The 57,671-nt window shown below is 58.6% G+C and carries 45 protein-coding genes (2 of these 45 running past the window's edge); 28 read left to right on the top strand and 17 right to left on the bottom strand.

Annotation, left to right across the window (positions count from 1 at the left end; translation table 11 throughout):
- A protein-coding gene (locus DW123_RS01245) for an aldose epimerase family protein (RefSeq protein ID WP_117763432.1) crosses the window boundary here: on the bottom strand, positions 1–49 show its 5' portion. It extends 1,004 nt beyond the left edge of the window; 49 of the gene's 1,053 nt are visible here — the first part of the coding sequence; it begins with the start codon at positions 47–49; its stop codon lies beyond the left edge, outside the window.
- A gap of 206 nt (positions 50–255) precedes the next feature.
- On the opposite strand from DW123_RS01245, the gene DW123_RS01240 reads away from it, so the two are divergent.
- Complete coding sequence (locus tag DW123_RS01240; RefSeq protein ID WP_233505086.1) at positions 256–1,020, top strand: DeoR/GlpR family DNA-binding transcription regulator; 765 nt, start codon at positions 256–258, stop codon at positions 1,018–1,020.
- A 107-nt stretch (positions 1,021–1,127) separates the two neighbouring features.
- Here the strand turns inward: DW123_RS01240 and DW123_RS01235 are convergent, their stop codons facing one another.
- From DW123_RS01235 to DW123_RS01225, 3 genes are all read right to left on the bottom strand, one after another.
- Positions 1,128–2,360: a Fic family protein gene (locus DW123_RS01235; RefSeq protein ID WP_117743264.1), complete on the bottom strand. Its 1,233-nt coding sequence runs from the start codon at positions 2,358–2,360 to the stop codon at positions 1,128–1,130.
- 366 nt (positions 2,361–2,726) lie between these two features.
- On the bottom strand, positions 2,727–4,148 hold the full coding sequence (lacG, locus tag DW123_RS01230) for a 6-phospho-beta-galactosidase (protein WP_199407118.1): 1,422 nt from the start codon (positions 4,146–4,148) through the stop codon (positions 2,727–2,729).
- Positions 4,149–4,223: 75 nt separating this feature from the next.
- Positions 4,224–6,002: a PTS lactose transporter subunit IIBC gene (locus DW123_RS01225; protein WP_117743263.1), complete on the bottom strand. Its 1,779-nt coding sequence runs from the start codon at positions 6,000–6,002 to the stop codon at positions 4,224–4,226.
- A gap of 285 nt (positions 6,003–6,287) precedes the next feature.
- Between DW123_RS01225 and DW123_RS01220 the strand changes: the two genes are divergently transcribed.
- On the top strand, positions 6,288–7,289 hold the full coding sequence (locus DW123_RS01220) for a LacI family DNA-binding transcriptional regulator (protein WP_158564795.1): 1,002 nt from the start codon (positions 6,288–6,290) through the stop codon (positions 7,287–7,289).
- A 344-nt stretch (positions 7,290–7,633) separates the two neighbouring features.
- Here DW123_RS01220 and lacG (DW123_RS01215) read toward each other — a convergent pair whose 3' ends face one another.
- Together lacG (DW123_RS01215) and DW123_RS01210 are read right to left on the bottom strand one after the other, a co-directional pair.
- Positions 7,634–9,073: a 6-phospho-beta-galactosidase gene (gene lacG, locus DW123_RS01215; RefSeq protein WP_117743261.1), complete on the bottom strand. Its 1,440-nt coding sequence runs from the start codon at positions 9,071–9,073 to the stop codon at positions 7,634–7,636.
- A gap of 66 nt (positions 9,074–9,139) precedes the next feature.
- Positions 9,140–10,906, bottom strand: coding sequence for a PTS transporter subunit EIIC (locus DW123_RS01210; protein ID WP_118272993.1), 1,767 nt, complete (start codon positions 10,904–10,906; stop codon positions 9,140–9,142).
- A gap of 357 nt (positions 10,907–11,263) precedes the next feature.
- Between DW123_RS01210 and DW123_RS01205 the strand changes: the two genes are divergently transcribed.
- From DW123_RS01205 to DW123_RS01175, 7 genes are all read left to right on the top strand, one after another.
- Positions 11,264–12,268, top strand: coding sequence for a LacI family DNA-binding transcriptional regulator (locus DW123_RS01205; protein WP_117743259.1), 1,005 nt, complete (start codon positions 11,264–11,266; stop codon positions 12,266–12,268).
- Between the two features lie 214 nt (positions 12,269–12,482).
- Positions 12,483–12,821, top strand: coding sequence for a PTS lactose/cellobiose transporter subunit IIA (locus DW123_RS01200; protein WP_055252615.1), 339 nt, complete (start codon positions 12,483–12,485; stop codon positions 12,819–12,821).
- A 269-nt stretch (positions 12,822–13,090) separates the two neighbouring features.
- Positions 13,091–14,104 (top strand): hypothetical protein, encoded by a 1,014-nt coding sequence (locus DW123_RS01195; protein ID WP_147351587.1) that lies wholly within the window; start codon positions 13,091–13,093, stop codon positions 14,102–14,104.
- A gap of 307 nt (positions 14,105–14,411) precedes the next feature.
- Positions 14,412–14,840, top strand: a complete 429-nt coding sequence (gene lacA, locus DW123_RS01190; RefSeq protein ID WP_117735479.1) for a galactose-6-phosphate isomerase subunit LacA — start codon at positions 14,412–14,414, stop codon at positions 14,838–14,840.
- Positions 14,841–14,903: 63 nt separating this feature from the next.
- A complete protein-coding gene (gene lacB / locus DW123_RS01185) occupies positions 14,904–15,428 on the top strand; it encodes a galactose-6-phosphate isomerase subunit LacB (RefSeq protein WP_118272991.1) in 525 nt (174 codons plus the stop codon).
- A gap of 119 nt (positions 15,429–15,547) precedes the next feature.
- On the top strand, positions 15,548–16,429 hold the full coding sequence (locus tag DW123_RS01180) for an aldose 1-epimerase family protein (protein WP_118272990.1): 882 nt from the start codon (positions 15,548–15,550) through the stop codon (positions 16,427–16,429).
- 53 nt (positions 16,430–16,482) lie between these two features.
- Positions 16,483–17,418, top strand: a complete 936-nt coding sequence (locus tag DW123_RS01175) for a hexose kinase (protein WP_118273032.1) — start codon at positions 16,483–16,485, stop codon at positions 17,416–17,418.
- 241 nt (positions 17,419–17,659) lie between these two features.
- Here the strand turns inward: DW123_RS01175 and DW123_RS01170 are convergent, their stop codons facing one another.
- Positions 17,660–19,288, bottom strand: coding sequence for a UDP-glucose--hexose-1-phosphate uridylyltransferase (locus tag DW123_RS01170; protein ID WP_233540100.1), 1,629 nt, complete (start codon positions 19,286–19,288; stop codon positions 17,660–17,662).
- Complete coding sequence (locus DW123_RS01165; protein ID WP_118272989.1) at positions 19,279–20,484, bottom strand: galactokinase family protein; 1,206 nt, start codon at positions 20,482–20,484, stop codon at positions 19,279–19,281. The genes DW123_RS01170 and DW123_RS01165 overlap by 10 nt, the downstream gene beginning before the upstream one ends.
- Before the next feature lie 383 nt (positions 20,485–20,867).
- Here DW123_RS01165 and DW123_RS01160 point away from each other — a divergent pair, with 383 nt between their 5' ends.
- Positions 20,868–21,854: a LacI family DNA-binding transcriptional regulator gene (locus DW123_RS01160; protein WP_118272988.1), complete on the top strand. Its 987-nt coding sequence runs from the start codon at positions 20,868–20,870 to the stop codon at positions 21,852–21,854.
- A gap of 129 nt (positions 21,855–21,983) precedes the next feature.
- Positions 21,984–23,144, top strand: coding sequence for an FprA family A-type flavoprotein (locus DW123_RS01155; RefSeq protein WP_118272987.1), 1,161 nt, complete (start codon positions 21,984–21,986; stop codon positions 23,142–23,144).
- An 86-nt stretch (positions 23,145–23,230) separates the two neighbouring features.
- Here the strand turns inward: DW123_RS01155 and DW123_RS01150 are convergent, their stop codons facing one another.
- A complete protein-coding gene (locus tag DW123_RS01150; protein WP_118272986.1) occupies positions 23,231–24,034 on the bottom strand; it encodes a DeoR/GlpR family DNA-binding transcription regulator in 804 nt (267 codons plus the stop codon).
- A 335-nt stretch (positions 24,035–24,369) separates the two neighbouring features.
- On the opposite strand from DW123_RS01150, the gene DW123_RS01145 reads away from it, so the two are divergent.
- Positions 24,370–25,227: a class II fructose-bisphosphate aldolase gene (locus DW123_RS01145; protein WP_022095149.1), complete on the top strand. Its 858-nt coding sequence runs from the start codon at positions 24,370–24,372 to the stop codon at positions 25,225–25,227.
- A gap of 705 nt (positions 25,228–25,932) precedes the next feature.
- On the opposite strand, the gene vsr is transcribed toward DW123_RS01145, so the two are convergent.
- Positions 25,933–26,922: a DNA mismatch endonuclease Vsr gene (gene vsr, locus DW123_RS01140; protein ID WP_118272985.1), complete on the bottom strand. Its 990-nt coding sequence runs from the start codon at positions 26,920–26,922 to the stop codon at positions 25,933–25,935.
- 249 nt (positions 26,923–27,171) lie between these two features.
- Here vsr and DW123_RS01135 point away from each other — a divergent pair, with 249 nt between their 5' ends.
- Positions 27,172–27,957: an ABC transporter ATP-binding protein gene (locus DW123_RS01135; RefSeq protein WP_118272984.1), complete on the top strand. Its 786-nt coding sequence runs from the start codon at positions 27,172–27,174 to the stop codon at positions 27,955–27,957.
- Positions 27,947–30,169 carry an ABC transporter permease gene (locus DW123_RS01130; RefSeq protein WP_118272983.1) on the top strand — a complete coding sequence of 741 codons (2,223 nt, stop codon included), beginning with the start codon at positions 27,947–27,949 and terminating at the stop codon, positions 30,167–30,169. The genes DW123_RS01135 and DW123_RS01130 overlap by 11 nt, the downstream gene beginning before the upstream one ends.
- Positions 30,170–30,310: 141 nt before the next feature.
- Here DW123_RS01130 and DW123_RS01125 read toward each other — a convergent pair whose 3' ends face one another.
- Complete coding sequence (locus DW123_RS01125; RefSeq protein WP_158567376.1) at positions 30,311–31,276, bottom strand: response regulator transcription factor; 966 nt, start codon at positions 31,274–31,276, stop codon at positions 30,311–30,313.
- Between the two features lie 329 nt (positions 31,277–31,605).
- Here DW123_RS01125 and ptcA point away from each other — a divergent pair, with 329 nt between their 5' ends.
- The 5 genes from ptcA (at position 31,606) to DW123_RS01095 (ending at position 37,876) form a co-directional block, all read left to right on the top strand.
- A complete protein-coding gene (ptcA, locus tag DW123_RS01120) occupies positions 31,606–32,679 on the top strand; it encodes a putrescine carbamoyltransferase (RefSeq protein ID WP_117794097.1) in 1,074 nt (357 codons plus the stop codon).
- A 132-nt stretch (positions 32,680–32,811) separates the two neighbouring features.
- The gene (locus DW123_RS01115) at positions 32,812–34,251 is read left to right on the top strand and encodes an APC family permease (protein WP_118272982.1); all 1,440 of its coding nucleotides are present in this window, start codon (positions 32,812–32,814) and stop codon (positions 34,249–34,251) included.
- A 370-nt stretch (positions 34,252–34,621) separates the two neighbouring features.
- On the top strand, positions 34,622–35,827 hold the full coding sequence (locus DW123_RS01110) for an agmatine deiminase family protein (RefSeq protein ID WP_117794095.1): 1,206 nt from the start codon (positions 34,622–34,624) through the stop codon (positions 35,825–35,827).
- Between the two features lie 467 nt (positions 35,828–36,294).
- Positions 36,295–36,477: a hypothetical protein gene (locus tag DW123_RS01100; RefSeq protein ID WP_118272980.1), complete on the top strand. Its 183-nt coding sequence runs from the start codon at positions 36,295–36,297 to the stop codon at positions 36,475–36,477.
- On the top strand, positions 36,467–37,876 hold the full coding sequence (locus DW123_RS01095; protein ID WP_118272979.1) for an APC family permease: 1,410 nt from the start codon (positions 36,467–36,469) through the stop codon (positions 37,874–37,876). The genes DW123_RS01100 and DW123_RS01095 overlap by 11 nt, the downstream gene beginning before the upstream one ends.
- 36 nt (positions 37,877–37,912) lie before the next feature.
- Here the strand turns inward: DW123_RS01095 and DW123_RS01090 are convergent, their stop codons facing one another.
- The 6 genes from DW123_RS01090 to DW123_RS01065 form a co-directional block, all read right to left on the bottom strand.
- Positions 37,913–38,104 (bottom strand): hypothetical protein, encoded by a 192-nt coding sequence (locus tag DW123_RS01090; RefSeq protein WP_118272978.1) that lies wholly within the window; start codon positions 38,102–38,104, stop codon positions 37,913–37,915.
- A gap of 759 nt (positions 38,105–38,863) precedes the next feature.
- On the bottom strand, positions 38,864–39,514 hold the full coding sequence (locus DW123_RS01085) for a GNAT family N-acetyltransferase (RefSeq protein WP_117743243.1): 651 nt from the start codon (positions 39,512–39,514) through the stop codon (positions 38,864–38,866).
- A gap of 484 nt (positions 39,515–39,998) precedes the next feature.
- Positions 39,999–41,030 carry a 3-deoxy-7-phosphoheptulonate synthase gene (locus DW123_RS01080; RefSeq protein WP_118099168.1) on the bottom strand — a complete coding sequence of 344 codons (1,032 nt, stop codon included), beginning with the start codon at positions 41,028–41,030 and terminating at the stop codon, positions 39,999–40,001.
- Between the two features lie 568 nt (positions 41,031–41,598).
- Positions 41,599–43,455 carry an ABC transporter ATP-binding protein gene (locus DW123_RS01075; protein WP_118272977.1) on the bottom strand — a complete coding sequence of 619 codons (1,857 nt, stop codon included), beginning with the start codon at positions 43,453–43,455 and terminating at the stop codon, positions 41,599–41,601.
- A complete protein-coding gene (locus DW123_RS01070) occupies positions 43,455–45,821 on the bottom strand; it encodes an ABC transporter ATP-binding protein (protein WP_117735730.1) in 2,367 nt (788 codons plus the stop codon). The genes DW123_RS01075 and DW123_RS01070 overlap by 1 nt, the downstream gene beginning before the upstream one ends.
- Positions 45,818–46,267 (bottom strand): MarR family winged helix-turn-helix transcriptional regulator, encoded by a 450-nt coding sequence (locus DW123_RS01065; protein WP_118272976.1) that lies wholly within the window; start codon positions 46,265–46,267, stop codon positions 45,818–45,820. Before DW123_RS01065 ends, DW123_RS01070 begins: the two co-directional genes overlap by 4 nt.
- Before the next feature lie 250 nt (positions 46,268–46,517).
- Between DW123_RS01065 and DW123_RS01060 the strand changes: the two genes are divergently transcribed.
- The 9 genes from DW123_RS01060 to DW123_RS01020 form a co-directional block, all read left to right on the top strand.
- Positions 46,518–47,267, top strand: coding sequence for an SDR family NAD(P)-dependent oxidoreductase (locus DW123_RS01060; protein WP_118272975.1), 750 nt, complete (start codon positions 46,518–46,520; stop codon positions 47,265–47,267).
- A gap of 108 nt (positions 47,268–47,375) precedes the next feature.
- Positions 47,376–48,392: a 2-keto-3-deoxygluconate permease gene (locus DW123_RS01055; protein WP_117743238.1), complete on the top strand. Its 1,017-nt coding sequence runs from the start codon at positions 47,376–47,378 to the stop codon at positions 48,390–48,392.
- 468 nt (positions 48,393–48,860) lie between these two features.
- Positions 48,861–50,912: a formate C-acetyltransferase gene (gene pflB, locus DW123_RS01050; protein ID WP_117735726.1), complete on the top strand. Its 2,052-nt coding sequence runs from the start codon at positions 48,861–48,863 to the stop codon at positions 50,910–50,912.
- Positions 50,913–50,997: 85 nt separating this feature from the next.
- Entirely contained in the window at positions 50,998–51,249 is a 252-nt protein-coding gene (gene grcA3 / locus DW123_RS01045; RefSeq protein WP_055252439.1) for an autonomous glycyl radical cofactor GrcA3, read from the top strand.
- Positions 51,250–51,660: 411 nt separating this feature from the next.
- Entirely contained in the window at positions 51,661–52,671 is a 1,011-nt protein-coding gene (locus DW123_RS01040) for a LacI family DNA-binding transcriptional regulator (RefSeq protein ID WP_225093894.1), read from the top strand.
- A 184-nt stretch (positions 52,672–52,855) separates the two neighbouring features.
- Positions 52,856–54,238 (top strand): family 43 glycosylhydrolase, encoded by a 1,383-nt coding sequence (locus tag DW123_RS01035; RefSeq protein WP_118272974.1) that lies wholly within the window; start codon positions 52,856–52,858, stop codon positions 54,236–54,238.
- 45 nt (positions 54,239–54,283) lie between these two features.
- On the top strand, positions 54,284–55,735 hold the full coding sequence (locus DW123_RS01030) for a PTS transporter subunit EIIC (RefSeq protein ID WP_040358954.1): 1,452 nt from the start codon (positions 54,284–54,286) through the stop codon (positions 55,733–55,735).
- Positions 55,736–55,836: 101 nt separating this feature from the next.
- Positions 55,837–57,279: a glycoside hydrolase family 32 protein gene (locus DW123_RS01025; RefSeq protein ID WP_158553143.1), complete on the top strand. Its 1,443-nt coding sequence runs from the start codon at positions 55,837–55,839 to the stop codon at positions 57,277–57,279.
- A 277-nt stretch (positions 57,280–57,556) separates the two neighbouring features.
- Positions 57,557–57,671, top strand: the start of a protein-coding gene (locus DW123_RS01020; RefSeq protein WP_117743234.1) for a DegV family protein. The gene runs 740 nt beyond the window's last position; the window shows 115 of its 855 coding nt (coding positions 1–115); its start codon is at positions 57,557–57,559; the stop codon falls past the right edge of the window.

Here is a 57,671-nt window from a genome sequence, read left to right as displayed (position 1 = left end):
GAACGGGGGTACCACACGGCGCGGTGCCGAAAAGCTCGGAAGTGATCATTTGGTTCCTAACATCGAGATATTTCGGACAAACTGTAGCGCGAACAGGCGAGATTATCACTACACCCCACTAAAGCAGGGGGTATTTTTCTCAAAAAAGTGATGATTGGAGCTGTGCGGGCGTTCATTTTTGACGCGCACGAGTCTGATACAATTTGTTCGTTACTGTTTGAATGATATGCGCGCAAAGAACGGCGAGGATTCATCGTGATTAAGGCAGAGCGACAGGATAGGGTTCGTCAGCTGCTCGAAGAGCAGGGCACGGTCTCGGTTAAGGAGATCTCAGATGCGTTAGGTGTCTCGGATATGACGATTCGTCGTGACCTTGAGGAGCTTGCGAGCCTGGGCGAGATCGAGCGCGTGCACGGTGGAGCCCGCAGTGCGCAGGGCCGTCCACATGCTATGTTGCGCCATGAGTATTCGCACAGCGAAAAGCGCACCAAGCATGCCGAGGAAAAGTTGCAGATCGCGCGCCGCGCCGTGGAGCTTATCGAGGAAGGCTCGACCATCTTTTTGGGTACGGGCACCACGGTTGAGCAGATGGCCTCGATGCTGCCGGCATTTCGTCTGCGCATCGTGACCAATTCGCTTTCGGTGTTTAACCTGCTCGAGGCGCGCGAGGACTGCGACCTGTGCCTAGTGGGCGGCATGTACCGTCGCCGTACCGCCGCTTTTGTGGGACCAACGGCCGAGGATACCCTGCGTGCACTGGGTATCGACGCGGCGTTTATCGGCGCCAACGGCATTCTGGATGGCGACGTGTCTACGTCTAATATGGATGAGGGTCGTATCCAGCAGCTCGCCTTTAGCAAGGCCGACTCGCGCTATCTGATCGCCGACTCCAGTAAGATCGGCAAGCGCGACTTCTACACCTTCTGCCGTCTGGACAGCCTGGACGCCGTGGTGTGCGAGCCGGGCATCGCCGCCGAGGATCGCGCCGCCATCGAGGAACTCACGCAGGTCATTTGCTAGCTAGCGCTGCAAGCGATACATCTGCCCCCTGCCGGCGCGGGGGTACCGCTTTACAATGACGCGTAAATAACTTTGGGCAACAAGGATGAGGCTATTCTGGGATATGACTAGACTCCGTATTTCGTCTTTATGTCCCTTGAGAATGAATCGTAGTCTTCATAGAGCCCCTCTCTGCTTTCATCCTCGGCGTGGTTTACACGTTCAAGGAGCTTATCCTTTGGAGCCTCTTTTGTTATTGCGGCCTCGCTATCGGGTAATGTGGATTGCAAGAATAGTTCTAGAGCATGGACGTCTTTGAGTATGTAGCCCGTCGAACGACCCGCTCCTGTTTTTTCGATTGCGCTGCAACTAACAAGCTGACCGAGGGTTCGTTTAACGGTAACCTCGCTGATATCGGGGCAGTTGGATCGGATGTCGGATTTCTTAATGACACCGGGTCTCTGTTGAAATAGAACGGCGATGCGCGCTTGCTTCGACATGGGACGAGTGCTTGATTCAATTAAGGTACGCTGCTCGAGCTGTCGGTAGGCGGCCAGGGTTGTTCCGAGCATGAAACGGATAAAGGGTGCTTCGGTGTTTTGATTTTCATTCCATCCAGCGGAGCTTGCAGCGAGGGCGTTGTAGTAGAGCGCCTTGTTGTCTTCAATAAGTCGTTCGATGCTGATGTAACGCGCAACGTCGTATCCAGTCTTTTCGAGTAGCAGCGTTGTAAGGAGCCGGCTCATCCTGCCATTGCCATCGTTGAAGGGATGAATGCTGACAAAATCGAAGATGAAGCGGAATGATATAAGGAGGGGGTCGCAAACTTGACGAGATAAGGCGTCGTTGAGGGACCGACAGGCTTCTTCGATAAGTCCGGGGGTTGCTAGGGCCGAAGGCGGCCTAAAGCGCACAAATCGATTGCCTTGATCGTCGATGGAGATGATTTCGTTATCGCTATCTTTCCAATGGCCCCCATACGAGATTGCTGTGTGTACCATGAGGTCACGATGCAACTGCAGAATGACCGATGGCGTTACGGGAATGGAATCGTGTTGCTCGTGAATAAGCGACAGCACATCTCGGTATCCAGCGATTTCTTCCTCTGCGCGGGAGCTTGGCTTGGCGGAATACGCCATGATCGCTTTGAGTCTTTTTTGGGTGGTAACAATTCCTTCAAGTCCGTTGGAGGATTGGGTGCTTTGGATCTTAGCTTCCTCCATAAGGGACGATAGAAGTTCGGGTTTGACTTGACTCAGAGCAAGCTGTCGGCCTTTATGCTCGCGTATCGAGAGGAGGAGGTTGGTGATTGGAGTTGCTTCGAGTTCCGCTGGGACTGTGGTGTAATCGAACTGGCGCATGCGGCTCCTTTCGGTATCACGAACACACTTTCGATATCATAATATCATTAAATGATACCGAAAGTATGTTCGTGATACCGAAAACTAGAAACCATGCTTCATAACTGCTTGGAAAGTTTGGATTTGACTATCTTATTGTCTTGATCTGTAACATCTAGACGGTCAAAAGTGGTCTACATGTTACAGATCGAGATTGTTCGGCCCGGGCCACCCGTTCGTCTAAATCTGTAACAGCTAGGGCCGAAATACTCGACTAGATGTTACAGATCGAGACGAATGATCCGCTCGGGCCCACCAAAACAAAAAAGCCGCATGCGAACCCATGGAGGGATTCGTATGCGGCCGACAGGGGGTATGCGGCAAAAGTTAGGCCATGAGCAGGCCGGTCTCCGCGACGTTCTTGTACCAGTACGCGCTTGCCTTGGGATAGCGCTTCTGGGTCTCAAAGTCGATGTAGAACAGGCCGTAACGCTTGTTATAGCCGTTGGTCCAGGAGAACTGGTCCTGCAGCGACCACACGAAGTAACCGTCGACGTTCACGCCGCCGTCGATTGCCTTGAGGATCCATGCGAGATGCTGGCGCATATAGTCGATGCGAGGGGCGTCGTCGATAAAGCCATCCTCGAAGTCGTCCTTATAGCCCATGCCGTTCTCGGTGATGTAGATCTTCTTGTAGTTGGGGTAATCGTTCTTAATACGCAGCAGCAGGTCGTAGAGGCCCTCGGGATAGATGATCCAGTCCCAATCGGTGGTGGGTACGCCTTCGCGCACGCATGACTCGCCCACGCCCTTGAGGAACCAGCGCGAGGAGCCCTTGTCACCGGTGCCATTGTGGTTGATGTCATTTTCGCCCTCGGCGGCACGCAGGAACTGGCACTTGTAGGTGTTGACGCCCAGGCAATCGTTGTAGGGGAGCGCGGCGGTCAGCGCGGCGATGTCCTCGTCGCGGACGTCGAGCTCGCCGCCGGCGATATGGGACAGCTTGGTCGCAGCCTCCATCGTGTCGGCGGCATAGTGGCCGCGGAAGGTGGCGTCGAGTACCCAGCGGTTGTTGATGACGTCGGCCATGCGAGCTGCCTCGCAGTCGGCGGCGTTGTTGGGGTCGAGGGGATACTTGGGCTCCAGGTTCTGGACAATGCCGATCTCGCCCTCAAAGCCACCCTCATGGAAGGCGACGACGGCCTTGGCGTGGGCCACCATCATGTTGTGCATGAGCTGGAAGGCCTTGTCCAGGCGATACTTCTCGCCGTGCGGCCAGTTGCCGACGATAAAGCTGCCCTCGGCGGTCGCGGGAATCTCGTTAAAGGTAAACCAGTGCTTGACCTCGGTGAACTCGGCAAAGCAGAACTTGGCGTACTCGACAAAGGCGTCGATCGTCGTGCGCGTCAGGAAGCCCTCGCCGCCGTTCTGGTAAAAGGCCTCGGGCGTATCAAAGTGATCGAGCGTGACATAGGGGATAACGCCGGCTTTATTGCAGGTGGCAAAGAGCTCGTGATAGAAGGCAACACCCTCGGGGTTAATCTCACCAGTGCCGCTGGGGAAGATACGGCTCCAAGCGATGGAGACACGAATGCCGTTGATGCCGAAGCGCTGGCACAGGTCGATATCGACCGGGTACTTGTTGTAGAAATCGCTTGCGGGGTCGGGGGAGAAACGGCCCTGAGCAGCCAGGAAATCGTCCCAGGGCACTTTGCCCTTGCCGTGTGTACGGGTCTCGCCCTCAACCTGGTAAGCAGCGGTGGCGCCGCCAAACACAAAGCCGTCGGGGAACTGCATGGGGTTGGTCATGAGTCATCCTTTCTGTGGGATACGAATAGGGAGAGGTGCCCGAACCGGGAATCCGGGCACCAACAGAGGGAGGAACTAGTCGAGGTTCTCGCGGAGCCACTTGATGGCGCCAGCGGGGTCGCGAGTAAGGTCGATATATTCCTTACCGCGGGGAGCGAGCAGCTTAATGCCCAGGCGATCGGTGTCGGCCTTCATGTCGTTGTAGTAGCTACGAACCTGCGGGGCGAGCACGATGACGTCGTACTGATCCATGATGGCAGTGTGCTGACCATAGGCGCCTGCGGAGGAAGCGATGTTCTCTCCGGTCTGCGCGGCACCTTCCTTGATGGCGTTGGCGAGCATGGCAGAGGTGCCGGCGCCGGCGCACAGGACGAGGACCTTCAGGCCATCGACATCCTTCTTGGCGGATGCATCGGCAGCGGGCTCGGGCTGATCGGCGACAGGCTCGCTGCCGGCGGCGGCAGCGGTCGTCTCGACGGAAACGGTAGCCTGCTCGACAGCGGGCGCAGGGGCGTTGGCGGCGATGGCAGCGGCACCATCGGACTCGAGACCCAGCTCGGCGGCGCGCTCGGCCTCCTGGTCGCAGAGCAGCTTATCGTATGCCTTCAAGAACGGCAGGTAGATGATGGCGTCCAGCAAGATGATGATCGCGACAAATACCAGGGCGATAAGCTGGAAGTTCGTGGTGATGAAGATGCCGATGGGGGCAGGGGTAGCCCAAGGCACCACGAAGGAGAAGCCGTTCATGCCCACGTTGTCGATAAAGAACTTGGCAACACTTACGTTGGCACAGCCGGCGGCAACAAAGGGGATGAGCATGTAGGGGTTAAGGATCATCGGCGCGCCAAAGAGCAGCGGTTCGTTGACGGCGAAGGCAACAGGAACGATCGAGGCCTTACCGACGGCTTTGAGCTGCTTGGACTTCATAAAGAGAATCAGCAGAAGCGGCACGATGAACGTGGCGCCGGTGCCGCCGAACTCACCCACGAGCGACATGTTAAAGGTGAGGGAGTGGGCGGGGTGGCCGCCGGCCAGCAGAACCTGCAGGTTCTCAGCCTGGTTGGCAAGACGGATGGGGTCGATGCCCGGCTGGACGATCGAGGGGCCGTGGACACCGATGAACCAGAAGAACGCGGTGGCTGCCTGGATAAGGATAAGGCCAGGATAGGTTTCTGCCGCAGTGAAGAGCGGGGAGAGCAGCTTGATGAGCAGCTCGGAGAACGGAACGCCCATGAGGTTGCGCACGACAACATCGATGATGCCGCAGATGATGACAGCGCCGCCAAAGGGGATGATGTCGCGGAAGTTCTGAGCGATGGCGCCCGGAACCTCCTTGGGCAGCTTAATGGTCAGATCGCGCGAGACGCAGAACTTATAGACCCACACGGTAATGAACGCGGCGATATAGGCCGAGAACAGGCCGCGCGTACCCATGCTGGTGCAATCGAAGACAGAAAGCTCGGAGCCGTCGAACTTGGTGGTGAACTGCGTAACAGCGAGCAGCAGCATGCTGCACTGGGCGGCAACCATGGTGGAGCCGTCGTTGAGCACCTTGCCGGCGGGCATGCGACGGTTCATGGAAGCCGTAAAGTTCTTGGCGGTGGTGCCGGCAACCATGATGCCCATGACGCCCATGGTGAAGTTGTACAGCTTGTTGCACCAGTCGATGAGCGGCTGGGGCAACGTGATTCCAACTACGCCGGGAAGGGTGGCGATCAGCAGAAAGATCGAAGAGGTAAGGACGATGGGCATGCACCCAAGGAATCCGTCTTTGATGGCCTGGAGGTAGACATTCCTCGAGATCTTCTCAAAGAACGGTTGATGCTTCTCGAGCATCTTTACGATGGCGTCCATAGAGCTCCTTTGCTACTTGATGCGCGATGCATGTGGATGGAACTGGTCGTCGATGGATGGTCAGGACTGCCCGGAAGCCTTCCTGCTTAAGGAAGGCATTGCGAAATGACAACGTTGTCATTTCGTTAATGACAACGTAAGACATTTTTGGAAGAGCAACAAGGATATACGGGCGAGCGGTCGATATTGTCCGGTGAATGGTTGATTTATCAGTCAGGCAGGTAGTGTATGCTAGAACGCAAAAAAACAAGCGATAGAGAACCGAGTGGAGAAGCAGTGGCAACGATGGACAAGAAAAACGTCTCGATGAACGATGTGGCGATTGCCGCGGGTGTTTCTCTCAAGACGGTGTCGCGCGTGATCAACGAGCCCGATAGCGTGCGAGAGTCGACACGCGATAAGGTCCATTCCGCAATGGAGGCGCTCGGGTTTCGAACCAACTTTGCCGCGCGTTCGCTCAAGTTGGGCCGTTACGGGTGTATCGGCGTGGTGCTGTTTCACTTGTCGGGCGGCGCCGTGGACATGATTGACGGTATTGCCGATGCCGCCGAAGAGCGGGGCTTTGCTCTCACGATGATCAAAAAGCGGGCGGGGGAGAAGATGACCCTTGCCGATGCGGCGCACAGAATGTCGCAGCTTCCCGTCGACGGCATGATTTTCAACCTGCGTCAGATGGTCGATGACTTTGATGCCTTTGAGGCACCGAAGGACCTCAAGACGGTGATTATTACGCCGATGGAGCATCCTACCTGCTCCACCGTCAGTGACGACCAAGAGGGCGGCGCGCGCATGGCGTGCGAGTACTTCTTGAATCACGGGCACAAGAGCGTGTACTTCGTTTCTGGTAAAAAAGAGTCACTGTCGAGCCAGTGCCGTATGAAAGGTTGGCGAGCGGCACTCGAGGCGCGTGGCATTGAGCCGCCCGAGCCTCTGCAAGGCGATTGGAATGCGGATAGTGGCTATGCCGCGGGCCTTGTGCTTGCCGATAAGCCCGATTGCACGGCGGTCCTCGCTGCTAACGACTGCATGGCAAACGGCGTGATGATGGCTCTACGTGACAAAGGGCTCGGTGTGCCCGACGACGTGTCCGTGATCGGCTTCGACGATGAGCTTTATAAGACGATTCCCAACTCGATTCTGACGTCGGTGAAGTTTCGTCACCGCGAGCTGGGCATCCGTGCGCTCAATGAGGTCGTCGCAGGTCTGGAAGCCCCGAGCTCCAGAAGCCGTACGCTCGTCTCGGGCGTGTTGGTCGAGCGCGCGAGCGTGCGGGATCTGCGGGCGTAGACGTGCTCGGCTCGTTCATCTCAACCTGTAACAGTTAGGGCCGAAATACTCGGCTAGATGTTACAGGTTGAGATTGAGAGGATTGTCCTGTGCGTTTATCTCAATTTGTAACAACTAGACGTCCAAAACCGGTTCTAGTGTTACAGATTTAGACAATTCGACCCGGTCTCCCCGGTTTGTCTTGATTTGTAACAGCTAGGGACCAAAAACTCGGTTAGATGTTACAGATTGAGATAAACGGCTTTCGACCTGCACAAAAGGGCCGGGGGCAGCGCGTCGTGTGACGTGCCGCCCCCGGCTGAGAAATGGGGACAGGTTATGTGGGCGGGTAACCCCGTCAGCCGCTAGTCCAGACGGCGGGTCTGCGCTACGTGCTTGTACCAGTAGGCGCTTGCCTTGGGCGTGCGCTTCTGGGTTTTAAAGTCAACGTAGAAGAAGCCATAGCGCTTGTTGTAGCCATTGGTCCAGGAGAACTGATCCTGCAGGCTCCACAGGAAGTAGCCACCCACGTTGACGCCCACCTCCATGGCCTTAAGCAGCCAGCGCAGGTGCTGCTCGATGTAGTCGATGCGCGGCTGGTCGTCCACAAAACCGTCCTTGTAGGGGTCCTTGTAGCCCATGCCGTTCTCGGTGATGAAGATCTGCTTGTAGTTGGGGTAGCGCTGCTTAATGTAGACGAGAAGATCGAACAGACCCTCGGGATAGATAATCCAGTCCCAGTCGGTGGTGGGGATGCCAGGCTTGTTCACATGCTCGCCAATGCCCTTAACGCGCCAGCGGCCGGTGCCCTTCTCACCCGTACCGTTGTGGTGCAGGTCGTTCTCGCCATCGTAAGCCTTGAGGAAGCGGCACTGGTAGTTGTTAACGCCCAGGTAGTCGTTGTAGAGCGCGGCCTCGCGCATAATCTCGAGGTCCTCGTCCAGGATCTCGATGGTGCCGCCTGAGACGGCAGCCAGGCGGTTGGCGCACTCGAGGGTGTCGGGGGCATAGTCGCCGCGGAAGGTGGCGTCGAGCAGAAACTGGTTCTGCAGCACGTGCTCGTTGTTGGCGGCTTTGATGTCGGCGGGGTCGTTCTCGTTGAGCGGATACTTAAACTCCAGCGACTGAATGACGCCGATCTTGCCCTTAAAGCCGCCGTTGTGGAAGGCCAGCACGGCCTTGGCGTGGGCGAGCATCATGTTGTGCTCGCACTGGAAGGCCTCGGCCAGATGCGCCTTGACGCCACCGGGGAAGGTGCCCTCAATGTAGGTGTTGGAGGCGTCGGCCCAGATCTCGTTAAAGGTGAACCAGTAGGTTATCTGGTCGGCGTACTCCTTAAAGCAGAAGGTGGCAAAGTCCACAAAGGCGTCGATGGTCTCGCGGTTGAGGAAGTCGCCCTTCTCAAAGAGGGGAAGCGGCGTATCGAAGTGATGCAGCGTGACAAACGGCTCAACGTGGTGCTTGTGGCACTCGGCGAAGAGGTCGTGGTAGAACTGGACACCCTCGGGGTTGATTTCGCCGGTACCGTTGGGGAAGATGCGGCTCCAGGCGATGGAGAGGCGGATGCCGTTGATACCGAACTCCTCGCACAGCTCCAAGTCGACGGGGTACTGGTTGTAGAAGTCCGAAGCGGGATCGGGGGAGAAGCGCCCCTGGGCCTCCAGGAAGTCGTCCCAGGCAACCTTGCCCTTACCGTGGGTGCGGGTCTCGCCCTCTACCTGGTAGGCAGCGGTGGCGCCGCCAAAGACAAAGTCCTCGGGAAACTGCGCGGGCGGGTTGGTGACGCTAGCAGGGTTAACGGACATGATGATCCAATCGTCTAAATCGAAGGGCCAGCCGGCTGTGGATGGTCGGCTGGCCCTGAGCGTTACTTACTTCGAAAGCTGCTCGGAGACGAAGGCGAGAGACTTATCGCCGTTCTGGGAGAGCTCGATATACTGCTTGCCACGGCAGGCGACGCACTTGTTGCCCACGCGCTCGCAGTCCTTCTGCAGGTCGGCCAGGTAGCTTGCGGCCTGCGGGGCCAGGACGACCAGATCGAAGTCGGGGAGCATGTCCACGTGGTTGCCATAGGCCTCGGCAGCGGTCTCAAGATCAATGCCGCGCTCCTTGGCGGCCTTGGCCAGCGCGTTGGCGAGCAGGCCCGAGGTTCCGCCACCCTGGCAGAGCACGAGTACGCGCTTGCCGTTGAGGTCGCTGGCGGTCGTTGCCTCAACGGCGACAGCGGCGGGAGCATCGGTCTTTACAGCCTCGGCAGCGGCGCCGGCGGCAACGCTCTTGGCATCGGCCTTGCCCTGGAAAGCGTCGTTGAGCTTGGCGGCCTTCTCGGCGTTCTTGGCGGCGAGCTCCTCCTGGGAGATCTCGGCCTCCTCGGCGCACTTCTGGGCGTCATAGGCGCGGAAGAACGGATAGTACAGAGCGAAGTCGACGACCAGGATAAGGGCGAGCATCACAAAGGCGAGCGGCTGGAAGCCCAGGCCCATGATGGTGCCGATGGGGCCGGGGACGGTCCAGGGCAGGGTGTACATAAAGCCGTTCATGCCCAAGAAGTCGATAAAGATCTTGAGGATCCAGATGTTGGCGATCGGGGCAAAGACAAACGGGACAAAGAAGACGGGGTTGAGCACGATGGGCGCGGCGAACAGCAGCGGCTCGTTGACGGCAAAGCACACGGGGACGATAGCTGCCTTACCGACGGCGCGCATCTCCTGAGACTTGGCCAGGAAGCAGAACATAAAGACCAGGACGAGCGTGGCGCCGGTGCCGCCCATGCAGACGACGAAGTACTGGGCACCCTGGGTCAGGACAGCGGAAGCGTGCTGGCCGGCCTGGAACGCAGCCAGGTTGTCGGTCATGTTGGCAACGAGAGCGGCGGCGATGGCGGGCTCGACGATCGAGGGGCCGTGGACGCCCACGAACCAGAACAGGCTCATGGCGCCGTAGATCACAGCGAGGCCGATGTAGCCATCGGCAGCGGTGAACAGGGGCTGGAACACCTGGATGACGCCTTGGGCAAAGCAGAAGCCAAAAGCAGCGCGGAAGACGATGTCAAAAACCCAAAAGACGGTGATGCAGACGGAGAAGGGGATGATGTCCTTGAAGGTCTGCGAGATGTTGGGCGGAACCTGCTCGGGCATCTTGACGGTGATGTTGCGCTTAATGAAGAACTTGTAGATGATGCCGGTCACAAACGCAGCGATGAAAGCGGTCAGCAGGCCCTTGGAACCAAGGTAGGTGGTGTTGAAGCCGCTGACAGCGTTCGTGGCGATGGTATCGCTCGAAAGGAGCAAGAAGCCGATGATGGCCGCGCACATGCACGAGATGAAGTTGATCTGGTTGTTCTTGGGCAGATCGCGGTTCTGAGCGTCGGCGAAGTGCTTGGCCGTGGTGGCGGCGCAGGCGATGGCCAGGATGCCCATGGAGTAGTTGTAGCACTTCCACAGGGCGTTGTTGATGTCATCGGGCCAGTAGAAACCCCAGATGTTGGGGACCGAGGCTACCAGGCAGAAGATGGACGAGAAGATGATGATGGGGATGACGGAGATAAAGCCGTCGCGGATCGCCTTGAGGTACTTGTTGCGGGCGATCGCGTTGAAAAAGGGCTGGCCCTTTTCGATGATGGCGATGAGTTGCTCCATGCAATGCTCCTAAGAGTCGGTGGGTTAGCAACGATGGTAGCTTTTAGCTTTCGGTTGCCAAAATGTTGACGTTGCCATTTTGTGACACAAAAAAAGAAGTGAACAGGTGGTTCCTGTGCCTGCGAACCGTCGATTCCTTACGCGTAAACGTTTGAGCCGCCCGGTGGCTCTGTGTTTGCACAATGGCAACGTTAACATTTGGGCGACAAAAGCCGTTCGGGGAAGCAAAAATGTCGGTGAACGGTAGGTTTTGGGTGGTGAGCGTATGGTGGGGGAGGCGTTGGATATACTTGAAGGCGTTAAAAATGACTGCGCAAGGTGCCATCAATGGCATCGTTGACATAGAAAGATCGACCTATGGCCGCTGTTAAAATATCGGTATCCGTCAAAGACGTAGCGCGCCTCGCGGGCGTCTCGGAGCAGACGGTCTCGCGCACCGTGCACGATTCGCCCAGCGTGCGCTCCGAGACCAAGGAACGCGTGCGTGCCGCCATGCGCGAGCTGGGGTATCGCCCCAATTTTGCCGGTCGATCGCTGCGCCGCGGTAAGTTTAAGACCGTCGGCGTCGCCATGTTCAACATTACCGGCACCGGCAATCTCGACCGTATGGAGGGCTTTGCCGCCGCGGCCGATAAGCACGGCTATGCCATCACCCTCACTAAAGTAGACGGGCATCCGTATACCCTCGAGAGCGCATCGTCGCGCATGAGCGCACTGCCAGTGGACGGTATGGTTGTGATCATGAATCGCATGCCGGCAGACTTTGGCACTTTTGAGCCGCTGCCCGGCATGCAGACGGTGCTCGTTACGATGTTGGAGCACCCGCTCTGTTCAACGGTCGATAACGACCAGTTCGATTGCTCGCGCCAGGTGGTCGAGTACTTGCTGGAGCGGGGGCACAAGACCGTGCACTTTATCTCGTGTCCCGAGCGCTCGCTTTCGGGCATGCGGCGCGAGGAAGGCCGGCGCGAGACATTGCGTGCGCATGGCATTGAGCCACCGCGACTTATCCGTGGCGATTGGACGGCGCAGAGCGGATATGCCGCAGGTCAGGCCCTGGCGGATGATCCGACCTGTACGGCCATTTATGCTTCCAACGACGCCATGGCCTACGGCTGCATTCGCGGGCTCGAGTCGCGCGGAAAGCGCGTGCCCGAGGACGTGAGTGTGGTGGGTGTTGATGACAGCCTGGGCGATATCGTGCCCGACCGTCGCCTGACCACGGTGCGCTTTGACAACAAGCGCGTCGGCATGTGGGCGGTCGACAAGATTGTCGGCGCCGAGGGCGTTGCGCCCGGTGTGGAGCACATGCTGTTTCCGGGCGTGCTCGTCGAGGGTGATACGGTGCGCGATGTACGCTAGGGCGCAGGTCTGTTTGGGTTGCCGCTAATTGTGTTCGATATTGTTCAGATTGGTTTAAAAACCGTTCACGGGCGAAAAGCGACCGTTCATAGCTCGAAATCACGTTTTGCGCTGTTCTTTTTTGTTTGAATGTTATTGTTTCTGTCATACACAACGCAGCGCGTATGCCCGGACGCGATGCTCTCCATTGGTTCATATGTGAAAGGAACGCAATATGGCAACCAAAGAAGAAATCTCGATGGTTGGATTCGAGATTGTCGCATACGCAGGTGACGCCCAGACCGATCTGCTTGCAGCGCTCGATGCTGCTCGCGAGGGTGATTTTGAGAAGGCCGAGCAGCTGCACAAGGATGCCAGCGATGCACTCATCGGCGCTCACGACACGCAGACCAAGCTACTGTCGCAGGAGGCCGGCGGCGGCGAGATGGAGATGACCTTCATCATGGCTCACGCCCAGGACACCCTCATGACCACCATGATTCTGGAGAAGCAGGCCCGCTTTACCATCGATGCCTACAAGCGCATCGCCGAGCTCGAGGCCAAGCTCGCCTAACGAGTCCTCACAATCAAGTCCCCTTCCAAAAGCTCTGCCGCAAACCCGCGACAGGGCTTTTTCCGTCCTCCTCCAAGTTGCGGCATCCGGCAGTTGGGGACGTTCCCTATCTGCCGGCAGTTTGGGCCACTCCTTTTGCCATTGGGGACGTTCTTAAACGACTAGTCATTGGGGACAGCCTTGGTGCGCTCCATTCGTCCTCCCGTTCGATTTTTGCTCGGTGGGTATACTTCCATCCGCAATACAGACCGGACTGAGGAGGTATCCAAATGCCGGATAACGGGTCAATACAAAAAAGAGACGTGCGCGAGATGGCTCATGGGCGTCCTGTCCAGATAACCGAGCACACGACGGTAACCGAGCTGCAGCCCAGCCTGTCCGATGTCGTGTGCGCAAACAAAAAGCTGCAGATTGGCTTTATCGTTGCGCTCGTAGTACTGGCGCTGCTGTCGGGCTTTGTAGCTCGTCCGCATTTTGCCGATACCAAAACTTGGGACTCCACTATCGAGGTCATCGATCAAAAGAAGGGCAATGTTTTGGCGCTCACGACCTCGTGCGTGGCACTGTCTGCGGGTATTACCGCGCTGCCGGGTGATACGGGAACGCCGGTTGCCGAGCAGCTCGCGCAGCTTTCAGGCAACTTGGGCATTGTGCTTGCCGTGCTCTACCTCGAGAAATATCTGCTGACCATCTTGTGGTCGGTGGGCCTGGGTATCCTGATCCCGTTTGCTCTGGTGCTCTTTGCGGTCTCGCTTGGCATTCACGGACGCTGGAGCACGAGTGCCGTCCTGCGCCGCGTGGCGACCCGCGCGCTGGTAGTCGCCATGATCGGCATGGCGTTGGTGCCTGCAAGCGTGTGGGTATCGCAAAAGGTCGACGAAACGTATCGAGTGAGCATCGAGGCGGCCGAGCAAAAGGCGGCCGACGCTGCAGACGTGGCGGATAACGACAGTTCCAAAGCAAGCAAGAAAAAGACTGAGTCCACAGAGCCCAAGAACGTGCTTGAGCAGCTTGCCGACGGTGCCTCGGGTCTTGTCACATCGGTGACCAGCGGCGCCAAGCAGATGACCGATGAGATTGTGCAGCAGGTGACTGATCTGATCGAAGGCGTTATCGTGATGATCGTGACCTCGTGTGTTATTCCGTTGCTGGTGCTCGCGGCGTTTCTGTGGTTGGGGCACACGCTGCTGGGGATCGATATTTCCGGTCCGGCGAACTACTTAACGGGGCGCTTTCTGAGCGCTCCGTCCAAGCATGCCAAGAAGGGCGGGCAGTCCGTGTAGCTAAAACAGCTGTATATACCGGGGCATACTGCCGAAGGGCGGGCGAGACACGTTCTCGGCCGCCCTTTTGTTTGTTGAACACATGGCCGCTACGTCCGCGCCAGACCCAAACGGTCAGCAATCACCCGTGAATGGTATTTGTTCAAAAAAGAACAAAGACAAACAAATAGTTGTTGCAGTTAATGTTCGAATGTGTTCAAATAAACATGAACAGTGAAGAACCGCACATTCAGATGCCCGGACCTGAACGCGATTCAACACTTCCAAACAGAAACTACGCACCTGCGTATCTCTCAAGGAGGATGTCATGAGGGTTGTAATCGCTTCCGATGCCGACGGTATGTCGATGAAGGAGTCCATCAAGGAGATGCTCATCGCCGACGGTCACGAAGTCGTCGACTATTCCGAGACCCCTGCCGCGGACCTTGTCGATTCCGCGACCGCCGTTGCCAAGGACCTGCTGGAGCACAAGGATTCCCAGGGCTTCGCATTCGATAAGTATGGCGTCGGCTCCTATATGGCTGCCGTCAAGATCAAGGGCATGGTCGTCGCCAACATTTCCGACGAGCGTTCCGCTTACATGACCCGCGAGCACAACGGCTCGCGCATGGTCACCATGGGCCCGGGTGTCGTGGGCACCGAGGTCGCCAAGAAGATCGCCCGCGAGTTCCTGCGTGCCCAGTACGCCGGCGGCCGTCACCAGATCCGTGTCGACATGCTCAACAAGATGGCCTAACGAGAGCCACCGAGAACTCGAACTTCTACCTCAACTTGTGAATTCAGACGAAAGGACGTTCTGATGAAGAAGACCATCGCAATCGGTTGCGACCATATCGTTACGGACGAGAAGATCTATCTGGCCGACCGCCTGGAGCAGGCTGGCTACAAGGTGCTCGACTGCGGCACCTACAGCCACACCCGTACGCACTATCCCATCTACGGTAAGGCCGTGGGCGAGGCTGTTGTCAGCGGCAAGGCCGACTTTGGCGTGGCCCTGTGCGGCACCGGCATCGGCATCACCAACGCCGTCAACAAGGTTCCCGGCGCCCGCTGCGCCCTGGTTCGCGACATGACCTCTGCCCTGTATGCCCGTCGCGAGCTCAACGCCAACATCGTGGGCTTTGGCGGCAAGATCACCGGCGAGTTCCTGATGGCCGATATCATGCTTGCCTTCCTGGAGGAGCCCTACGAGAAGACCCCCGAGCACGATGCCCTGATCGCCAAGATCGATGCCTGCAACAAGGCCGATGCCGAGGCTCAGGCCGACCCGCACTTCTTTGACGAGTTCCTCGAGAAGTGGGACCGCGGCGAATACCATGACTAGCGGGTATCCGGCGTAATTTACTAGTCCGTTGACGGCTCGCGTTTCTGTGAGGGGGCGCGGGCCGGTTTTCTATCAGCCCTATTGACTTGGCGGGCTGTTGTAAGAAAGGGAAGGCTCCTATGGAGTTTGTTCTTGATAACGGTTCTATCCGCGTAGCACTGAGCACGGCGGGCGGGTCGTTCACTTCTATTGCGGCCAACGGCCGTGAGTACTTGTGGCAGGGTGATCCGGCGGTCTGGTCGGGGCAGGCGCCCATTTGTTTCCCGATCTGCGGTGGCCTTCGTGACGGTCACGCAACGACCATGGGTGGCCGCGAGGTAAAGCTCGCCCGCCACGGCTTTGCGCGCAAACAGGAGTGGAAGCTCGAGGAACAGAGCGACAACATGGTTGCGCTGAGCCTAAGCTCTACCGACCATGCCGAGTTGCTCGAGCAGTACCCGTATCCGTTTAAGATCGTTGCTCGTTACACGATTGATTCGGAAAAGGTGGCCGTGTCGTACGAGGTGACCAATGAGGGCACCGAGGACATGCCGTTCTTTGTGGGCGGTCACCCCGGCTTTAAGTGTCCGCTCGACGAGGGCGAGTCCTATGACGACTACGAGCTCCGTTTTGAACAGCGTGAGGCCACCGAGCTCTGTACTGCCGTTCCCTCGACGGGCCTGATTGATGTTGAGCATCGCAGCAAGAACCCCATGATCGGCCAGAACCTGCCGCTTGCCCACGAACTCTTCGACTTCGCGGAGACCATCTTTGACGTGCTCGAGAGCCGCGTGGTTACGCTGACCAAGAAAACCGAGGACAAGGGCGTGCGCCTGACGTTCCCCGATATGCCATACCTGATTGTGTGGAGCAAGCCCGAGGGCGACTTTGTGGCCGTGGAACCGTGGGGTGGCCTGTCCACCTGTTCCGACGAGGACGATATTCTGGAGCACAAGCGTGGCTGCCTGGTTGCCAAGCCGGGGGAGACCGTCACCCGTGGCTTTGAGATCGAGATTCTTTAACGAGCTATCGTATGTTTGGGGTGGGTCATGCCGCCCCGGAACAGGAGTTCAATATGATTCTGACCGTTACCATGAACCCGTCGATTGATACGCGCTATCAGCTCGACAAGCTGATCATCGACGATGTTAACCGTGTGACGCCCGAAAAGACCGCTGGCGGCAAGGGCCTCAACGTGAGCCGCGTGCTGCTGCAGCTGGGCGACGACGTGCTCGCGACCGGTCTGCTTGGCGGCCACATGGGTGCCTATATGGCCGAGCTCATGGATGCCGACGGCGTCAAGAACGACTTTGTGCCCATCGCCGGTGAGACGCGCATTTGCCTGAATATTCTGCACGAGGGTAATCAGACCGAGCTGCTGGAGAGCGGCCCGCAGATCGCTCCGGCCGAGCTCGAGGCCTTTACGGCCAAGTTCGCCGAGCTCGCTGCGAAGGCTGACGTCGTGACGCTTTCGGGCTCGCTGCCGCGTGGCGTCGATGCCGGCTACTATGCCGAGCTCGTCAAGATCGCCGAGGAGGCGGGCGCCAAGGTGCTGCTCGATACCTCGGGTGCATCGCTGGAGGCCGCGCTGGAGTCCGACGCTAAGCCCGAGCTTGTGAAGCCCAATCTGACCGAGATCAACGGTCTGCTGAGCACGTCCTTCACGACCGATGATGTCGATGCTCTGCGCGAGGCGCTTGCCGCCGATGACCGTTTTGCCGGTATCCCCTGGGTTGTCGTTTCGATGGGCGCTGCCGGTTCGGTGGGCTTCCATGAGGGCCGCGCGTTCCGCGCCAAGACGCCCGCGATTGCGGCTGTGAACGCGACGGGTTCCGGCGACTCGACCATCGCCGGCTTTGCGCATGCCATTGCTGCTGGTGCCGACGACGTCACGGTGCTCAAGACCGCCAATACCTGCGGCAAGCTCAACGCCATGGATCCCAAGACCGGCCACCTGGTCATGGACCGCTGGGACGAGGTCTACAACAGCGTTGAGGTCGTAGAGTTGTAGCGGTTGCGACTCCTAATAGAATGAGCGTGGATAATCTCCTGCTTTTGGTGCCCATACGAGCTCAAAGTGGGAGATTTTCCACGCTCGAGTCATTAGTCGTTGGGGACGTTCTTGTTTGACTAGTCGTTTAAGAGCGTCCCCAATGACTACACGCAAAAATGGCGCCCGCCGGCGATGTTGCCGGCGGGCGCCGTTGTCTTGAAGACGAAATGATCCGTTTTCCTTCGTCCGAAAGGGATCATTACAGTGAGTCGATAAAGCGCTGCTGGGCGGCGCGGCCGGCTTCATCCCATTTAAATACGCCGGCGTTGTCGAGCACGTGGCCAAACACCACGCCGACCTCCTCGTGCAGGATATCGATGGCGTTGTCCGCCGTAAGCTCGTCGGCGCGGCGGGCATAGACATCCTCGGCCCATGCGGCGTGGCTGCGGCAAAGACTATCGCCCTCGAGCGCGCCGGCAAGGTCGTAGCTGGCATCGGCCTTGGCCGCCAGCAGGTGCTCGCGGACAGCACCGAGCTCGGGAACCAGGCGCGGCGGAAGAATGGCGAGACCCATAACCTCGATCAGGCCGATGTTCTCCTTCTTAATGTGGTGATACTCGGCATGCGGGTGGAACACGCCCAACGGATGCTCGTCGGTCGTGATGTTGCAGCGAAGCGCCAGGTAGGCCTCGTAGATTTTGCCGCCGGCATTGCCGCGGGAGTCGACGCGGCGGATGACGGGTGTCACTGTGTTGTGCGCCATGCCATCGGCTGTGTGCGCGATGACGCCCACAGACTCATCGGTCCACTCGCGCCAGGCGAGGATAATCTTCTCGGCAGCGTCGAGCAGCTGAGCGCGGTCATGCGAGCGCAGGCGAAGCACCGAAAGCGGCCACTGCAGCACAGCACCCGTAACGCTGTCAAAGCCGGGCACGCTAAACTGTGAGACCTCGGTGGCATGCATCATGGGGAACTCGTGCGCGCCGCCCTGGAAGTGGTCGTGCGACAGAATCGAGCCGCCCACGATGGGCAGGTCGGCGTTGGAGCCAATAAAGTAGTGCGGGAACAGGTCCACAAAGTCGAGCAGGCACGTCAGGCCCTTGCGGTCAACGTGCATCGGGCGATGCTCGGAGCTCATGGCAATGCAGTGCTCGTTAAAGTACGCGTACGGGCTGTACTGGAAGCCCCAGCGATCGCCATTGAGCGAGATGGGGATAATGCGCAGGTTCTGGCGTGCAGGATGAGCGCCGCCGTCGGCTGCGGCGGAGCGTCCGGGGTAGCCCTCGTTTTCGATGCAGAGCTGGCAGGCGGGATACTTTTCGCCCGTGTTCTTGGCGGCACCTGCCGCGGCGATATCGCGCGGGTCCTTCTCAGGCTTGGACAGGTTGATGGTTATCTCGAGATCGCCCCAGTTGGTGGGGGTGCTCCATTTGATGTTGCGCGCGATGGCGGCACGGCGCACGTAGCCGGCGTCGCAGCACAGGCCGTAGAACCAGTCGGTCGCGGCGCGGGGCTCGTTGACGCCCATGCGGCCGTTGAACTCCTCGTTTACAACCGAAGGCCTCGGCATGAGCATACCCATGATGCGCATGGCGATGCGGTCGCGCCCCGATGCCGTGTCCTCGGCAGCACCGTTGGCAACGGCGGCCTCGGCAAGCGCGGCGAGCGTGCCCTCCAGGTCAAAGTCGGGCAGGGTATCGGGGTGCAAGAGCGAAATCTTCTCGGTCTTGAGCGCCCAAGCCATGTCGAGTGCGGGGCCCGTGGCGCCGATGCACTCCAAAATGGTGTTGTAGGCCCAGATGCGATCGTCCTGTCCGATCATCGATCGATGGATGGCATACTCAATCAGGCCCTGCGCGGCCTCGCGCACGTCGGTCATTACAGCCATGCCGCGTAAGCCCCCTTGTCAGAAATTGCGTAGTGGCGGGCAGAGCCCTCGCCCAGCCAGCCGTTCATCTTGGCAATGAAGGTGTCGACCAGGTCGAGCGGCACGAAGGCCTGAATGGTGCCACCAAAGCCGCCACCGTGAATGCGAACGGCGCCGCGGCCGTCGAGCACGTGCTCGGCCAGCGCCAGGGCATACATGGAAGGCTGCTCAGACCCCAGCTTGGCAACGACATTCTGCAGGTACATGGCGGAGCTGGCGCCGGACTCGCGCGTCAGGACCAGGAACTGGTCGATGTCGCCGGCGTTAAGGGCCGCCCAACGCTTATCGACCAGGCCGTTTTCGTACCAGTAGTGAACGGCGCGCAGGCAGGCACGGTCGCCCAGCTTGGCGCGCAGCTCGGGGAGCTTGGCGTCAAAATCGGCAACGTTTACCTCGCACAGGCGTGCCTTGCCAAACTCGGCGGCGACGTCTTGCATCTCGCGCGGAACGGCGGCGTAGTCGTCGGTGGCGGCCACGTGGTCGGCGCCGACCTTAACGAGCACGAGCGCATAGCCGTGATCTTCAAAGTTGAGTTCGAGCTTCTGGGTCTTAGGCTGAGCCTGATCCTCAAAATCCATGTAGGCAAGGCCGCCCAAGCACACGGCGGCCTGGTCCATAAGGCCGCAGGGCTTACCGTAGTAATTGTTCTCGGTGCGCTGGCTCATCTGGGCGAGCGCGACGGGCTCGATGGCGGGCGCTCCCCAGAGCGTCTCCATGGCACGACCGTATGCCGCCTCGACAGCAGCGGAGCTCGAAAGACCGCCGCCCGAGGGGACGGAGCAGGTGAAGGCGAGGTCGAAGCCCTGGGGCTCAACGCCCAGAGCAGCGATTTCGTGGGCCATGCCGCGGACGAGGCTCGCGGACGTGCCCTTCTCGGACTCCTGAACGTCTAGCGTGTCGAGCGCGATCTCAAACGTGGGATAGCCCTCGTCGGCAACGCGGATCTTGTTGGAATCGGTTGCCACGGCGATGCCGTCGACGGCGACATCGAGCGAGCCGGCGATAACGTGGCCGCCCTCGTGGTCGGTGTGGTTGCCGCTGATCTCGGAGCGGCCGGGCGCGTGCACATAGAGCACCTGGCAATCGCCGATGGGGCCAAACTCATCCTCGAACAGCTTGGTGAGCGTGGCGAGTGTCTTTTCGTCGGGAGCGGTCATGAGGGTCCTTTCCTTGGCGCATACTGACGAGCTTTGCGTCGTAGTGAGTACGTTAACAATCTGAAGCGGCATAAACTCAGCATCTACGATGCCGCACGTTACGGGCTATGTTAACGTACTCATAACACAACGCTTATCACTTTTTGAGAATCTGGTAATCGGTAGAAATTCAGCCGTGAACGGTATTGCCGTATGGACTTATAAAGCAGAAGAGGTACAGATAGAAAAAGTAGAGTACGTTAACATGCGTCCGACGATAGCGGGACTCGGCGCGGGGTGTATTTCTACCCGGGTCGGCATTCACGCTATTCAGATCTCGCAAGGGTGAAGGTGATCCAGTGGCAAGGTGCCCGTCCAACGATACAGGTACGCGTCCGGTCTCCATGGCTGACGTCGCCCGTGCTGCTGGCGTTTCGCAGCAGACGGTTTCGCGCGTCGCCAACGGCTTGCCCAACGTCAACGAGCAGACGCGCCAGCGCGTGCAGGCCGCCATGCAAGAGCTCGGCTTTCGTCCGAGTTATGCCGGTCGCTCGCTGCGCGACGGCCGCTACCATTCGGTCGGTCTGTGCGTCAACGATGTCACCAAGTTCGGTAACCTGACGATGATCGACGGCATTGCCTGTGCGGCCCGTGAGCGCGGTTGCGCCATCACGCTGGTCGAGATGTCCAAGACCGAGGAATTCTCGCTTGCCGAGGCCACGCGTCGTATGGCCGCATTGCCGGTGGACGGCATCATCATCGGCATGAGTCGCATGGCGCCCGATTTTGAGTCGTTTGATCCACTGCCGGGCATTGGCACGGTTATCGTCACCATGTATGCGCATCCGCGCGTGACCACGGTCGATTCCGATCATTACGGCTGCTCGCTTCTGCTCATGGATCACCTGTTTGAGCTGGGGCACGAGCAGATTCGCTATATTGGTGGCCCGTCGTTCTCAGTCGACGAACAGTTTCGTCGCGCCGGCTGGCAGGATGCACTCGAGCGTAGACACATCGAGCCGGTAGAGCCGCTCGAGGGTGACTGGTCTGCCAACAGCGGTTACGAGGCCGGCAGGTACCTGGCCGAGCACGACCGCACCATGACGGCGATTTACGCGGCAAACGACCAGATGGCAAACGGCGCCATCGCCGCGCTGCGCGATAGCGGCTTGCGCGTGCCCGAGGACGTGAGCGTGGTGGGCGTCGATGACTCACTCGACGACTTTGTCGCGCATAACGAGCTCACGACCGTTCGATTCGACTTGCATCAGCGCGGACGAGAGGTGTTTGAGCATGCGGTTCCCGAGGCGGGTACGGCGGGCAAAACCGTTGCCATTCGTATTCCCGGCCAGCTTATCGTTCGACATAGTACGGCGGCACCGCGCGCATAGTTTCCGCAGGTCAACGGTGATATGTTGAACATCAATAACAATCGATAAGGATGCCGGCAGATGGCTGTTGGGATGCAGCCGAGTGATATGATAGACGGGTTCTTTTGTCTATCTAGGAGGTTTTGCCTGATGGAGATCACCAAGGATATCCGCTACATCGGCGTCGACGACCACGACATCGACCTGTTCGAGGGCCAGTACGACGTGTCCGAGAACGGTATGGCATACAACAGCTACGTTATCTTGGGCGAAAAGATCGCTGTCGCCGATTCGGTCGACGCTGGCTTTGTCGACGAGTGGCTCGGCAACCTCGAGGCCGAGCTCGATGGCCGTACGCCCGACTACCTGGTCGTCCATCATATGGAGCCCGATCACTCCGCCGGCATTGCCGCCTTTATGGAGCGCTATCCCCAGGCCCAGATCGTGGCAAGTATGGGCGCCTTCCGCATGATGGTCAACTTCTTTGGCACCGATTTCCCCGAGCGCAAGATGGTCGTCAAAGAGGGCGATGTGCTCGACCTGGGCGGCCACAGCCTAACGTTTGTTGGCGCCCCCAACGTTCACTGGCCCGAGGTGCTCTTCTCCTACGAGGCCACCGACAAGGTGCTCTTTAGTGCCGACGGCTTTGGCAAGTTTGGCGCCAACGACATCGAGGATCCTGAGGGCTGGGCCTGCGAGGCGCGCCGTTACTACTTTGGCATCGTGGGAAAGTTCGGCAAGTTTGTGCAGGCCGTGCTCAAGAAGGCCGCCGATCTGGATATTCAGATTATCTGCCCGCTTCACGGCCCCGTGCTGACCGAGAACCTGGGTTATTACCTCGACACCTACAACACCTGGTCGAGCTATAAGCCCGAGGACGACGGCATCACGATTGCCTACGCGAGCGTGTACGGCCATCTGAAGGCCGCCGTTAAGGAACTCGCATCCGCGCTTGAGGCTCGCGGCCAGAAGGTTTCCGTCTTTGATCTCGCTCGCGACGACATGGCCGAGGCCGTTGAGGATGCGTTCCGCTATGACCGTCTGGTACTCGCTTCCATCACCTATCAGGGCGAGATCTTCCCGTTTATGAGCACCTTCATCCACACGCTCGCCGAGCATGCCTACCAGAACCGCACGGTGGCGCTTGTCGAGGCCGGCTCTTGGGCGCCCGCTGCTGCCAAGGTTATGACCAAGGAGCTCGAGGGCATGAAGGACATCACCCTGACGCAGAACAAGGTGACCGTCCTAGGCTCGCTCAACGACACCTCGCGCGCCCAGATCGAAGCCCTCGCCGACGAGCTTTCCAAATAGCGATATTTCGCTTTTAACGCTCAAACCACCACAAAGGGGACAGGCACCTTTGTGGTGGTTTTAGGCACCTTTGTGGTGGTTTTTGTTTATGCGCCGGTGATGATGAGGTCCGGGCGCTCGTCGTTGGCGATTTCGGCGATTGAGGTGGCGACGGCACGGTCGGGATCGCAATCCATCACGACGGTGTCGACATCGGTCAGTTCGGCAAAGCGATACATGCCGCGTCCGTTGACCTTGCTGGCGTCCATGAGGACGGCGCTTTGACGGGCTGCGGCGATCATGGCCGTTTTGGTCTCGGCCATCTGAGGAAAGTCAGTCGTAAAGCCGCAGCGGGGGACAAAGGCGCCGGGGCATATGACGGCAAGGTCTGCGTGAACCGTTTGAAGTGCCTGCATGGTGAGCGGGCCATATAGATAGCGATGGCCTTTGCGCAGTGCCCCTCCCAGCATGACGACATCAACCGAGGGCATGCTTTCGTCGATGTAATCGGCAATGGTGATGTCGGCCGTGATGACGGTGATGCCGTCGCGCTGATCGAGGAGCCGGACAAACTCGAGTGCCGTGGTGCCCGAGTCGACGAGCAGGGTGTCACCGCTGCCGACGAGTTCGATGGCACTTTGTGCGATGGCCTGCTTGGCGGCGACATTTACGTTGATGCGGCGATCCTGCGTGGAGACGGTTAGGCGTTTGTGGAGCGACACAGCGCCGCCATGTGTGCGGCGCAGCTTGCCTGCTTCGGCGAGCGCGTCCAGGTCGGCGCGGGCGGTGACGGAGGACACGCCAAAGGTCTGGGCGATTTCTGCTACCTGCACCGAGGCGTTATGCTCAAGCATCTCCATGATGGCGGCACGACGCTCATCGGCGAAGGCTCGGGTTGTTACATGGGCCATAGCTGCTCCATCCTCAACTGAAATTTGCAGGAATTGTGTTGAGTCTATTTTCGTTCATTTTCTTTTTAAGTAAGAAAACGCCTTTCGATTACTTACTTTTTCTATAAAAGAAAGACGCTTAACGCCCAAAATTCAATATCGAACACGTCCGCTCGGCTCCAATTCCTTCCGTTTGCTTTTCAAAAATGACTGTATTGACCTGCATGGGCTCAATATCTCGCACATACAAAGCCGCTGAATTTCATACAATGGGCGCAGCAAAACGCAAGGTAAAAGGCCTTGCGGACACGTACGCCCGATGTCCAGATGCGGGCGAGGGAGAGGAGCAAACGCTCATGGCACTTGTTACCACCGAAAAGATGCTCAAGGACGCTCAGGCCGGCCACTACGCCGTCGGCGCGTTCAACGTCGAGAACCTCGAGTTTGTTATGGCCGTTCTGGCCGCTGCCGAGGAGACCAAGTCCCCCGTCATCATGCAGACCACCCCGGGCACCATCAAGACCGCTGGTCTGGACTACTTCTACGGCATGGTCAAGGCTGCCGCCGAGCGCGCTTCCGTGCCCGTCGCTCTGCACCTCGATCACGGCGATGGCTATGACCGCTGCATGCAGGCTTTCCGCACCGGCTACACCTCTGTCATGATTGACGGCTCGCACGAGTCCTTCGAGGACAACATCGCCCTGACCAAGTCGGTTGCCGACGCTGGCCGCGCCATGGGCGTGCCCGTCGAGGCCGAGCTCGGCAAGGTTGGCGGCAAGGAGGACGACGGTCCCGCGGTTGAGGGCGAGAGCCCCTACACCGATCCTGCCGAGGCCAAGGAGTTCGTCGAGCGCACTGGCTGCACCTCGCTGGCCATTGGCGTTGGCACCAGCCACGGCGTGTATACGAGCGATCCGCACATTGAGCAGTCCGTGGTCAAGGCCATCCGCGACGCCGTCGACGTGCCGCTGGTTCTGCACGGCACCTCCGGTGTACCCGATGAGCAGGTTGCCGAGGCTGTGAAGAACGGCATCTGCAAGGTTAACTACGCCACCGAGCTGCGTCAGGCCTACACCAAGGGCTTCATGGCCTACATGGCCGAGAACCCCGCCTGCTTCGATCCCAAGAAGCCGGCCAAGGAGGGCATGCGCGAGATCACCGAGCTGGTTAAGATCCGCATGACCAACCTCAACTCCGTGGGCAAGGCGGAGTAACAGCAAGGGTACTCCGACTCGCTACATATCCCGGGGAGGGACGAGGGCTTAGCTCCCCAATCGTCCTCGGGCATGCAAAAAGCCTCGCTGCGCACTTCGTGCGGCGAGGCTTTTTGCCCCCTGCGGAAAGATTGGGGAGCTAAGCCCTCGTCCCTCCCAAGTTGACCTACTCGAGGTCGTCGCCCTTGTGGCGTTATGGCTGGAAGGGTGGGGCGTTTGGGCTACTTTGTTGATGAGGGGCTAGTATGCCCGGGCTTGGTTGGGGAAGGTTTTGTCTAGGGATGCTTGGAGCTTTTCGAACGACGTCTGCAAGTTGAGGCTTTGGTCGGTTGAGCGTTTGGCTTTTGTGGTGGGGGAGTCGAGGAGGCCGTTTCTCTGTGTCGGGGGGAAGGAGAATAGGTTTGCATGTTTTAGGGATGGCTGCTGTGCTGCGTCATTGGAAGAATGCATGCTTTTGCGGCCTCCTCGATATCCACCAAAAGAATGCGCTCGGGGTTTGCTGCTAGGCCCCGTGCGCTGGCTACATTATGCCGCGAGCGCAGATAAGGAAGCGCTAAAGAAAGGCTTAATGAGGTTTGGCGTTACGATGAAACCGCAGGTCAGAGGTATCGAGTAACACTCTTGAAAGGTTTTGGGCTTAAGGGCTTTCTAAGGTTTGTGACGTGGATGTGGCTCGCCTGTGTGGGGTGTGTGGACGGCTCGTTCCTAGCGCTGCGGCTCTGCGGCGCGCACCCGCTCGATGACCTTTTCCATCGTGGCGTCGATGCGGTCTTTTTTGAGATCGCATTCCCAGATGGTTATGGACGTCCAGCCCATTTGAGTGAGTGCTGCCACGGCAGCGCGGTCGCGCTCGACGTTGCGACGGAACTTTGCCTCCCAAAACTCAACATTGCGTTTTGGCTGGCTCGGATTGCACTTAGGGCAGCGATGCCAAAAGCAACCGTTGACAAAGATGGCGATCTTGCGGCCGGGGAAGGCGATGTCGGGCTTGCCGGGAACCTTCCATTCCAAGCGATAACCCGTAAGGCCCGCTGCGCGCAGGCGCTGGCGAACGAGCAGCTCGGGTTTGGTGTTTGCACGCTTGTTGCCCTTCATGGACTTTTTGATGGCAGCGCGACGGCGCACCAGTTCGCGCTCGTCGGCGGAAAGGTCCGAGGTATCGATGCCGTCCAGCAGGCCGGGCTTGGGACGCTTTTTGCTGCGGCGCCTAGGTGCGCGCTTGGGCTTGGAAGCGGGCTCGTCGGTCGTGGTGGCCTCGGTGTCGTTGGCAGTGCTGTTGGCCTTAAGCCGATCTTCCTTCAGCTCAATCAGGGCATCAATGAGCCCCTTGTCGGCGGGCATCCATTCCACCGTGGCAAGCGAGGTGCGCGGAATCCAGCGGATATCGAGCTGGCGGTCGTGCTTCTGAGGCTCATCGGATTCATCGGCGAGCGAGCAGTAGTAGCACTCCATTGAGAGGTGGAAATCTGGGTAGTCATACTCAACGGTGTAGAAGTCACGCAGGTTGGTGACTTTGACCTGCAGCTCTTCCATGAGCTCGCGGCGCACGGCGTCTTCAGGTGTCTCGCCGCGCATGAGCTTACCACCCGGGAACTCCCAAAGTCCCTGCATGTCGCCGTAGCCGCGCTGCACGGCCAGCAGCTCGTCGGATCCTTCCTTGCGAATGATCCCAGCGGCAACATGAACAGTCTTCAACAGGAGTCCTCTCTCAACATCATTACATGACGGGGTAGTCTTTTTGGGACGGGGCTTTTTTAGCTGCCCTATGTCAAATGCGCCCTCATGCCTCAAAAGCTTCGGATGGGGCAGCTAAAAAAGCCCCGTCCCAAAAAGACTACCCTTACCTTACGCAACGGTAAGGCAAGCGTAAGCCATATCGATGGTAGCCGACTCGGCTTCTTGCGACTATAGATGCCGTAGACTAATCGCAAGAAAGGACTCGGTATGCAAACCACGCAAACGGCAACCCCGGTACTGGAGGTCGCGCATCTCGAAAAGGTATATGGAGCGCTGGGCAACGTGACCCGAGCGCTCAACGACGTCAGCTTTACCGTCAACCGTGGCGAATTCGTCGGCATCATGGGCGCCTCGGGCTCGGGCAAGTCGACGCTGCTCAACTGCGTGTCGACCATCGATAGCGCCACGAGTGGCACCATCCGCATCAACGGCCAGGACGTGACGTGCATGAAGCAGGCCAAGCTTTCGCAGTTCCGCCGCGAGGAGCTTGGCTTTATCTTCCAGGACTCCAACCTGCTCGATACGCTCACGGCGCGCGAGAACATCGCCTTGCCGCTCACCATCGCCCGTATGAACTCGGCGGAGATCTCGACCCGCGTGCAGGATGTGGCTGCGCGCCTGTCCATCAGCCAAGTGCTCGACAAGTACCCCTACCAGATGTCCGGCGGCCAGCAGCAGCGCGTTGCCGCCTGCCGCGCGCTCGTCACCGACCCCACGATGATCATGGCCGACGAGCCCACCGGCGCCCTCGACTCCAAGAGCGCCCGCCTGCTGCTCGAGAGCCTGGAGGCGCTCAACCGCCGCCTGCGCGCCACGGTGCTCATGGTTACGCACGATAGCTTTGCCGCCAGCTACACGAGCCGTGTGCTGTTTATCCGCGACGGCAAGATCTTCACCGAGCTGCGCCGCGGCGACACCGACCGCCGCGAGTTCTTCGACCGCATTATGGAGGTCGTTGCCATGATGGGCGGTGAGGGCTCCGATGCTCTGTAAACTCGCTTGGGGCAACGTCCGCCGTGCCGGCCGCGACTACCTCGTCTACTTGTTGACGCTCACCCTGGGCGTCACGGTCTTCTATGCCTTTAACACCATCTCGATGCAGGTCGACATCGCCGGAATTGATGAAGAGGGCTTGGCGCAGGTTATGGGCAGTATGCTCGGCGACCTGACGTACTTTTTGGCCGGTGTCATGGCCTTTTTGATGGTGTACGCCAATAACTTCATCATGAAACGCCGCAAAAAGGAGTTTGGCCTGTACCAGGTGCTCGGCATGGGGCGCGGGCGCGTCGCCACGATCATGGCGCTCGAGACGGTGATTGTCTCGGTGGTGGCCTTTGTTGCCGGCATTGTGCTGGGTGTGGGACTCTCCCAGCTCATGACGTTCTTTACGGCCTCGCTCTTTAAGACGCAGATCGCCAATTTCCACTTCTTTTTCTCGATGCATGCGTTCAATCTGACCCTTGCCTGCATGCTCGTAATGTTTGTGCTCACGCTACTGCTGAACCTCCGCGCCGTGCGTCGTACCAAACTCATCGAGCTTATGGGTGCCGAGCGTCGCAACGAGACCATCAAGACACGCAACCCCTGGATTGCGATTGCCATCTTTGCCGTGGGCGTGGTGCTGGTGGGCGTGGCCTATTACCGTCTGCTACGTGATGGGTTCCCGCTAACCGCGACGGACAGCAAGCTGCAAGAGGCCATGAACCAGTTTGGTATTACGACCGCTATGGTTACCGTGGGCACCTTTGCCCTGTTCTGGGGACTCTCGGGCATGCTCATCAAGCTGCTGCAGAGCCTGCGCGGCGTGTATTGGCGCGGTCTCAACATGTTTACCGTGCGCCAGCTTGCGGCCAAGGTCAACACGGTGTGCTTTTCGATGGGCGTCATCGCGATGATTCTGTTCCTTGCCATTACTTCTGTGACTTGCGGTATGTCGATTGCCAGCGTGATGAACGAGAACCTGGAGCGCTATAATCCGGCCGACATGTCGCAGACGTATGTCTATTACACGCCCGATACGCTCGACTACTACAAAGAGTACGTCAATCCGTCTGAGGCCGATCGCATGGTGCTGGCCGATAGTACGGTCGATTTGTACTCCGCATGGCACGGCGATCCATGGCACGGCGATCGTAAGGACAAGTCGGCGGACAACAACGACGAGACCGGCAAGAAGGTCAATATCGCCGATGTTGCCGGTGAGCATGTGCAGATCGATTCGTATCTGAGTTACCCGCTTGGCGGCTCGAATCCTTCGGTGATCCCAAGTGAGATGTGCAAGACCATGGGCGAAAAGCTCCCCAAGGCGTTCGAGGGCAGCAACGCCGACATGACAGGCCTGTCTGTGACGCCGGCAAGTCAGTACAACAAATTGCGCCAGATGATGGGCGAGGAGCCGGTGAGCATTGGCCGCGACCAGTACTTGCTTACGTGTGATATGGGCGGTGAGCTGGTCGACCTGTACACCAAGTATATGGCTGGCGGCCATGCCCTTACCTTGGGCGGGCATACGCTCAAGCCCGCAACCGATAAGTCGGACGAGGACACGGCGGCCATCGCCAACTCGGCGATGGGCAGTAACGGGGGTACCGTCGTCGTTGCCGACGAGCTGTTGTCCCAACTCAATCTGCAGCCGTATTCCAGTAATCTGCTCGTTAACTACAAGCAGGGGATGGATGTGACCAAGGCAGACGAGAGTATTAAATACACTGTGCTCGACAATCTGCTCGTTGACGGCAAGGAGCCGGGATCGTGGGGAATCTTCATCACACGCTCCGAGATGTACGCGCAAGCAGCGCAAATGAACGGTCTTATTAGTTACCTAGCCATCTACATCGGCTTTGTATTGGTCGTTGCATGCGCGGCGATTCTGTCGATCCAGCAACTCTCCAACGTGGCCGACGGCAGCCGCAGCTATCGTGTGCTGGCACAGATCGGCTGCGACGACCGCCAGATTCGCCATTCGGTGATGGCGCAGCAAGCGGTATTCTTCCTGTTCCCGCTGGCAGTGGGCTTGGCGCACTCCTTTGTGGCGCTCAAGGTGATCATCGAGCTGGTGAGCATCTTTGGCAACATGAGCATCGGTGGCACGGTGGGCCTTACCTGTGCGATTTTCCTGGCAGCCTACGGCGGCTACTTCCTGGTGACGTACCTCATGAGCGCCGGCATGGTACAGGCTGCCATCGCCACCCGCTACAGCGAGTAGCTCGTCCAACCCAGAACCACCACAAAGGGGACAGGCACCTTCGTGGTGGTTCTGGCGTCAGGGTGATTCTTTCGTGGCGAAACAATCAAAAACCACCACGAAGGTGCCTGTCCCCTTTGTGGTGGTTTTTTCTGCATAACTTTATCGCTTCCAGAAGTGGAGGATCAACGTCGTGCGGTTTTGCTGCTCGGTTTTGACCAGGATGTTGTGGATGTGGGTCTTGACGGTGCCCACGGCAAGGAATAGCTCGTCGGCGATCTCTTGGTTCGATTTGCCCAGCACAACCAAACGCAAAACCTCGGCCTCGCGGTTGGAGAGCCTGTAGGCGTTGCGATAGAAGGGCATTTGCTCTTCGATGTGTCGATCAAGATCGCTGACGTTCTTTTCCTCGGGTGCCTCCTGCATGCGAATCGAAAGCACGTGATAGGCATAGATAATCAGCAGAATCGCAAAGTAGCACGCAAAGATGTTCTCGCTAAAGTTGCGCTCGGATAGGTACAGCTGCAGCCAGGAGGGTGCCAGGCTCATGGGGACGACCAAGATGTTGTAGAAGTCCTCGGCAACGATGCACCCGACCAGAATGGCGCCGATAATGAGGTGCTTTCGTTGATTGTTGACGCGCGCCTTAAGCTCGACCTGCGTGCTTTTATGCGCCGTCCAAAAGATATAGAGCCCCACAAATACAAGGAATACCTGACGCATCGTGTAGTAGAGCCATTGATGCATGGGGCCGTAGGGGACAGCGACAATGATCAGCAGCTCGCTCAGGAAGAACGTTGCGACGGGAATTACAAACTGCTTTTTTGAATGTTTGTCGAGCAAGTCCATGGCGATGAGCCAAATAAAAGCTTGTGAAGCGGTTGCCACAAGCGTCCGCAACGCAGGCATGGTAATTGAGTAATAGTCGCTGGCTGGAAAACTCTGGTTTTGCAGCGTGTATTCAAAAAAGAAAATCTCGGTCATCTCGATGGCATAGCAGATAAATACGCCGCTGCCATAGATAAAGAACCGTCGACGAGACGAGGCATAGGCGGCAAGCGAAAGCACTGCCGTCACAATACAGATCACGAGTATCGCTAGGGTATAGAAGAACATCAGAGTGTTCATCTGCCACCGTCCCATCTCATTTATCTATGGCCGAGTCCTGTATATCTTGTGGGATATAGACGTCTCAACCCTTCGTTCCATTGCGGATTAGGCGCCGAGATACAGCATAGCCGTATACCGTTCGCGGTTCTAGATAGTAAACCCCCTGTAAGCTGGCTACCTGCGGGTTTATATTGGTTTAGAGGGGGTGTAACTCCGTGAACGGTCTTTAATCCCGAATAAACTAGGTAAAAATTGCATACGGGTGAATGATGGTCTTGTCAACACGAGGCGTGATGTTCGAGCGCCTCATAGTAATAGTCGGCACGACCGGCGGAAAGGAAATCGACATGGCACTGCCTAAGGATTTCATCGACACCAACGACTTCACCAAAGAGCAGATCCTGGCTATCGAGGATCTTGGCCTGGCAATGAAGAAGGCCATCAAGGTTGACGGTTATTATCCGCACCTGCTTCGCAACAAGAGCCTTGGCATGATCTTCCAGCAGGTCTCCACCCGCACCCGTCTTTCCTTCGAGACCGCTATGACCGACCTCGGCGGCCATGCTCAGTTCTATGGCCCTGGCACCATCCAGCTCGGCGGTCACGAGTCCCTGGGCGACACCGCTCGCGTTATGGGCTCGCTGCTCGACATCATGATGGCTCGCGTTGACCGTCACAAGGACGTCGTCGGCCTCGCCGAGGGCTCCGCTGTGCCCGTCATCAATGGCATGTCCGAGTTCAACCATCCCACGCAGGAGATGGGCGACCTCATGACCATGCTCGAGAACCTCCCCGAGGGTAAGAAGATCGAGGACTGCACCCTGGCCTTCATCGGTGACGCCACCCAGGTCTGCGTCTCCCTCATGTTCATCGCCTCCAAGGTCGGCATGAAGTTTGTCCAGTTTGGACCTAAGGGCCACCAGGTCCCCGACGGCGGCCTGCACGTTGGAACCGTTGAGGAGCGCGCCGAGTTCGGCAAGCAGATGATGGCCATCGCCGAGGAGAACTGCAAGGTCTCCGGTGGCTCCATCGTCATCTCCGACGACATCGAGTGCATCAAGGGCGCCGACTTCATCTACACCGACGTGTGGTATGGCCTGTACGACGAGGAGGTCTCGGGCGAGAACTACATGGACGTGTTCTATCCCAAGTATCAGGTCACCATGGACATGATGAACTTTGCCGGCGCAGGCTCCAAGTTCATGCACTGCCTGCCGGCCACCCGCAACGAGGAAGTCGTCGACGAGGTCATGGACGACCCTGAGCGCTCCCTGTGCTGGGTCGAGGCTGAGAACCGCAAGCACTCCATCCGCGCTCTCCTTGCCGCCCTGGGCAAGCGCACCCCGCTCAACGACGAGGGTGTCGAGTACTCCGCCAAGGCTGAGCTCCACGCCGCTCTCGAGGCTCTCGAGCAGCTCTAAGCCCCAAGGCGCCTAAAAGCACGTTTGCGGGCGGCGGATGCTCGTCTCCTGTCGCCCGCTCACCGAGGCTCAAGCAATTGCCTTAGTACCTTGGGCCTCGGATCTGTCCAAGACTGAGCGAAGGAGCTCATCATGAGCGACGGAAAGAAAAAGCTTTCCTTTTTGACGGTCATTTCGACCATCATCTGCGTCGTCTTCGTTTGCGAGGCCGCCGCTCCTGCTGCTGCCATTGGCAACCAGCAGTTCTTCTGGTGGATCTTCCTGATCCTGACCTTCCTGCTCCCTTATGGCATGGTTGTTGCCGAGCTCGGTACTACCTATGACGGCGAGGGCGGCATTTACGACTGGGTACGCGATGGCCTGGGCGACAAATGGGGCGCCCGCATTTCGTACTACTACTGGGTTAACTACCCGCTGTGGATTGCCTCGCTGGCTACCATGTTCCCCGACATTTTGGGCATGGTCTTTGGCGTCGAGTTCAATTTGATCGCCAAGATGGGTATCGATCTTGCCTTTGTGTGGATCGTCTACCTCATGGGCCGCTCCAAGGCGTCCGACTCCGAGTGGGTCCTTAACGGTGGCGCCATCATCAAGGTCGCCGTCGCGGTTATCGTTGGCGCTCTGGGCATTTGGTATGCCATGGAGAACGGTTTTGCGAACGACATGTCCGCTGCCACCTTCCTGCCCGAGCTCACCAACACCAACGCTCTCGGTTACCTGTCGATCATCATCTTTAACTTCATGGGCTTCGAGGTCATCTGCACCATGACCGACGACATGGCCGATCCCGCTCGCGATATCCCCAAGGCTATCATCGTCGGTGGCCTGTCCATCGCTGTGATCTACCTGTTCGCTGGCTTTGGCATCGGCGCTGCTGTGCCGGCCGATTCCATCGACCCCGACTATGGCATGATTGTCGCAGTCCAGACCATGGTGGGCGACTCCATGATCTTTAAGGTCATCTGCATCGCCTTCCTGATCACCCTGTTCGCCAACATGGCCGCTTGGTCCTTCGGCGTTAACTCCGTTGCTCGCTACGCTGCCGAGCACGGCAACATGCCCAAGGTCTTCGCCTCGATGATCTCTGACGACGATATGCCCAACGGCGCCAACCTGGTCAACGCCGTCGTTGCCTCCCTGGTGCTGTGCCTGCAGCTGGTTCCCATCGACGCCATCTCCAACGGTGTCTTCTGGATGCTCTTTGGCACCTCCGTCGTCTTCCTGCTGCTCACCTACATCCCGATGTTCCCGGCGTTCCTCAACCTTCGTAAGAACGACCCGAACCGCGAGCGCATCTTCACGTTCCCGTTCAAGGGTGCCATGATGAAGGTCATGCTGGCCATCCCCTGCATCGAGCTGGTTCTTGCCATCGTTGCAACGCTGGTGCCGTTCTCCGCTGCTGAAATTGGCGACAAGGTCCCGATGATCGTTATCTTCATCGTGCTCGTGCTCATCGGCGAGGTCGTCCGCGTCGTCAGCGCCAAGGGCCGCGAGACCGAGTACAAGGGTCTCACCCCCGAGCTGGCTGCCCAGCGACTCGCTGAGGAGGCCGCCGAGGCCGAAGAGGACTAGAGCACCCGGATTCGGGACTCCAACCCTCCTCGCGTACCAACGTGCGCTTCGTCGGGCTTGTCGCTCCCGACTCTGGGCACTCTAGCCTCTTCGGGGGCGTGCCCAAAGCGACACATTTGCTCACTATTTCCTGGGGCGGGTGCGAGCGATAGCTCCGGTAACCACCGCCCGCCCCAACCTCTCTCTTTCGTATCCTTCGTGCGTATGTCTCCGCGCACTTGGCTACGTCGTCGCTCGCCGGTGCGACTCCGTGAAAACCGGTACCGGGCGCCCCGACCTTTGCCGGGGGACGGGCGCCCACTATCTCTTGGTTTTTAGGCCGCGGGTAACCCGCCCGCGGCAAGCGATCGTTCGATTTGGAGGAAATCTTATGCGTACGATCACCGAGTCCGAGTCCACCCCCAGGGCTGACGGCTTCTTTATGCCTGCTGAGTTTGCCCCGCAGGATCGCGTGTGGATGGGCTGGCCCCACCGCACCGACACCTGGGCCCACGGCGCCAAGCCGGCTCAGAAGCAGTATGCCGCCATCGCTCGCGCCATCGCCGAGTTCACCCCGGTCACCATGTGCGCCAACCAGGCCGACTACGCCAACTGCAAGGCCGTCTTCGAAAACGACGAGAACGTCACCGTCATCGAGATGACCACCGACGACGCTTGGTTCCGCGACACCGCCGCCACCTACGTCATCAACGGCAAGGGCGAGAAGCGCGCCAACCACTGGCACTTCAACGCCTACGGCGGTCTCGTCGACGGCCTTTATTTCCCGTGGGACAAGGACGAGCAGATCGCCCTTAAGATGGCTGAGCTCTCCGGCTGCCGTCGCTATCGTCCCGATGACATGATCCTCGAGGGCGGCTCCATCACCGTCGACGGCGAGGGCACCCTTGTCGTGACCGACCAGTGCCTCCTGTCCCCCGGCCGCACCTGCTCCGCGGTGCTCGAGGAGGAAGAGGACCCCGAGTCCATCTGGCCCAAGTACCACAAGAAGTTCGAGCCCTGGAGCGAGGAGCTTCGCGCCTACATGGACGAGCACCTCAAGGACTACCTGGGTGTCGAGAAGGTCATCTGGGTCAAGGAGGGCATCGACCCCGAGGAGACCAACGGCCACATCGATGACGTCGCCACGTTCATCGCCCCGGGCGTCATGGCCTGTATCTGGACCGACGATCCCGAGTATCCGTTCTACGAGCAGTGCCACGCTGCCTACGAGACCCTCTCCAACGCCGTCGACGCCAAGGGCCGCAAGATGAAGGTCTACAAGCTCTGCATGCCCGTGAACCCGCTGTTCATGGACCAGGCTTCCTGCGACACCATCGACGCCGACGAGAACGCCGAGCCGCGCGTTCCCGACGAGCCGCTGATCGCCTCCTACATGAACTACCTGGTCACCAACCACGGCGTCATCGTCCCGCAGTACGGCGACGAGAACGACCAGCTGGCCGTTGACACGCTCCAGAAGATCTATGACGAGGTCTGGGGCGAGGGCGTCTACAAGTGCGTCGGCGTTCAGTCCGAGCAGGTCGTCTTCGGCGGCGGCAATATCCACTGCATTACCCAGCAGGAGCCGTCGGCGTAACTCAGGCACGCCACCTTGGCGTTCACTCGTTGCTTACGTAGCGTCAGTACGCTACGCTCCTCGTTCGCGCCAATCTGGCGCACCTGAGCACGCCGAGTAAACGTCTGGCTTTCCGAGGCACCCCATCTCGCCGCTCAAACCGTCGCTCGCGTACCAAAGTACGCTTCGCTCCTCTTTCGCGGCGACCTCGGGCACCTCGAAAACCCAGTCGATCAATCGGACAGGTGGCGTGTCATCCCATCTCGGGGCATTGATGGGCTGCTGCTTTATGTATTGGTCGGTTGGGTTTTCTTTGGGCACTCCGTTGCCTCCACATCGGAGTGCCTTTTTTCTTTGATTGAATACGCGTCTGGCCTGGGATTTTTTGCGGGTTAGGCCAATTGTTCGCTTGGATATCCCAGGTCAGACGCGTCTTCAATTGCCGAAAGTTCCCGGTCGCGAACGCGGCCGTTTTGATCGGAGTATCTATGTACCAGCGTATCGTCATCTACACGCGTCTGTTCCGCGAGCGTTGGTCCAACAACTGCATCCTCTCCTCTCTTTGGGATGGCACCTGTACCGGTGACGCGGCCTGCAACCCTACCTTGGGCTGCGCCTTCGGTACAGATGCCATCCTTTTTGCTGTAGAGGGCGCGCGCCATGGCAGGTAAAAAGTTCTCCCTGATCGAGGTCATCCTTTCGGTTATCTGCGTTGTGTTTACCATCGAGGCGGCGGCTCCGGCATCTGCCATGGGCAACGTGCAGTTCTTCTGGTGGATCTTCCTTATCATTACGTTTTTGCTTCCCTATGGTCTGGTGGTGGCCGAGCTGGGTACGGCGTTTGATTCCGAGGGCGGCCTGTACGATTGGGTTCGCTTGGGTCTGGGCGACCGTTGGGGCGCCCGTTGCTCTTGGTGCTACTGGGTTAACTTTCCGCTGTGGGCGGCAAGTATCGCCTGCATGTTCCCCAGTGTCATTAATGCGGTGTGGGGTATCGAGTTTTCACTCGGGATCCGAATTGCCATCGAGATTGCCTTTGTGTGGGGCGTCACGGTCATGGCAATGCAGCCGGTGGCCGAGGCCGATTGGGTTATGGACGGCGGCGCCGTCATCAAGGTGCTCATTACCGCTGTGGTGGGAATCGTTGGCATTTGGTTTGCCTGCAATAACGGCTTTGCCAACGACATGTCGTTTAAGACCTTCATTCCAGATCTGGGCGACACCAATTCGTTGACGTACCTATCGATTATCCTGTTCAACTTTATGGGCTTCGAAGTGGTCGCGACTTTTGCCAGCACGATGAAGAACCCGTCGCGCGATATCCCCAAGGCGGTTATTGCCGGTGGCGTGGCCATTGCGGCAATTTACATCATTTGCGGCATTGGCATTGGAGCCGCGGTTCCCACCGAGCAGCTTTCACTCGATTCGGGCATTGTGGACGCAGTCGCCGCTATGGTGGGGCGCATCCACCCGCTGACGATGGTCGTGGGCGTGGCCTTTTTGGTGACGCTGTTCGCCAATATGATCTGCTGGAGCTTTGGCGTCAACAACGTAGCGAGCTATGCCGCGCGCCATGGCAACATGCCGCGTCCCTTTGCGTTGGTGTCCAAAAAGACCGGCATGCCCAACGGCTCGGCGCTCATTAACGGCTGTTTTGCCAGCTTGGTGCTGCTGCTCCAGATTCCGCTGGGTGAGGGTTCCGACGTCTTTTGGGTCTTCTTCTCGATGAACGTCGTCTTTCTGCTCATGAGCTATATCCCCATGTTTCCAGCGTTTTGGCGTCTGCGCAAGCACGATAATCGCTCGCGTGTGTTCCGTGCGCCTTTCGAGGGCAAGGTGCTTGCGGTGGCGCTTGCGATTCCCGTGGTGGAGCTCGTGCTTTCGATTGTTGCTACGATTGTGCCGCTCAACAGCTCACCTGCCGAGATGGCAAAGTTGCCGATTCTCGCGGGCGTAGTGATTGGCCTGTTATTGGGCGAGGTTTCGCGCCTCATATCGCGCCGCGGCCGAAGCGTCGACAATCCCGGCGTTGGTGCACGGGGGTCAGGTTACTTTGCACCAAAACAGTAAGCGCCGCGAGTTGCGCAGCGCTTGGTGCATCTTGGATTACTGTTCGCGGTGCTCGGGATCGGAAACGAGCTTAGGCGCAAAGTAGGGGACGTGGCCCAGGTAGGGGCAGCTGTCCGAACGCTCCTCGACGACACAGGGGACGTCACTGTAGGTAAGTGAGTCGCTCAGGTGGACGATGGCCTTGGCGGCAGGGGCAACGAGTATTTTGAGCAGTGCGATAGGCGCCATGGCATCTCCTTTCCTGCATGCGACCCGTGATTTAGCGCGAATGTGTACGCCGCAAGTCTAACATCCCGCCGCGGAGAGCTCCAAACCACCACAAAGGGGACAGGCACCTTTGTGGTGGATTTGGGGTTTGACCAGATAATACCTGTTATCGCTCCCAGGCAGTCGTCGGGGACGTTCTAAAACGGTTATAGGTTACTATCCAATAACGCCTCTGAACTGGGCTACTATTAGATTATGGAAAACACTACTGCAAGATTATGGCAAATGATACTGTCAGATTATGGCGTGTGCTGCTGTAGTCGTCGGGGGCCTGCCTTATGAGCGCCGGCATGGTGCGAACTGCCATCGCTGCCCGCTACAGCGAGTAGCAAGCGGGCAAAACCGCCTCAAAACCAGCGCGAACAACCGCCGCGAAGAGGATCGGACCCCTTTCGCGGCGTTTTTTTGCCTATCTGGAGCGCCTCAAAACCAAGTGAGTAGGCTTTTTTGGATCTGCCGAGCACATCACGACAAGTGCTCAATAAAACCGCAGGTCAGCGCTGTGGCGATCTGGGGTGTGCTCGGCCTCCTGCAAAAAGTCTACTCACTTGGTTTTGGCTGCTAGAAGACCGCCGCGAGGGAAGGCAACTTCCCTCGCGGCGGTTGGCGTTTGCCCAGATAAAACCTGCCAAAATAAACCTGTCCCTTTTTGGCATGTCCCTTTTGGCGTGGCTGATTGGTTTGGGCTGTTTTGGAGAAAGCCATGAGGCGGCACTCAGGCTAATCCTGCGTGTCGCCTCCGTACATGTAGACGATAAAGCCGTCGCCGGTGTCTTGGCTGTGATCCTCCAGGATGCGCTTCATGTTGAGGTGCTCGTAGAACTGCCAGTCAGAGTTGCAGTCGCTCATCAGGAAGAATTTGGTGCACCCGGCTTTAGCGAGTTCGGCGCGCGCAAGGTCGATGAGCTCGCGGCCGAGTCCCTTGCCCTGCCACTCGGGCACAATGATGATCAGGTTGAGCTGGCCCTGGGCATACTCATTGCCCGTGGCGGCAAAGCGGTCGGCCGTTGCCTTCTCACGGCTGTCGCCAAAGAGCGAGCCCTCGAGCTTGGCGTCGGCAGTCTTTGCCATCTCGGTTGCCTGGGCGAACATCTCGTCGTAGCAGGGTACCCACGTGGGGTTGGTACGCGGCTTGCCGTTCTCGAAGATGCCGATGCAGCAGGCGGCGATAATGCGGCCCTCGGCCTCGGCGACGAGTGCGATAGGGGAGCGCTGCAGCTGCATGGCGATGTTGAAGCGCGCGCAGAAATCGGCAGCTTCGACGTCGCCGCGGTTGCGTAGCGTGTTGCACCACAGCTGGTTGTAGATGGCGGCGATGCCGGTCAGGTCATCAAGCGTGGCGGCGCGCAGGGTTACGTTGTCAAGGCTCACGGAGGCTCCTTCCAGGTAGGGTCAGGCCACCTCTGAGTGTGACATGGGCGCACCGCCGCTGCAGCAACCATTCGGCAGACGAGCCCCGATCCTTCGGGGGCGGAGGAAAAGGGATCACGAGGATAGTCATTGGGGACGTTCTTAAACGACTAGTCAAACAAGAGCGTCCCCAACGACTACCCCAAGGAATGTCCCAGACTGCCGGCAGGAAAGGAACGTCCCCAACTGCCGCATCTCCGCGGATATGAGACTGAGCCGAAGGCGTCGATGACATGCCGGGGGCGGACCGGGACGGGTTTAACGGCAGGCCCCGCCGACCGATTGCAAGCGGTCGGCGGGGCCATTGTGGCCCTTGACAGTGGATTGGGTCATATGAGCGAGCGGGTCGCATTTGAGACAAGGTGACGTGAAACGAAAGGGCGCTGACCTTCTGGTCGCGCCCTTGAAGTTGAACGTCAGATTGTCTCAAATGCGGCCCGCGTAACTAAACACGCTCCGCGATCTCGTGGATGAGGTAGTCGGTCTTTTCCCAGCCCAGGCACGGGTCGGTAATCGACTTGCCAAAGACGCCGCCGTCAACCGGCTGGTTGCCGTCCTCAAGGTAGGACTCGATCATAAAGCCCTTGACCAGCTTGGAGATGGACTCGTTGCGGCGGCAGCTGTCGAGCACCTCCTTGCAGATGCGGTACTGCTCCAGCGGGCGCTTACCTGAGTTGTCGTGGTTGCAGTCGATGACCGCCGCCGGGTTGGCATAGCCGGCATGCTCGGTGTAGCGCTCAGCCAAGCGCTCGAGGTGCTCGTAGTGGTAGTTGGGGTAGGTGCGACCGTCGAGACCGATGTAGCCACGCATGACGGCGTGTGCGAGCGGGTTGCCATCGCACTCGACTTCCCAGTTACGGAAGATGAAGCTCTGGTGCGCCTGCGCGGCGTAAATGGAGTTGAGCATTACGGTGGTAGAGCCGGCGGTGGGGTTCTTCATGCCCACAGGCACCGAAATGCCGCTCGATACCAGGCGATGCTCCTGGTTCTCAACCGAGCGCGCACCCACGGCGACATAGCTCAGCAGGTCGATGAGGTACTGGTAGTTCGACGGGTAGAGCATCTCATCGGCGGTAAAGAAGCCGGTCTCCTCGATGACACGCAGGTGCATGTGGCGGATGGCCTTAACGCCTTCGAGCAGGTCATCGGGCGCCTCGGGGTCGGGGTTGTGCAGCAGGCCCTTGTAGCCGGTGCCCTTGGTGCGCGGCTTGTTGGTGTAAACACGCGGGATGATGATGAGCTTGTCCTTGACGTCCTCGGCGGTTTTGGCCAGGCGGTTCATGTACTCGAGCACCGAGTCCTCGCGATCGGCAGAGCACGGGCCAATGATGAGCACCTTGCGTGCGTCCTCGCCGGCAAAGACCTTGGCGACCTCGGCATCGAATGCCTGCTTCTTGGCAGTAAGCTCGGCGGAAAGCGGCATTTCCTCGCGGATCTCCATGGGGATCGGCAGCCTGCGTTTGAATTCCATGGCCATACGGGGCCTCCTTTATCAATTAACGGCAACAATTGGCGAATTCTCGAATGCTCGGCATTATCCGCTGTCGCACGCTAAAGTGCAAGCGAAACCTACCGAAAAGGGACAGGTTTATTTCGGTCGGTTTTATCTGGGGAAATGTCGGCACTCGCCGGAAGGGGGGCCGGCGTACGACATGCTGGAGCAAGTTGGATCTTCTGTGGCATACCCCGTGGACAAAAAATGGCAAATATGAGTACTGTTGCTAGCTTAGTATCATATCGACCTTATAAGATATTAGACACAACAGTAGATATGTTCATTAACGTTGGCACGCAGAAGCATGCTACCGGGCGTTTTGATCAATTTGAAGGCATATCTAGGCCGCAAAGACGACGTTTGGGGCAGTTTTGGCTGTTACTAAAAAGGTGACAGTACTCATATTTGCCATTTTTTGCCCACGGGGTCTTGAGGGAGAGCGTCAATCAGGTTCCAGGGGAGGCGTTTCGAGGCCCAAAGGACACAAAACGGGGGCGCAGGTTGCCCTGCGCCCCCGTTCTCGGGCGTTATTCGTTCCCTGCGGCAGAATTTACGCCGCTTCGTCGAACTGCGAGTTGTACAGGTCGGCGTAGAAGCCGCCTTGGGCGAGCAGCTCATCGTGCGTGCCCTTCTCGACGATGTCGCCGTCGCGAATTACCAAGATCACGTCGGCGTTGCGGATCGTGGACAGGCGATGCGCGATGACAAAGCTGGTACGGCCCTGCATCAGCGCATCCATGGCGCGCTGAATGAGCTCCTCGGTGCGGGTATCCACGTTGGATGTCGCCTCGTCCAGAATCAGCGCCGGGCGGTCGGCCAAAATGGCGCGGGCGATGGTCACGAGCTGGCGCTGGCCCTGCGACAGGTTGGTACCTTCCTCGTTGATCATAAAGTCGTAGCCGCCGGCGAGCGTATGGATAAAGTGATCGCAGCGCGCTGCGCGTGCAGCTGCCTCGACCTCGGCATCGCTCGCGTCGGGGCGTCCGTAGCGGATGTTCTCGCGGATGGTGCCGTTAAACAGCCAGGTATCCTGCAGCACCATGGCAAACTCGCCGCGAAGTGCCGCGCGGTCCCAGTCGCGCACGTCGATGCCCTCGACGCGTAGCGAACCGTCGTCCACATCGTAGAAACGCTGCAGCAGCTTGATGAGCGTGGTCTTTCCAGCGCCGGTGGGACCGACGATGGCGATGGTCTGGCCGGGCTGCGCCTCGCAGCTAAAGTCGTGGATGATGGTCTTGTCCGGCGTGTAGCCAAACTTGACATGGTCAAACTCCACGTGGCCAGGGCGCTTCTCGGAGATCTGTGCGTCGACCTTCTGCTCCTCCTCGGGCGCTGCCAAGAACTCAAAGACGCGCTCGGTGGCGGCGGCCATCGACTGCATCGTGTTGCTCACGTTGCCCAGCTGCTGCACGGGTTGAGTAAAGTTGCGAACGTACTGGATAAAGCTCTGAATATCGCCAGGCGTGGCATTGCCGGTCAGCGCGAGCTGCGCACCCACCACGACGACGCCCACGTAGCCCATGTTGCCCACCAAGCTCATAAGCGGCATCATCAGGCCCGACAGGAACTGCGAGCGCCAGCCGCTAATAAAGAGACGGTCGTTCTCCTTATCGAACTCCTCGATCGAGGCCTCGGCGCGGTCGAACACCTGAATGACGTTCTGGCCGGCAAAGTCCTCCTCGATAATGCCGTTGACGGTGCCCAGGACCTGCTGCTGCTCGCGGAAGTACGGCTGCGAGAAGTGAATCATCACCATCAAGATAATCGCGGCGGCCGGCAGCGTGAGCACGGTGACGCCGGTGAGCGGCAGGCTGATCGACAGCATCATGACGAGTACGCCGATAATCTGCGTGATGGACGTGATGAGCTGCGTCACGCTCTGGTTGAGCGACTGGCCGAGCGTATCGACGTCGTTGGTAATGCGGCTGAGCACGTCGCCCTTGCTGTGGCCGTTGAAGTAGCTCATCGGTACGACGGCGATCTTGGCGGCGATCTCCTTGCGCATGCGGTAGCAGATCTTTTGCGTAACGCCGGTCATGAGCCAGCCCTGGATCAGGCTGCAGGCAGAGCTCGCCAGGTACAGGCAGAGCAAAAAGCCGAGCGTCTTGGCGATCCAGTTAAAGTCGACATCGCCGGTACCGTTGACCTTGGCAACCAGGCCTTCGAACAGCTTGGTCGTAACCTGGCCGAGCACCTTGGGCCCCACAATGTTAAAGATGACCGAGCACACGGCAAAGGCGACGGCGGCAAACACGGCAACCTTGTGTTGGCCGATATAGCCGAGCAGCTGCCGAATGGTGCCCTTAAAGTCCTTGGCCTTTTCGCCGCGGCCCATGCTGCCCATACGACCCATGGGGCCACGCTGGCGGGTGGGTTTGGGAATCTGAGTCTTGGTCTCGTCTGCCATTATCGCTCGCCTCCTTCCATAACAGCTGCAATCTCTTCTTGGGTAAGCCCCAGTTCCTCGGCAGAAAGCTGCGACTGTGCGATCTCCAAGTACGCCGGGCAGTTGTGCAACAGCTCCTCGTGCGTGCCGGTGCCCACTACGTGGCCGTCATCGAGCACGATGATCTGGTCGGCGTGCATGATGGTCGCGATGCGCTGGGCCACGACCACGAGCGCAGCGTCAGTGACGTTTTTGGCAAGCTCCTCGCGCAGGCGCGCGTCGGTCTTGTAGTCGAGGGCGCTAAACGAATCATCGAACACTAGGACCTCGGGCTTTTTGGCCAGGGCGCGGGCGATGGCCAGACGCTGGCGCTGACCGCCCGAGACATTGGAGCCGCCCTGGCTGATGGGGGAGTCGTAACCGCCCTCGCGCTCGGCGATAAAGTCCTCGGCCTGTGCGATGCGCGCTGCCTGGCGCATATCCTCGTCACTAACCATATCGCCGGCAAACTTGAGGTTGCTCTCGACGGTGCCCGAGAACAGACGACCCTGCTGCGGGATGTAACCGATGCGACGGCGCAGCTCGGAAAGGGTCATATCGCGCACGTCGATACCGTCGAGCGAAATGCTGCCGCCCGTCACGTCGTACAGGCGCGGAATCAGCTGCACGAGCGTGGACTTGCCCGAGCCCGTGGAGCCAATGATGCCGAGCATCTGGCCGGCGTGCGTGGTGAAGTTCACGCCGCTGATGACATCGGCGCGGGCATCGGGGTACTGGAAGCTCACGTCGCGGAAGGTGAGCTCACCGCGCGGCGCGCTTGCCGCGGGCAGCTTGGGCGAGACGGGGTCGTTGATGCTTGTGGGGCAGGTGATGACCTCTTCCACGCGCTCGGCTGCGACCTCGGCGCGGGGCAGGATGACCGAAACCATGGTGAGGATCATAAACGCCATGACGATCTGCATGGTGTAGGAGATAAACGCCATCATGTTGCCGACCTGCATCACGCCGTCGGACACGCCTTGTGCGCCAAACCAGACGATAAGCACGGTGATGCAGTTCATGACGAGCATCATGAGCGGCATCATAAAGCTCATGGCGCGGTTGGTGTAGAGCTGCGTGGTCATCAGATCGAGCGATGCCTTGTCAAAACGCTCGAGCTCGTGCTCCTCGCGGTTAAACGAGCGGATGGGCATAAGGCCGTCGAGCAGCTCGCGCGCGGTAAGGTTCACGCGGTCCACAAAGCTCTGCATCTTTTTGAACTTGGGCATGGTGAGGCCCATGAGCACGCCGACGACGGCCGAGACCGCGATGATGGCCACGGCGATGGTCCATTCCAGGCCGGTGTGGTTGGCCAGGACGCGCATGACCGCGACGATGCCCATGACGGGCGCCATGAGGCACATGCGGATGAACAGGGTCGCCGCCATCTGGATCTGCTGAATGTCGTTGGTGCAGCGGGTGATGAGCGAGGCCTGGCTAAACTTGCCCACCTCGGCCGGCGAAAAGTGCATGACCTTGTTGAAGGTCTCGCGGCGCAGGTCGCGGGCGATGGAGCAAGCAGTGCGCGAGGCCACGGCGCCGGTCAGGATGGTGGCGACAAGCGACACCAGGCACAGGCCAAACATCGTGGTCGCCATACGGCCCAGGTAGGAGTTCTGCACGTCGGCGGGGTCGATACCCTGCGCCTTGTACTCGTCCTGCACGTAGGTCACGGCGCGCTGCGTGACGATGGAACCCGACATGGAGCCCATTTTGTCCGCCATCTCGTTGGCACCTTCGACGAGCTTGCTTTGGTCTACCAGACCGCCCTCGATGCCCAGACGCAGGCTCTTCATGGTGATCTTACCGCCGTCGGCATCAATCTGCTTTTGCATGTTCTGTGCCGCTGCGGCCTTCTGCTGCATTTCGGCGAGCTGCTCGGGCGTCATCGCCGCCATCTGCTCGGGGGAGGGCATGGCCTGGGCGGCGCTGTTATCTTTCTCACTGGACGTGCCCATCATGTCGCCCATGGAGCTGGCATCGATGCCCTGGTTGAGCGAAAGGACGACGGTCTCGGGCAGGCTCATGATATCGGCGAGCTTGCTGCCGTCGGCGCGCTCATCTTCTGTTCCCTTGTACGTTCGAATGCCGTTCTTGTTCGCCTTGCTAAACACGGCCTCCACAGCCTTGGCATCCTTGGCGCTCATGAAGAGCTTGAGGTCATCGAGCGATTCGGCGCGAATGGTGTCGGGTACGGGCGAGGCGATGCCGCCTTGCTGCACGCCCACATCGACGATGTCACTCATATACGTAGGTAGCGCTAGGTCGGCATTGCAGCTGATTACGATAAGTACGATAGCTGTGAACAGTGCCAGAATATGCTCTTTAAAGAGCTTGAGAATCCTCACTCGGCATCTCTCCTTTCTTGATTGCGGTCGATAATTTCGTTGGCGCGTCTAAGAAGGCGCACCATCTCTTGGGTATCTGTTTCGCCGAGCTGCTCGAGGAAGGCCGCGGTGCGGTCCTCGAATTCCCGACGTTTGATTGCGAGATCCTTGAATCCCTTGTCGGTCACCGTGACGTGTACGCGACGACGGTCGGTCTTTGAGTGCTCGCGCTCGACCCAGCCCTTGGCTTCGAGAGCGCGCAGGATATTGGCGATGCGGGCGCTCGAGACCCAGGCACGATCAGCGAGTTCGCTCGGTGTGAGCGAACCACCAGCGAGCATGAGGGCGCGCATGACGGCCATCTCGCCGCTCAGGGCCTGGTCGGCAAAGCGCGAAATGCGCTGATGCATGCTGCCAAACTCGGTAAAGAGCTGACGCCCAAGCGCATGGAAATCGGTATCTTCCACCGAAAACCCCTAACACTAGAAACTATTTTCGGTGGAAGATGATACCCACATACGCGGGCCTCATGCGGTGAGCAATATAAAGAGCGCATAAAGACTTAAAATCATTCAATTGATGAAGCGTTTCAAAGAATTATCATGCACGCGGTTAGGCGAGGGGTTGTCACCACCATGACGATTGGGACTCAAGTAACGCCACGCGCGATGCTCCAACTTCCCGCAAGGAGACACCTGAATCAAGGGGGTTGGAGTCATGGCATTTGACTTCACGGGCAAAACCGCGATCGTTACCGGCGGCACTCAGGGCATTGGCCTCGAGATTGCCAAGGGTATCGTTGCGGGCGGCGGACACGTCGCGCTCATCGCAAGGAACGCTGCCAAGGGCGAGGCCGCGGTGGCCGAGCTTGGAGAGGGCAACAAGTTCTACCAGCTCGATGTCGCCGATGCGTCCAAGGCGCGCGAGACCGTCGAGCAGATCTTCGCGGATCTGCCCCAGACCAACATTCTGATCAACTGCGCCGGTGTCATCAGCACCAAAAAGTTCGACGAGATCGACGACACCGAATGGCGCCGCACCATCGACATCAACCTCAACGGCACCTTTACCATGATGAATGCCGTGTACCCGCACTTTAAGGCGGCCCACACCGGCACCATCGTCAACGTGAGCTCTGTGGCCGGCAAGATCGGCGGCGGCCTGCTCGGCACTGCTGCCTACGCAAGCTCCAAGGCCGGTGTCAACGGCCTAACCAAGGCGGTCGCCAAGGAAGGCGGTAAGTTCGGCATCCGCTGCAACGCCGTGTGCCCGTCGCTTACCCTTACCGACATGACCTCGATTCTCTCTGATGAGAACTCTCAGCGCATCATCAACGGTATTCCCCTGGGCCGCGCTGCCCAGGCTAGCGAGCCTGCACAGATGGTGCTGTTCTTTGCTTCCGACCTCGCCAGCTTCGTGAACGGCGAGATCGGCGACTGCGACGGCGGCATCGTCCTGGACGGGTAATACCCCGCGGCGATAATTCGGCGACGGCTCCTGCGACTCGGGACCGTCGCCTTCTTTCTGACTCAGGAGCGTGTGGCCGCGTGTCACACGCATCAAAAGGAGATATAAATGAGTGAATCGACTGCGGTGGAGGCGCCGGCAACAAAAGAGCCGTTCTTTAAGATGTCCTCCATCCCGGGCGCCAATATCCTGGTGCCGCTTTTTTTGGGTTGCCTGCTCAACACGCTGTTCCCCGACCTGTTTAAAACGCTCGGCAGCTTTACGCTCGGTATGACCCAGCAGGGCGCCGGCCCGCTTGTGGGCGCTTTTTTGCTCATCGTCGGTACGACGATTTCGTTTAAGAGCGCTCCTGCTGCCGCTGCCCGCGGTGCCATTATCATTGCCGTCAAGCAGATCGTGGTTGTCGCCGTGTCGCTACTCATCCTTTATGTGTTCAACGACAACCTGTTTGGCATCTCGGCCATGGTGATGCTGGCCGCTTGCACGGGTGCCAACAACGCTATGTACGCTGGACTGATGGGCACCATGGGCAACGAGGCCGAGCGTGGCGCCGTCGCCATCACCACGCTGGTTGTCGGCCCTCCGGTCACGATGATCGTGCTCGGCGCCGCCGGCCAGGCTCCGATCGGCTGGTCGCTCGTGGGCGCCATCCTGCCGATCGTCGTCGGCATTATTCTGGGTAACCTCTTCCCGAGCTTTAAGAAGATGATGGCACCGGCACTTTCCGCCATCATCGTGCTCGTCTTCTTTGCCATGGGCTCGACCATGACTTTTGGTCAGCTTATCAACGGCGGTCTTCCCGGCATTCTGCTCGGCGTGATCTGCTCGGTGGTCTTCGCTATCCCCGTTGTTGCGGTCGATAAGCTCACCGGTGGCACCGGTGTCGCAGGTGCGGCAATCTCCAGCTGCGCCGGAGCCAATGTGGCAACGCCTGCCGCTATGGCAAGCGTCAACGAGGCCATGTACGGCGGTGCGGTGCTCGCGACGGCTACGGCTCAGGTTGCAGCCTGCGCTATCGTGACGGCCATTTTGACCCCGCTGGTCACCAGCTGGTGCTACAAGCATTTTCAGGGCCAGCAGAGCAACAGCAAGGCAGCGACCGGCAGCGCCGCCTCAGCCGCTTAATGCCAAGCGGCAATCAAAGCTAAAAAACTAGCCACGCCACAGGGCGGCCGCGGGGAAAATCCCGTGGCCGCCCTTCAGTTTCTGAAGGGTCTCTAGGACACTTTACCCTGCTAAAGCTGGCATAACAGCTAGAGTGAAGGACGTATAAAGGCAAGGGGAAATATCAAACAATTCGGTGAACGGTAGCTGATGACGCGTGCGTTTCCTGCGGATTTGTCAAAAAAGGACTAATGATATAAAAAAAGGAACATATAACAGCCCTGATGAAGGGGGTGGCTATGTTATCCTTCACAGACGGGTGAAATCTTGGGTTTAGGGTTGCAAGACCAAGGTGAATAAACGTTTTTCCCTGCGCTAACGCGCGATGAAAGGCGAATGAAGCCGGTCATGCAGGTCGAATATTCAAGAATTCAATAAGCAGCGGTGTGAGAGCGCCGCATAATACGTAACTAGGAGCGTGGTTACACAATGCAGGAGGCATGGGAAGGCTTCAAGGAAGGCATCTGGACGGGAGAGGTTGACGTCCGAGACTTCATCCAGAAGAACTACACCCCCTACGAGGGCGACGAGTCGTTCCTCGCCGGCCCGACCGAGCGTACCAAGGAGCTGTGGGGCGAGGTTCTCGACCTGCTGCTCAAGGAGCGCGAGCAGGGCGGCGTCCTCGATATGGACACCAAGACCGTCACGGGTATCGTGAGCCATCCCGCTGGCTACATCGATAACGCCCATCGTGAGAAGGAGACCATCGTCGGCCTCCAGACCGACAAGCCGCTCAAGCGCGCGTTGCACGTCAACGGCGGTATCCGCATCGCTTGCCAGGCTGCTAGCCAGCACGGCTACAAGATCGACGAGAACGTTGTCGAGCGCTACACCTTCGAGCGCAAGACCCACAACGCGGGCGTCTTCGATGTCTACACCCCCGAGATGCGCGCTTGCCGTTCGGCCCACATCATCACCGGTCTGCCCGATGGCTATGGCCGCGGCCGCATCATCGGCGACTACCGTCGTGTCGCCCTGTACGGTGTCGACTACCTGATCAAGGACAAGGAGGCCCAGAAGGCTTCCACCCCGACGGTCATGACTGCCGACAACATCCGCGATCGTGAGGAGCTGCAGGAGCAGATCCGTGCCCTCGGCGAGCTCAAGATGATGGCCGAGACCTATGGTTTCGATATCTCCAAGCCTGCTACCAACACGCAGGAGGCCATCCAGTGGATGTACTTCGCCTACCTCGCTGCCGTCAAGGAGCAGAACGGCGCCGCTATGTCCATCGGCCGTACCTCTACGTTCATCGACATCTACGCTGAGCGCGACCTTGCCAACGGCACCTTCACCGAGGAGCAAATCCAGGAGTTCGTGGATCACTTCATCATGAAGCTCCGCATGGTCAAGTTTGCCCGTACCCCCGAGTACCAGGCCCTGTTCACCGGCGATCCGCAGTGGGTCACCGAGTCCATCGGCGGCATGGGCGTCGACGGCCGTACGCTCGTTACCAAGATGAGCTACCGCTACCTGCACACGCTTGAGAACATGGGCACCAGCCCCGAGCCCAACATGACCGTTCTGTGGTCGACCCGTCTGCCCGAGAACTTCAAGAAGTTCTGCGCCAAGACTTCCGTCGCCAGCTCCTCGATCCAGTACGAGAACGATGACCTCATGCGTGTTTACCACGGCGACGACTACGGCATTGCCTGCTGCGTGTCCTCCATGCGCATTGGCAAGGAGATGCAGTTCTTCGGCGCCCGCGCCAACCTGGCCAAGTGCCTGCTGTACGCACTCAACGGCGGTGTTGACGAGGTCTCCAAGAAGCAGGTCGGCCCCAAGTACCGCGCCGTCGAGGGCGACACGCTCGATTACGACGACGTCGTGGCAAAGTACAACGACATGATGAAGTGGCTCGCTGGCGTGTACGTCAACTCGCTGAACATCATTCACTACATGCACGACAAGTATTGCTATGAGCGCATTCAGATGGCTCTGCACGACAAGCACGTGCACCGCTGGTTCGCTACGGGCATCGCTGGCCTTTCCGTCGTGGCTGACTCCCTGTCTGCCATCAAGTACGCCAAGGTCCACCCCGTCCGTGACGAGAATGGCATCATCGTCGACTTCGAGACCGAGGGCGAGTTCCCCAAGTACGGTAACGACGACGACCGCGTCGACCAGATCGCTCACGACGTTGTGCACCAGTTCATGGAGTACATCCGCATGAACGACACCTACCGTAACTCCGTGCCCACGACCTCGGTTCTGACCATTACCTCCAACGTCGTGTACGGCAAGAAGACCGGTTCTACGCCTGATGGCCGCAAGGCTGGCCAGCCCTTCGCCCCGGGTGCTAACCCCATGCACAAGCGCGATAGCCTCGGCGCCATCGCCTCGCTGTCTTCGGTTTCCAAGCTCCCGTTCCGCGATGCTCAGGACGGCATCTCCAACACCTTCTCCATCATCCCGGGTGCTCTCGGCAAGGAGGACCAGGTGTTCTTTGGCGATATCGACCTTGATCAGCTAGGCGAGTAACTATTGTTAGTGCTATACTAACAATAACGATTACTGATTGGCGCGCCGGTTTCGGCCGGCGCCTATCAATCGAAGGAGACACATTATGAAGGTTTCTGAAGTTTCCGAGACTCAGGCCGATAACCTGGTCCACATGCTCGACGCTTACGCCGAGAAGGGTGGCCACCACCTGAACATCAACGTCTTTAACCGTGAGACGCTGCTCGACGCTCAGGCTCACCCCGAGAAGTATCCGCAGCTGACCATCCGCGTTTCCGGCTACGCCGTGAACTTCCACACGCTCACCAAGGAGCAGCAGGACGAGGTCATTTCGCGTACCTTCCACAACAAGTTCTAAAGGGACTCAACTCCCACCGGAGACCCGGCAAGGCCTACGCACTTTGCCTCTCAAACGTCCTCGCCGCTTCGCGGCTGCGGAATGTTTGCGAGACAAAGTGCTCCCGGCCTTGCCGGGTCTCCTGCGTTGTCGCCCTTTAGGGAACCACGCTAAATCAAAATTGGTGTCCTCGGACATGCAAAGAGGCTCGCTGCGCACTTCGTGCGGCGAGCCCCTTTGCGTCCTGCGGAATATTTTGGGAGGTAGCCCAAACAGCCTTGGCTGGGTCCTGTGTAGTCACCCTTTAGGCGGAACTCTCCTAATTATTTGGATGAGTCGTTTACTTACTTGTACTGTTACCGTCTTCCCGCTCTTGTTGGGGTATGCTTTGTTCGTATGTAAACGTATGACATGTTGATGGGGGAGGGTGCTATGGCTCGCGAGAGTGCTCGTTCTAAGGATACGGCTAAGCCTGGCATCAAGGAAGTTGCGGCGGTGGCGGGGGTTTCGCCTACTACGGTATCTCGCGTGCTTAATAATCGCGGCTATATTAGCCAAGAGACCCGCGATAAGGTCCATGCCGCGATGAAGCGCATCAACTATACGCCCAACGATATCGCCCGTGCCATGCTCAACGGTCGCCTGAATCTTATCGGTATGATCGTCCCCTATGTCAGCAGTCCGTTTCATGCCCAAGTGGTTCAAGTCATTGAGCATACCCTGGCCGAAAACGGTTTTAAGATGCTGCTGTGCAATAGCGCCAATCGACCCGAGCTTGAGCGCTCTTATATCGACATGCTTCGACGCAATATGGTTGATGGCGTCATCGTCAACTCGCTTAATATCGGTGCCGAGGCGTATGCCGAGATGGGTTTGAGTCTGGTTGGTATCGACTGCGACCTTGGCGAGGCCTCTGTTCAGATTGCGAGCGACAGCTATAGTATCGGCGAACTTGCCACGCGTCGCCTGATCGATGACGGGTGTTCGCGCATCCTGTGCCTGCGCAGCAATAGCCGCATGCGCATGCCTGCCAATAAGCGTACCGATGCCTACCTCGATGTTGTTGAGCAGGCCGGTTTGCCCGCGCTTGTCCGTGAGGTCGAGTTCGTTAAGCCCGACGACGAAAAGAGCGCGGTCGTTGCGAAGATCCTCGATGAGAACCCCGATATTGACGGCATCTTTGCGGGAGACGACACGATGGCGGCTATCTGTCTTAACGTGATGAAGCAGCGCGGCTTGAGCGCTCCGGGCGATATTAAGGTCGTGGGCGCGGATGGTGCCCGCCGCACTATGACGTTTATGCCTGACTTAACAACCGTTCGCCAAGATATCGATCGCATCGGAGAGCTCGCGGCGCAATCCATCATTGCTCTTATTAACGGCGAAAAGCCCGAATCGAATATCAAGCTCCCCGTTGAACTCATTGAGGGTAAAACCGCGTAGTTCATCCCGTGCCAAAAGAATTCCTCAAACACCTCTGATGACCGTTCGCCGGCATATGTCAACCGTTTGCCGACGACTGGAACTGCGAAAAGACGTATTGGTGTGAAAACGTTTGACATATGAAAACGATTGACATATCTTGCAGTTGTACCGAGTTAGTATCTCGTGAGAAAGGAAGTCTCGGATGCACAAGGTGTATTACCAGCCTGAGGGAATTTGGGTAGGCGACATCATGCCGTACGGCGAGGACGGCACGTTCTATCTCTATCATCAGCGTGACACGCGAACCCCCGGACCTTTCGGAGAGCCGTTTGGCTGGGCACTCGCGACAACCAAGGACTTCGTCAATTACAAAGACTTTGGCGAGAGCCTTGAGCGTGGCGGCGACGAGGAAGTCGACCAGTATGTTTATGCCGGCACGGTGTTTAAGGTGGGCGACAAGTACCATGCGCTCTACACTGGTTGCAATCGCGATAAGGTCAAGGCACGCTTGATGAAGCAGGTTCTTCTTCACGCAACGAGTGACGACGCCGTCAAGTGGGAGAAGAACATCGCCGAGACGCTGCTTCCGCCCCAGGAGGGTTACGATGACCGCAACTGGCGCGATCCCTTTGTGCTTTGGGATGAGGAGAACGAAGAGTACATGCTCATCCTCGGCACGCGTGTGGGCGAGGACAAGCGTCTGATGACCGGTCGTCTGGTCAAGTTCACCTCCAAGGACCTGGATACCTGGGAGTTCCAGGGCGACTGGTGGAATCCGGGCCTGTACACCATGTTCGAGATGCCTGATCTCTTTAAGATGGGCGACTGGTGGTATCTGGTGTTCTCCGAGTACAGTGATGGCAACAAGACCCGTTACCGCATGTCTCGCTCTATCAACGGTCCTTGGATCACTCCTGCGGACGATTCCTTCGATGGCCGCGCGTACTATGCCGCGCGTACCGCATTTGACGGCGAGCGCCGCGTTCTCTTTGGTTGGGTTCCTACGCGTGACGAGGGCGGCGACCCCAGCTCTTACCTGTGGGGTGGCACCTTTATGCCCCTCGAGATCGTTCAGCGTGCCGACGGAACGCTCGGCACCAAGCTTCCTGACAGCATGCTTGGCGCCTTTGGCGAGGCTAAGGCAGTCGAGGCCTTTGAGCTCTCCTGCGAGTCGGGCAAGGTCGAGCAGGTGCTCGCCGCGGATGCCGGTTCCACCTATATGCTCGATGCCGACATCGAGCTCGCCGGTGACGCTGCCGGCTTCTCGGTGAAGCTTGCCGAGGACGCCGAGTCCGGTCTTGCCTATGAGTTCCGCGCCAACCTGCGTGAGGGCAAGCTCGAGTTTACGGCGGCCCCCCAGTATCCGTGGTTCCAGGTCAACAACATGGGCCTCGAGCGTCCGTTGTTCTTTAAGGGCGAGGGCACTCATCATGTGCGCCTGGTCGTTGACGACGATATCGCGACCATCTTTGTCGATGATGTTGCGCTTAACGCTCGATTCTGCAATAAGCAGGGCCAGGGTGTGGCGCTGACGGTCACCGACGGTACGCTTAAGTGCGCAAATGCAACGATCGCGTCTCTGTAATGGCATCAAAACGTCTTATGATTTCGTAAAGGAATGGAGAGGAACATGGACTACAAAGTAGTGTCTCAGCAAGTCGTCGATAACGTCGGCGGTCTGGAGAACATCGAGGGCGCCACGCATTGCGTTACGCGTCTGCGTCTGGTGCTCAAGGATACGAGCAAGTACAACAAGGCCGAGCTCGAGAACATCGATGGCGTCAAGGGCGTGCTGTACAACAGCGGCCAGCTCATGATCATCTTCGGTACCGGTACCGTCAACAAGGTTTACGATGAGTTTATGGCTCTGACGGGCGTTAAGGAGATCAGCGCTTCCGAGGTCAAGGGCGCCGAGGCGGACAAGAAGGGCAAGTTCTTCTCGGTCCTCAAGGTATTCTCGGACATCTTTATCCCCATCATTCCCGCTTTCGTCGGCGCTGCTATCATCATCGGCCTTAAGTCGCTGATCGTTGCCAACGGCCTCTTTGGCATGGAGGGCAGCCTCGCCGATCACAGCGAGTTCCTCAAGAACCTCGCAAGCTTCTTTGCCATTATCGCCACCACCTTCGACTACCTACCTGTCCTGGTTATGTACAGCGCGGTCAAGCGTTTTGGCGGTAACCCGATCCTGGGCATCCTCGTCGGTATCGTCATGGTTCACCCGAGCCTTATGAACCGTAACACGTTCGTTATGGACCCGACGGGTGCTGAGTACTGGAACTTCGGTCCGCTCTCCATTCCCATGGTTGCTTTCCAGGGCGGCGTGTTCCCTGCAATCCTGACTGCCTGGTTTATGGCCAAGGTCGAGAAGATTGCCCAGAAGTACATCCCCGAGGTCGTTTCGTTCGTCTTTGTCCCGACCGTTACCCTGATTCTTGCTAACGTCGCCCTGTTCACCGTGTTCGGCCCGCTCGGCAACCTGATCGGCGACGTCCTCGCCGGCGTAATCGATATCCTGTACAACAGGATGGGCGTCTTCGGTGCCTTTGTCTTTGCCGCATTCCTGCAGCCGCTCGTCGTTACCGGTACGCATCAGTTCATCCAGGGTATCGAGGCAAACCTCGTTGCCACGACTGGCTTCAACTACATCCAGGCAATCTGGTCGGTTTCCATCATCGCCCAGGGCGGCGGCGCCATCGGCATGTACCTCATTCACAAGAAGCATTCCAAAGAGCGCAACATCTGCATGTCGTCCTTTATCCCGACGCTGGTCGGTATCTCCGAGCCCGCAATCTTTGCTGCAAACATGCGCTACTCGATCATCCCGTTCATCTGCGCTTGCATCGGTGCAGGCTGCGGCGGTGCCTTCGTGAAGCTCTTTGAGGTGCGCGCCATCGGTCAGGGTCTGACCGGCGTGCTTGGCCTGCTCATCGTTACGCCCGAGACGCTCGTGTGGTATGTGGCTGGCAATCTCATCGCCTTCATCGTGCCGATCGTCTTGATCTTTGCCTACAACAAGGCAAAAGGCGTGCCGACCACCGATGAAGAGGGCGCTGGCGCTGGCTTCGACGTTAGCTTCTAGTTGAGCCGTTCAGCGTAATGTGCGGATAAGTCCATTTGGGGAAGGGCGTTCGGCTCGTGTGAGTCGAGCGTCCTTTCCTATAGACGAGAAGGTCAATGGCGATGTTTAATCAAAAAAACAAGGTGATGCGTGCGGACTATGAGCAGTGGCGTGCCGGACAGGATGAGACGGCGGCTCGCATCGCGTCCGACCCCGATAGGCTTTTGTTCCATGTGGAGCCTGAGCTTGGCTGGCTCAACGACCCCAATGGTTTGGTTCAGATTGGTGATACGTATCACATCTATCATCAATACGATCCGTTCGATGCTGCGCATGGCGGTCCAGTGCTTTGGAACCATCTGGCGACAAAGGATTTTGTGACGTACGAGAATCACGGTCCCGTGCTGTTCCCCGATTCCGATTTGGATTCGAGTGGAGCGTATTCTGGTTCTGCCTTTGTACGTGATGGCAAGATTCACTACTTCTATACCGGCAACGTTAAGCATTTTGACCGTGATGATTACGACTACGTGTTGACGGGCCGTGAGCAAAACCAGATTCATATGGTTGCCGAGAATCCCGACGAATTGGGCGAGAAGCGCATAGCTGTTGGGCCGGTCGATTACCCCGACGATATCGGTACGCACGTGCGCGACCCCAAGATCCTTGAACACGACGGTATCTACTACATGGTTCTGGGCGCTCGTACGAAAGACGACCGTGGCTGCGTGCTTGTCTATACCTCGCGCAATCTTGAGGACTGGAGCTATGCGACGCGCATTGAGTTGGGCGAGAAGTTTGGCTTTATGTGGGAGTGCCCCGATCTGTTTGAGCTCGATGGCGAGCTTATTCTCGTTTGCTGTCCGCAGGGTGTGCCTGCCGATGGTTGGCGTTACCGCAATCCGCATCAGTGCGTGTGGTTCCCCATCGAGGCCGATTGGGAGGCGCCGAGCTTTAAAATCGTCGGGAAGGGCATGCCCCCGATGGTCGATGCCGGTTTTGATTTCTATGCCCCGCAGTCCTTTGAGGACGCTGCGGGTCGGCGTTTGATGATCGGATGGTCGGGTTGCCCCGATGCGACGACAGAAAGCCCGACGGCGGCGCGCGGGTGGCAGTGCGCGCTGACGATGCCGAGAGAGCTGAGCATGCGCGGCGGCAAGCTCTGCCAGTGGCCGGCGCACGAGATTGAGAGGATGCGCGGCGATTGCGTTCGTGCTGTAGGCGGTGAGACCGTTGAGGAGCCGGGACGCCTGTTTGATGTCGTGGTTTCCTGCGAGGGAGCCAAGATGATCGAGCTCGAAATCCGCAAGGGTGTCTTTGTGCGTTATACGGACGGGATGCTTGCCCTCGATATGGGCGACGAAGGCTATGGACGCGACCAGAGGTCGATCGAGCTCGGCGAACTTCGCGACCTGCGCGTGCTTTCGGACACTACGATGGTCGAGATTTTTGCCAACGGTGGCGAGGCGGCACTTACGAGCCGTACCTATTCGCCGGCGGTTCCGGCGATGGCGCTGAACGCCGAGGGTGCGGCGTCGATGGATTTCTACCGCCTCGCTCATTAACCGTGCATGGAGCACGATTGGACTTGTTGGGCGGAATGTGTCGCAGTTGCCGCGGCCAGCTACCGCTTATCGCGTATAGCGACCGTTTGCGGAATAAGTAACACTCCTTAATAAACCGTGTAGAATCTCAGATAAGCACGGAGTTTTCCAGGGAGACGCTGTCCTTTGTTGTGTGCAAGGGACGGCGTCTCTTTGGCGCTTGGAGGCCGTTCTACAGCAGGACGGTGGACGTGCGTCATATATTAAAAAACCAACGTCGAGATGGGTCGTGATAAGAATGGGCAAGTATGTAATCGTGGTTGAGTCTGGGTCGGATGTGACGCCAGAGCTCTGCGAGCGCTACGGCATCGTGCGCGTGCCCATGCATGTCACGATTGGTGACGAGACCGTCG

Source organism: Collinsella sp. AM10-26, from assembly GCF_003472525.1.
In the GTDB taxonomy this organism is placed as follows: Bacteria; Actinomycetota; Coriobacteriia; order Coriobacteriales; family Coriobacteriaceae; genus Collinsella.
Note: the sequence above shows the minus strand (reverse complement) of the source record. Positions and strands in the feature narration are given on the sequence as shown.

Bases quoted from the DNA above. Each gene is read 5' to 3' on its own strand.
- DW123_RS01235 (WP_117743264.1), bottom strand. From the start codon at position 2,360: ATGCGCCAGTTCGATTACACCACAGTCCCAGCGGAACTCGAAGCAACT.
- lacG (WP_199407118.1), bottom strand. From the start codon at position 4,148: ATGACCAACCCCATGCAGTTCCCCGACGGCTTTGTGTTTGGCGGCGCC.
- DW123_RS01225 (WP_117743263.1), bottom strand. From the start codon at position 6,002: ATGGACGCCATCGTAAAGATGCTCGAGAAGCATCAACCGTTCTTTGAG.
- DW123_RS01220 (WP_158564795.1), top strand. From the start codon at position 6,288: ATGGACAAGAAAAACGTCTCGATGAACGATGTGGCGATTGCCGCGGGT.
- lacG (WP_117743261.1), bottom strand. From the start codon at position 9,073: ATGTCCGTTAACCCTGCTAGCGTCACCAACCCGCCCGCGCAGTTTCCC.
- DW123_RS01210 (WP_118272993.1), bottom strand. From the start codon at position 10,906: ATGGAGCAACTCATCGCCATCATCGAAAAGGGCCAGCCCTTTTTCAAC.
- DW123_RS01205 (WP_117743259.1), top strand. From the start codon at position 11,264: ATGGCCGCTGTTAAAATATCGGTATCCGTCAAAGACGTAGCGCGCCTC.
- DW123_RS01200 (WP_055252615.1), top strand. From the start codon at position 12,483: ATGGCAACCAAAGAAGAAATCTCGATGGTTGGATTCGAGATTGTCGCA.
- DW123_RS01195 (WP_147351587.1), top strand. From the start codon at position 13,091: ATGCCGGATAACGGGTCAATACAAAAAAGAGACGTGCGCGAGATGGCT.
- lacA (WP_117735479.1), top strand. From the start codon at position 14,412: ATGAGGGTTGTAATCGCTTCCGATGCCGACGGTATGTCGATGAAGGAG.
- lacB (WP_118272991.1), top strand. From the start codon at position 14,904: ATGAAGAAGACCATCGCAATCGGTTGCGACCATATCGTTACGGACGAG.
- DW123_RS01180 (WP_118272990.1), top strand. From the start codon at position 15,548: ATGGAGTTTGTTCTTGATAACGGTTCTATCCGCGTAGCACTGAGCACG.
- DW123_RS01175 (WP_118273032.1), top strand. From the start codon at position 16,483: ATGATTCTGACCGTTACCATGAACCCGTCGATTGATACGCGCTATCAG.
- DW123_RS01170 (WP_233540100.1), bottom strand. From the start codon at position 19,288: ATGGCTGTAATGACCGACGTGCGCGAGGCCGCGCAGGGCCTGATTGAG.
- DW123_RS01165 (WP_118272989.1), bottom strand. From the start codon at position 20,484: ATGACCGCTCCCGACGAAAAGACACTCGCCACGCTCACCAAGCTGTTC.
- DW123_RS01160 (WP_118272988.1), top strand. From the start codon at position 20,868: ATGGCTGACGTCGCCCGTGCTGCTGGCGTTTCGCAGCAGACGGTTTCG.
- DW123_RS01155 (WP_118272987.1), top strand. From the start codon at position 21,984: ATGGAGATCACCAAGGATATCCGCTACATCGGCGTCGACGACCACGAC.
- DW123_RS01150 (WP_118272986.1), bottom strand. From the start codon at position 24,034: ATGGCCCATGTAACAACCCGAGCCTTCGCCGATGAGCGTCGTGCCGCC.
- DW123_RS01145 (WP_022095149.1), top strand. From the start codon at position 24,370: ATGGCACTTGTTACCACCGAAAAGATGCTCAAGGACGCTCAGGCCGGC.
- DW123_RS01135 (WP_118272984.1), top strand. From the start codon at position 27,172: ATGCAAACCACGCAAACGGCAACCCCGGTACTGGAGGTCGCGCATCTC.
- DW123_RS01130 (WP_118272983.1), top strand. From the start codon at position 27,947: ATGCTCTGTAAACTCGCTTGGGGCAACGTCCGCCGTGCCGGCCGCGAC.
- DW123_RS01125 (WP_158567376.1), bottom strand. From the start codon at position 31,276: ATGAACACTCTGATGTTCTTCTATACCCTAGCGATACTCGTGATCTGT.
- ptcA (WP_117794097.1), top strand. From the start codon at position 31,606: ATGGCACTGCCTAAGGATTTCATCGACACCAACGACTTCACCAAAGAG.
- DW123_RS01115 (WP_118272982.1), top strand. From the start codon at position 32,812: ATGAGCGACGGAAAGAAAAAGCTTTCCTTTTTGACGGTCATTTCGACC.
- DW123_RS01110 (WP_117794095.1), top strand. From the start codon at position 34,622: ATGCGTACGATCACCGAGTCCGAGTCCACCCCCAGGGCTGACGGCTTC.
- DW123_RS01100 (WP_118272980.1), top strand. From the start codon at position 36,295: ATGTACCAGCGTATCGTCATCTACACGCGTCTGTTCCGCGAGCGTTGG.
- DW123_RS01095 (WP_118272979.1), top strand. From the start codon at position 36,467: ATGGCAGGTAAAAAGTTCTCCCTGATCGAGGTCATCCTTTCGGTTATC.
- DW123_RS01090 (WP_118272978.1), bottom strand. From the start codon at position 38,104: ATGGCGCCTATCGCACTGCTCAAAATACTCGTTGCCCCTGCCGCCAAG.
- DW123_RS01080 (WP_118099168.1), bottom strand. From the start codon at position 41,030: ATGGCCATGGAATTCAAACGCAGGCTGCCGATCCCCATGGAGATCCGC.
- DW123_RS01075 (WP_118272977.1), bottom strand. From the start codon at position 43,455: ATGGCAGACGAGACCAAGACTCAGATTCCCAAACCCACCCGCCAGCGT.
- DW123_RS01060 (WP_118272975.1), top strand. From the start codon at position 46,518: ATGGCATTTGACTTCACGGGCAAAACCGCGATCGTTACCGGCGGCACT.
- DW123_RS01055 (WP_117743238.1), top strand. From the start codon at position 47,376: ATGAGTGAATCGACTGCGGTGGAGGCGCCGGCAACAAAAGAGCCGTTC.
- pflB (WP_117735726.1), top strand. From the start codon at position 48,861: ATGCAGGAGGCATGGGAAGGCTTCAAGGAAGGCATCTGGACGGGAGAG.
- grcA3 (WP_055252439.1), top strand. From the start codon at position 50,998: ATGAAGGTTTCTGAAGTTTCCGAGACTCAGGCCGATAACCTGGTCCAC.
- DW123_RS01040 (WP_225093894.1), top strand. From the start codon at position 51,661: ATGGCTCGCGAGAGTGCTCGTTCTAAGGATACGGCTAAGCCTGGCATC.
- DW123_RS01035 (WP_118272974.1), top strand. From the start codon at position 52,856: ATGCACAAGGTGTATTACCAGCCTGAGGGAATTTGGGTAGGCGACATC.
- DW123_RS01030 (WP_040358954.1), top strand. From the start codon at position 54,284: ATGGACTACAAAGTAGTGTCTCAGCAAGTCGTCGATAACGTCGGCGGT.
- DW123_RS01025 (WP_158553143.1), top strand. From the start codon at position 55,837: ATGTTTAATCAAAAAAACAAGGTGATGCGTGCGGACTATGAGCAGTGG.